41 protein-coding genes and 1 pseudogene (1 of these 42 only partly in view) are annotated in these 42,148 nt (G+C 64.9%); 15 read left to right on the forward strand and 27 right to left on the reverse strand.

The annotated features are described in order from the left end of the window. Positions 1-284 carry the end of an NAD(P)/FAD-dependent oxidoreductase gene (locus VK98_RS13340; RefSeq protein ID WP_048414502.1) on the forward strand. It extends 1,336 nt beyond the left edge of the window, so only the last 284 of its 1,620 coding nucleotides appear in the window; the start codon falls outside the window, past its left edge; it ends in the stop codon at positions 282-284. A 67-nt stretch (positions 285-351) separates the two neighbouring features. Here the strand turns inward: VK98_RS13340 and VK98_RS13345 are convergent, their stop codons facing one another. Together VK98_RS13345 and VK98_RS13350 are read right to left on the reverse strand one after the other, a co-directional pair. Beyond that, entirely contained in the window at positions 352-1,092 is a 741-nt protein-coding gene (locus tag VK98_RS13345) for a DUF2182 domain-containing protein (protein WP_048414503.1), read from the reverse strand. 57 nt (positions 1,093-1,149) lie between these two features. Then, positions 1,150-2,694, reverse strand: coding sequence for a tyrosinase family protein (locus VK98_RS13350; RefSeq protein WP_048414504.1), 1,545 nt, complete (start codon positions 2,692-2,694; stop codon positions 1,150-1,152). Between the two features lie 259 nt (positions 2,695-2,953). Here VK98_RS13350 and VK98_RS13355 point away from each other — a divergent pair, with 259 nt between their 5' ends. After that, entirely contained in the window at positions 2,954-3,841 is an 888-nt protein-coding gene (locus tag VK98_RS13355; protein WP_048414505.1) for a TraB/GumN family protein, read from the forward strand. 11 nt (positions 3,842-3,852) lie between these two features. Here the strand turns inward: VK98_RS13355 and VK98_RS13360 are convergent, their stop codons facing one another. Continuing rightward, entirely contained in the window at positions 3,853-4,281 is a 429-nt protein-coding gene (locus VK98_RS13360; protein ID WP_048414506.1) for a cytidine deaminase, read from the reverse strand. A 130-nt stretch (positions 4,282-4,411) separates the two neighbouring features. Continuing rightward, entirely contained in the window at positions 4,412-5,302 is an 891-nt protein-coding gene (locus VK98_RS13365) for a LysR family transcriptional regulator ArgP (RefSeq protein ID WP_048414507.1), read from the reverse strand. Between the two features lie 207 nt (positions 5,303-5,509). Here VK98_RS13365 and VK98_RS13370 point away from each other — a divergent pair, with 207 nt between their 5' ends. The 4 genes from VK98_RS13370 to VK98_RS13385 all read left to right on the forward strand — a co-directional run bounded on the left by VK98_RS13370 (position 5,510) and on the right by VK98_RS13385 (position 10,078). Beyond that, positions 5,510-7,882, forward strand: coding sequence for an EAL domain-containing protein (locus tag VK98_RS13370; RefSeq protein WP_048414537.1), 2,373 nt, complete (start codon positions 5,510-5,512; stop codon positions 7,880-7,882). Positions 7,883-7,951: 69 nt separating this feature from the next. Then, entirely contained in the window at positions 7,952-8,581 is a 630-nt protein-coding gene (locus VK98_RS13375) for a LysE/ArgO family amino acid transporter (RefSeq protein WP_048414508.1), read from the forward strand. A 207-nt stretch (positions 8,582-8,788) separates the two neighbouring features. Continuing rightward, entirely contained in the window at positions 8,789-9,340 is a 552-nt protein-coding gene (locus VK98_RS13380) for a hypothetical protein (protein ID WP_048414509.1), read from the forward strand. Positions 9,341-9,346: 6 nt separating this feature from the next. Further along, positions 9,347-10,078: a hypothetical protein gene (locus tag VK98_RS13385; RefSeq protein WP_048414510.1), complete on the forward strand. Its 732-nt coding sequence runs from the start codon at positions 9,347-9,349 to the stop codon at positions 10,076-10,078. A gap of 69 nt (positions 10,079-10,147) precedes the next feature. Here the strand turns inward: VK98_RS13385 and prmB are convergent, their stop codons facing one another. The 18 genes and pseudogenes from prmB to wecB form a co-directional block, all read right to left on the reverse strand. Next, positions 10,148-11,062 carry a 50S ribosomal protein L3 N(5)-glutamine methyltransferase gene (gene prmB, locus VK98_RS13390; RefSeq protein WP_048414511.1) on the reverse strand — a complete coding sequence of 305 codons (915 nt, stop codon included), beginning with the start codon at positions 11,060-11,062 and terminating at the stop codon, positions 10,148-10,150. Positions 11,063-11,162: 100 nt separating this feature from the next. Beyond that, entirely contained in the window at positions 11,163-12,539 is a 1,377-nt protein-coding gene (locus VK98_RS13395; RefSeq protein WP_048414512.1) for a phosphomannomutase/phosphoglucomutase, read from the reverse strand. A 69-nt stretch (positions 12,540-12,608) separates the two neighbouring features. Beyond that, positions 12,609-13,637: an anthranilate phosphoribosyltransferase gene (gene trpD, locus VK98_RS13400; RefSeq protein WP_048414513.1), complete on the reverse strand. Its 1,029-nt coding sequence runs from the start codon at positions 13,635-13,637 to the stop codon at positions 12,609-12,611. 58 nt (positions 13,638-13,695) lie between these two features. Next, positions 13,696-14,091, reverse strand: coding sequence for a lysozyme inhibitor LprI family protein (locus VK98_RS13405; protein ID WP_053077383.1), 396 nt, complete (start codon positions 14,089-14,091; stop codon positions 13,696-13,698). Continuing rightward, entirely contained in the window at positions 14,091-14,660 is a 570-nt protein-coding gene (locus VK98_RS13410; protein WP_048414514.1) for an aminodeoxychorismate/anthranilate synthase component II, read from the reverse strand. The genes VK98_RS13405 and VK98_RS13410 overlap by 1 nt, the downstream gene beginning before the upstream one ends. 65 nt (positions 14,661-14,725) lie before the next feature. After that, positions 14,726-14,935, reverse strand: coding sequence for an AlpA family transcriptional regulator (locus VK98_RS13415; RefSeq protein WP_048414515.1), 210 nt, complete (start codon positions 14,933-14,935; stop codon positions 14,726-14,728). A gap of 655 nt (positions 14,936-15,590) precedes the next feature. Beyond that, positions 15,591-15,866: a hypothetical protein gene (locus tag VK98_RS13420; RefSeq protein WP_048414516.1), complete on the reverse strand. Its 276-nt coding sequence runs from the start codon at positions 15,864-15,866 to the stop codon at positions 15,591-15,593. A gap of 224 nt (positions 15,867-16,090) precedes the next feature. After that, complete coding sequence (locus VK98_RS23385) at positions 16,091-17,554, reverse strand: alpha/beta hydrolase (RefSeq protein ID WP_197083041.1); 1,464 nt, start codon at positions 17,552-17,554, stop codon at positions 16,091-16,093. A gap of 783 nt (positions 17,555-18,337) precedes the next feature. Continuing rightward, the gene (locus tag VK98_RS23750; protein WP_156187865.1) at positions 18,338-18,688 is read right to left on the reverse strand and encodes a hypothetical protein; all 351 of its coding nucleotides are present in this window, start codon (positions 18,686-18,688) and stop codon (positions 18,338-18,340) included. After that, positions 18,688-19,528: pseudogene (locus VK98_RS13425) on the reverse strand (IS5 family transposase). Before VK98_RS13425 ends, VK98_RS23750 begins: the two are co-directional and overlap by 1 nt. Positions 19,529-19,784: 256 nt before the next feature. Beyond that, entirely contained in the window at positions 19,785-20,024 is a 240-nt protein-coding gene (locus tag VK98_RS13430; RefSeq protein WP_048414517.1) for a hypothetical protein, read from the reverse strand. Positions 20,025-20,318: 294 nt separating this feature from the next. After that, on the reverse strand, positions 20,319-21,155 hold the full coding sequence (locus tag VK98_RS13435; protein ID WP_048414518.1) for a hypothetical protein: 837 nt from the start codon (positions 21,153-21,155) through the stop codon (positions 20,319-20,321). Further along, complete coding sequence (locus tag VK98_RS22840; RefSeq protein ID WP_053077384.1) at positions 21,152-22,021, reverse strand: YaiO family outer membrane beta-barrel protein; 870 nt, start codon at positions 22,019-22,021, stop codon at positions 21,152-21,154. The genes VK98_RS13435 and VK98_RS22840 overlap by 4 nt, the downstream gene beginning before the upstream one ends. Then, positions 22,011-23,888 carry a hypothetical protein gene (locus tag VK98_RS13445; protein WP_156187866.1) on the reverse strand — a complete coding sequence of 626 codons (1,878 nt, stop codon included), beginning with the start codon at positions 23,886-23,888 and terminating at the stop codon, positions 22,011-22,013. The genes VK98_RS22840 and VK98_RS13445 overlap by 11 nt, the downstream gene beginning before the upstream one ends. Further along, on the reverse strand, positions 23,885-24,853 hold the full coding sequence (locus VK98_RS13450) for a hypothetical protein (RefSeq protein WP_156187867.1): 969 nt from the start codon (positions 24,851-24,853) through the stop codon (positions 23,885-23,887). Before VK98_RS13450 ends, VK98_RS13445 begins: the two co-directional genes overlap by 4 nt. Next, on the reverse strand, positions 24,850-25,863 hold the full coding sequence (locus VK98_RS13455; RefSeq protein WP_048414521.1) for a hypothetical protein: 1,014 nt from the start codon (positions 25,861-25,863) through the stop codon (positions 24,850-24,852). Before VK98_RS13455 ends, VK98_RS13450 begins: the two co-directional genes overlap by 4 nt. Continuing rightward, a complete protein-coding gene (locus VK98_RS13460; RefSeq protein ID WP_197083042.1) occupies positions 25,860-27,461 on the reverse strand; it encodes a glycosyltransferase family 2 protein in 1,602 nt (533 codons plus the stop codon). Before VK98_RS13460 ends, VK98_RS13455 begins: the two co-directional genes overlap by 4 nt. 2 nt (positions 27,462-27,463) lie before the next feature. Further along, positions 27,464-28,654 carry a non-hydrolyzing UDP-N-acetylglucosamine 2-epimerase gene (gene wecB / locus VK98_RS13465; RefSeq protein WP_048414522.1) on the reverse strand — a complete coding sequence of 397 codons (1,191 nt, stop codon included), beginning with the start codon at positions 28,652-28,654 and terminating at the stop codon, positions 27,464-27,466. Between the two features lie 399 nt (positions 28,655-29,053). Between wecB and VK98_RS13470 the strand changes: the two genes are divergently transcribed. After that, entirely contained in the window at positions 29,054-29,632 is a 579-nt protein-coding gene (locus VK98_RS13470; RefSeq protein ID WP_156187868.1) for a hypothetical protein, read from the forward strand. Positions 29,633-29,687: 55 nt separating this feature from the next. On the opposite strand, the gene VK98_RS13475 is transcribed toward VK98_RS13470, so the two are convergent. The 3 genes from VK98_RS13475 to VK98_RS13485 form a co-directional block, all read right to left on the reverse strand. Beyond that, positions 29,688-31,037 carry an MFS transporter gene (locus VK98_RS13475; RefSeq protein ID WP_048414541.1) on the reverse strand — a complete coding sequence of 450 codons (1,350 nt, stop codon included), beginning with the start codon at positions 31,035-31,037 and terminating at the stop codon, positions 29,688-29,690. 20 nt (positions 31,038-31,057) lie between these two features. Then, the gene (locus VK98_RS13480) at positions 31,058-32,521 is read right to left on the reverse strand and encodes a 2-hydroxymuconic semialdehyde dehydrogenase (protein ID WP_048414524.1); all 1,464 of its coding nucleotides are present in this window, start codon (positions 32,519-32,521) and stop codon (positions 31,058-31,060) included. A gap of 125 nt (positions 32,522-32,646) precedes the next feature. Further along, on the reverse strand, positions 32,647-33,624 hold the full coding sequence (locus VK98_RS13485) for a LysR substrate-binding domain-containing protein (protein WP_048414525.1): 978 nt from the start codon (positions 33,622-33,624) through the stop codon (positions 32,647-32,649). A 172-nt stretch (positions 33,625-33,796) separates the two neighbouring features. On the opposite strand from VK98_RS13485, the gene VK98_RS13490 reads away from it, so the two are divergent. Genes VK98_RS13490 through VK98_RS13520 form a run of 7 tightly spaced genes read left to right on the forward strand, consistent with a single transcriptional unit; the run spans position 33,797 to position 39,370 of the window. Then, a complete protein-coding gene (locus VK98_RS13490) occupies positions 33,797-34,609 on the forward strand; it encodes a 2-keto-4-pentenoate hydratase (protein ID WP_082159001.1) in 813 nt (270 codons plus the stop codon). Then, positions 34,606-35,544, forward strand: coding sequence for an acetaldehyde dehydrogenase (acetylating) (locus tag VK98_RS13495; protein WP_048414526.1), 939 nt, complete (start codon positions 34,606-34,608; stop codon positions 35,542-35,544). Before VK98_RS13490 ends, VK98_RS13495 begins: the two co-directional genes overlap by 4 nt. Before the next feature lie 10 nt (positions 35,545-35,554). Then, complete coding sequence (dmpG, locus tag VK98_RS13500; protein WP_048414527.1) at positions 35,555-36,574, forward strand: 4-hydroxy-2-oxovalerate aldolase; 1,020 nt, start codon at positions 35,555-35,557, stop codon at positions 36,572-36,574. Further along, on the forward strand, positions 36,571-37,347 hold the full coding sequence (locus VK98_RS13505; RefSeq protein ID WP_048414528.1) for a 2-keto-4-pentenoate hydratase: 777 nt from the start codon (positions 36,571-36,573) through the stop codon (positions 37,345-37,347). Before dmpG ends, VK98_RS13505 begins: the two co-directional genes overlap by 4 nt. Beyond that, on the forward strand, positions 37,347-37,763 hold the full coding sequence (locus tag VK98_RS13510) for a RidA family protein (protein ID WP_048414529.1): 417 nt from the start codon (positions 37,347-37,349) through the stop codon (positions 37,761-37,763). The genes VK98_RS13505 and VK98_RS13510 overlap by 1 nt, the downstream gene beginning before the upstream one ends. 31 nt (positions 37,764-37,794) lie before the next feature. After that, complete coding sequence (gene nbaC, locus VK98_RS13515; protein ID WP_082159003.1) at positions 37,795-38,358, forward strand: 3-hydroxyanthranilate 3,4-dioxygenase; 564 nt, start codon at positions 37,795-37,797, stop codon at positions 38,356-38,358. 28 nt (positions 38,359-38,386) lie between these two features. Continuing rightward, positions 38,387-39,370, forward strand: a complete 984-nt coding sequence (locus tag VK98_RS13520) for an amidohydrolase family protein (RefSeq protein WP_048414530.1) — start codon at positions 38,387-38,389, stop codon at positions 39,368-39,370. A 7-nt stretch (positions 39,371-39,377) separates the two neighbouring features. Here VK98_RS13520 and VK98_RS13525 read toward each other — a convergent pair whose 3' ends face one another. Then, complete coding sequence (locus tag VK98_RS13525) at positions 39,378-40,286, reverse strand: aspartyl/asparaginyl beta-hydroxylase domain-containing protein (protein WP_197083043.1); 909 nt, start codon at positions 40,284-40,286, stop codon at positions 39,378-39,380. A 291-nt stretch (positions 40,287-40,577) separates the two neighbouring features. On the opposite strand from VK98_RS13525, the gene VK98_RS13530 reads away from it, so the two are divergent. Continuing rightward, positions 40,578-41,588 (forward strand): arginine deiminase-related protein, encoded by a 1,011-nt coding sequence (locus VK98_RS13530; RefSeq protein WP_082159005.1) that lies wholly within the window; start codon positions 40,578-40,580, stop codon positions 41,586-41,588. On the opposite strand, the gene VK98_RS13535 is transcribed toward VK98_RS13530, so the two are convergent. Then, positions 41,585-42,031: a hypothetical protein gene (locus tag VK98_RS13535; protein ID WP_048414531.1), complete on the reverse strand. Its 447-nt coding sequence runs from the start codon at positions 42,029-42,031 to the stop codon at positions 41,585-41,587. The genes VK98_RS13530 and VK98_RS13535 overlap by 4 nt on opposite strands. Positions 42,032-42,148 lie beyond the last annotated feature (117 nt).

Raw genomic sequence — 42,148 nt, forward strand, 5'->3', positions numbered from 1 at the left:
CCTTGCCGGACTATTGCATCGCGGCGATGCGCGAAGCGCTGCCGGAGTTCGGCAAGAAGATTCGCGGCTACGATATGCACGACGCGGTGCTGACCGGGGTGGAAACCCGCACCAGCTCCCCGCTGCGCATTACCCGTGGCGAGGATTGCCAAAGCCTGAACGTGCGCGGCCTGTACCCGGCCGGCGAGGGTGCCGGCTACGCCGGGGGGATTCTGTCCGCCGGGGTGGACGGCATCAAGGTGGCGGAGGCGGTGGCCCAGGCCATTCTGGCCGAACGCCGCTAACAAAACTGCGCAGCGTCCCTAAGCTTCCGTTCCTCCGCAAGGGCCCGCGATAGCGGGCCCTTTTCATTTAATGGCGCCCGGCCGGGCGCAAGGGTGCGGCAAGCGCCTGCGCGGGCGGCGGGATGTCCGGGCGGCGCCGCTCCAGCAGCAGCCACAGGCCGATGGCCGCCATCAAGGGCAGATGCCCGGGGCCCGCGAGCAGCGGCGGCAGCATCCATATCCCGCAGGAGGCGACGCACCAGCCGCCGGCGGCGAAGCCGTAGCGCAAGGCCGCCGTCGCCGCCGGCCAGCCGAAGGCCGGCAGACGGGCTTGGCGGTGACAGGCTTGCAGGCAATGCCGGCGCAGCGAAGAGGTCTGCCAGAGCCAGGCCGCGGCGCAGGCGGCGGCGAAGGCCAGCCAGGGCGCGGGGCTGAAAGTCAGCAGCGCGAGGCCGAGCAGATGCAGCGGCAGGCCGGCGGCCAGCCAGACCAGCGCGTAGCCGCCGAGGAACAGCGCCAGGATCTGCGCCCGCTTGCGCGCCAGGCTGCGCAGCCACAGCAGCCGCAGCGGGTCGGCCAGCAGCGGCGACATCATCGCCAGCAGCATCAGCAGCCAGGACGGCAGCAGCAGCGTGGGCGGGTTCAGCCACAGCGCGCCGAGCAGCGCCTCCCAGCCGCCGCCGGGGCGGCTTGGGACCCAGACGCCGCAATAGCCGGGCGCGGCCAGCTGGCGCTCCAGGGCAATCAGGCCGAGCCAGCCCAAGAGGCTGGCGCACCGCAACGGCCAGGGCAAGTCCCTGAGCGCCGCGACAAGGGTTTTGACGGGCATGAGGCTCCCGGTGGCGGAGGGAGGGGCCCGGCCGCGGAGGCGGCCGGGGGCGGGCGCTTACTCGCCGTGGCGGTAGACGCTGATGCGGCCTATCGTCACCTCGTCGTCGTCCTCGATGTCGGACACCGGCACCAATTGCACCCCCATCGGCGCCGCGTCCAGCGTCTGGCTCTGACACATGCGGTCCACGATGTCGGTGATCTCCAGCGTCTGGCTGACGCCGTTGCCGCCGTGCTCGGCCAGCGAGGCCTTGCGCGCGCCGAACAGCGCGATGGTGCCGGCCAGGTTTTGCGGGTGCTGCGCCGGGTCCGCGCCCTGAGGCAGGCCGACATAGACGTTGAAGGTGCCGCCGTCCACCTTGCAGCGGATGTTCTCCAGGCTCAGGAAGACGCGGTCCGGCTCCTGCGGCGCGGCGTCTGGCTGGGCCTTGAACTGGCGTGCGGCGGCCTGGCTGGCCTGGAAGCTGCTCAGCACCTTGTTCTTGGCGTCGCTGTCCAGCTGCATCTGCGCGTGGACGGTGCTGTTGCCTAGTTTGATCGCCGTCGCGTTGGCGCCCAGCAGTTCGGTTTTCGGATTGTTCGCCATGGTGGTTGCCGCCGCGGTGTCGAGGTGGATGGCCGCCAGTGTTTGCATGCGCTGCGCCGCGCGGCTGGCGCCGCCGAGAGGGTCCGATACGTCCTGGTAGACATAGTTCAGGTTTGGCGCCTGGGTGTTGAGCATGTCCTTGGCGACGAAGGTGTAGCCGCTGCCGTTGGGGCGCGGCATCGCGAATTTGCGGTTGACCGGGCCTTCCAGCCAATTGTCGCTGCTGGGATTCTGGTGGCGGGGATTGCGATTGAGCCATACCTGCCACAGTCGGTCGATATTGGAGTGGTGGATCCAGAACACCGGGTCCAGGCCGGCGAGGTCCGGGTCCGACATCAGGCCGTTGCGGCCGCCGATATTGGTGTGCACCGGGTTGTGCGGCAGGTTTTCCAGTCCGCCGCTATTGCCGCCGCCGTGCCAGAACGGCGTTTGCGGCCCGCCGTAGCCCGGCGGAATGCCGTTGGCGGTGCCGATGAACTGCGCGTCCTTCAAGGCGGTGAGCTGCACGGTTTCCGGCCGCAGCGTGATGTGATTGGGCTGATTGTTCCAGCCGTAGCGTTGTGCCAGCCACAGCGGATTGGCGCCGCCGTCCGGCAAGGTCTTGGATTGGAAACAGGTGGGCAGGTCGCGCGCCTTGGCGTTGGCGCTGTCGCTGTAATTCCAATACGGCAAGGCCCAGTCGGCGGGGCCGCCTAGTTTGACGATTTCCGCCAGCACAATGGCTTCGAAGGCCGCCAGGTAGCCGCGGTGCCAGGGCATGAAATACCAGCTCTGGTGCTGGCATTGTCGCCAGTAGGTGTTCTGGTCGGCGGCGCTGGGCAGCGCTTCGCCGGCTTGCAGATAGCCGTGTTGTTGCCATAGCTGGGAGTCGAAGCCGTGGATGGCGGCCAGATAGCGCCAGCTGGTGGGCTCCTTGATCGGCCGTTTCTGCATTTCCCGCACCGCGCGCGCGTACCACAGCACGGTGGGGTCCCAGGGATTGCTCATTTTCAAGATGTCTTTGCGGACGCGAGCCATGTCGTTCTCCTCGATGCGAGCGCCGTTCCGGCGCGGCCGTGGCGGGAATGGCTAAGGCTGGCGGTGAGGCGGTGTATTCGGATTAGCAAACCGCTACGGTTCCGAACTGTCCTAAAGAACAGTTTTTGCCTCGGGGCAACTACTTATTTAAAGCGACGCTTGCAAGTGGCCGGCGCGGCGCTCGGCAAGAGCTTGAAAGCGAGCCGGCCCGGCAGCGCCAAGCTGGTATCCTTGAGCGGTTTTGATTCGGATCGCAGACATGAAACGATGGCATTTCCTCTGGGGCGGCTGGCTGGCGCTGTGCTTGCTGCTGCAGGCGGCGCAGGCGGAGCCCGCCTACGGCCCCTTGTTCACCTTCAGCAAGCAAGGGCGCACCCATTATCTGTACGGCACCATGCATGTGGGCCGGCCCGGCTCGGACACGCCGGACTGGGGGCTGAAACAGGCCTTGCGCGTCAGCGACGCGCTGGTGCTGGAACTGGACCCGACGACGGCGGAGGCGGCGGCCGAGGTGACGACGCTGGCCGGCGCGGCCGCGTCCCGGCAATGGCGGCAATTGGACGCCGCCAGCCAGCGCTCGCTGGAGGGGCAGTTGGCGCGGATCGGCGTGGCGCGGGAGCAGGCGCGCGGCCTGGCGCCCAGCCTGTGGCTGATGCAGCTGGCGCTGCGCGAATACCAGCGCATGGGACAGCAGGCGCAGCACAGCCGGGAGGAAATGCTGCTGGAGATGGCGCGCGCGGCGCGGCGGCCGGTGCTGGCGCTGGAAACCGCCGGCGAGCAAAGCCGCTTGCTGTTCGAGATGCCGGCGCCGGCCTTGCGCGAATGGGTGCGCCAGAGCGCGGAATGGCAGGGCGCGGAGGAGGCTGACCGCTATTATCGGGAGCTGACCGAAGCCTGGGAGCGCGGCGACCTCAATGCCTTGCAGGCGCTGGTGGCCTTGCCCGGCTATCCGCGGCTCAGCGCCTGGACCCAGCGCGAAATGCTGGACCGCCGCAATCTGGCGATGGCGCGCCGCATCGACGACTGGGCGGCGTCCAAGCGTCTGTTCGTCGCGGTGGGCGCGCTGCATCTGGCGGGGCGCCAGGGTCTGGTGCGTTTGCTGCGGCAGCGCGGCTACCTGGTGACGGAGGCGCCGCGCGCGCCGTGAGGCGCGGGTTCTTAGCCGGCGTCCTTGAGGTTCTTGGGGCCGAAGGCGCCCGGCAGCAGCGTTTCCAGCGTGCTGTCTATGAGCGCATCGCCGTCGCAGATGGCGCGCACGCGCATGGTGGGGCCGAACTCGTTCAGCACCTGGCGGCAGGCGCCGCAGGGCGGCGTCGGTGTGGCGGTGGGAGTGTAGATGCAGACCGCCAGCACGTCCTGAATGCCGTGGTTGGCGCGCGCGGCGTAGATCGCGGTGCGTTCGGCGCAATTGGTCAGGCCGTAGGAGGCGTTCTCCACATTGCAGCCGATGTGGATTTTGCCGGCGCCGTCCAGGATGGCGGCGCCGACGGCGAATTTGCTGTAAGGGACATAAGCCTGGCGAGCCGCCAGGCGGGCGGCCATTTCCAACTCGGCCCATTGCTCGTTGTTGGGTGTGTTGCCGGTCATATTGCCTCCGATGCGGTTGGCGTGGCATGTTGCGCCGCGCGCGGCCGGGCTGTCAATATCCGGCGGCGGCGCGAACGTCCAGCTTCAGTACAGCAGAGGCGTCCGGCCGGGCGCAAGCCGCGCCGACTGGTCATTGGCGCAGGTGTTGCCGGCAATGCCGCGCCATCGCGTCGGCCAGCGCCTGCGACAAGGCCGACTCCACTCGCCAGTGGTGCCAGTACAGCGGAATGTCCAGGTGTTGCTGCGGAAACAGGTCGATCAGCCGGCCGGCGGCGATGTCGTCGTCCAGCATCAGTTCGGGCAGCAGGCTGTAAGCCAGGCCCTGGCGGGTGATTTCGACGAAGCCTTGCGGCGTGGGCACGGTCAGATAGGGGAAGCCGCCGTGATAGGACGCGGTGTGCAGCAGGAATTCGCGGTGCACATCGTCCTTGCGGCTGTACAGAATGGTGGGCGCGGCGGCCAGCGCCGGCTCGGTGACGCCGTCCGGAAAATAGCGCTGGGCGAAACCGCGGGTGGCGACACACAGATAGCGCATATGGCCGAGAAACAGGCTGTCGCCGCCCTGTATCGGTTGCGGCCGGGTGCTGACGCAGCCGACCACGTGACCGGCGCGCATCAACTCGTGGGTGTAATCCTGATCGTCCACCATGATGTCCAGCAGCACCGGCTGGCTATCCAGCACCGGCTGCACCGCCTGCAAAAACCAGGTGGCCAGGCTGTCGGCGTTGACGGCGATGGCTAGGGTGGTGAACTCCGGCCGCGGCCCGCTGGGCAGCAGGGTGTTCATCAACTGGTTTTCCATCAGGCTGATCTGGCGGAAGTATTGCAGCAGCTGGCGGCCGGCTTCGGTGGGCTCGGCCGGAATGGTCCGGGTCAGCACCGGCTGGCCCAGCTGTTCTTCCAGCTGGCGGATGCGTTGGGAGATGGCGGATTGGGTCAGGAACAGCTTTTTGGCCGCCTTGTCGAAGCCTCCGGTCTCGGCGACGGCCGATAAGGTTTCCAGTTGTTTCGGATCAAGCATGTTTTTACGTCCTTGCCGGGATAATTCCACGGTGTTTCTTGCCTTAGCGCCGCCACCTATGGCATGTTGTGCTGCTTCGTCCGAACACGGACGGTGCAAAGGTTTGCCTGCACGCGGTGGCGGCATAAAAATAATTAGAGCGGCTGGCGGCGACGGTTCTGACCGGCCGGCGCCGGCGGCTCATGGCCAATGACAGGCATGTTGAAGATGCAAGCAGATAATAAGGCACTATTGGATGGCATGTGCCGTTTTATCGGGGTCCGGGCGGATCATATGGCGCAGCTCACCGCCCATGCTCCGCAGTTGTTGTCGCGCAAGGAGGCGCTGGGCAAGGAGTTCTACTGGTATGCGCTGAAATGCCCGGAAACGCTGGCGCTGCTGAGCGAGCGCCTGCCGGGCGGCATCGACTCCCTGGTGGACGCCTTGCTGCAATATTGCGAGCGGATGCTGACGCGTCCGGTGAATGGCCGCGCCGCCCGGCGCGTGGTGGAACAGGGGCGCTTGATGCGCCAGCTGGGCGTGGGCCTGATGTGGGTGGTGGGCGCGTACGAGCGCTGCCAGGCGCATTTCCTGGCGCGGCTGGCCGAAGCCGGGCTGGGCCTGGACGAACTCGCCGCGCTGTCGCGGCTGCTGCGCAAGCGCATTCTGCTGGACCAGATGCTGCAGCTGCACGGCCACCAGCAGTCCTTGCAGGAGGCGGTGGACAGCAAGCACCGGCATCTGCAGACCATGTCCGGGCTGTACGCCACCCTCAGCGGCGTCAGCATGGCCCTGGTGCGTTGCTCCGAACGCGGCGAACTGTTCCAGGCGATTTGCGACGTCTGCGTCCGCGAGGGCGATTTCTCCCATGCCTGGGTGGGCCTGCTGGACGCCGAGTCCCAGAGCATCCGTCCGGCGGCGATGGCCGGCGTTCACGCCGAAGCCTTCATTCCTCGGCTGCAAGTCTCGGCGCTGCCTGAAAGCCTGCACGGCCGCGGCCCCAGCGGCCGGGCCATCCGCGGTTTGGCGGTGCAGGTGGTCAACGATTGCGGCGAAGACCCGTCGATGCAGCCGTGGATGCGAGTGCTCAACGCCAGGAACGTGCGCAGCGCGCTGGTGGCGCCGCTGACGCTGCGCGAGCAGGTGATAGGCACCTTGTCGCTGTATTCCGGACTGCCGGGCTTTTTCGACGACACCAAGGTGGCGCTGGTGGACACCATGGCGCGCGAGATCAGCCGCGCGCTGGAACGGCAGGACGCGCTGGAGCGCAGCCATCGCGCCGAATCCGAACTCGCCTTCCTGTCCTTTCACGATCCGCTGACCGGCTTGCCCAACCGCCACCTGATGAAGGAACACATCAACAAGCAACTGCAGATCCGCCGCGCCAACGCGCAGCTGGCGGTGCTGGTGCTGTCCATCGAGGGTTTCCACGAAATCAACGCCCGCCTGGGCCACGAGGGCGGCGACGCGGTGCTGTGCGAGGTGGCCAACCGGCTGCGGCGCTGCATCTACCCCTATGGCTACGTGGGCCGGGTGGGCGCTTCGCGCTTCGTCGCCTGCAGCGACCGCCACGAGCAGCTGGACCAGCTGGTGGACAGCCTGATGGGCAGCTTGCAGCAGCCGGTGGACTGCATGGGCGTGGTGATCCACACCCGCTGCAGCATGGGCATCGTGGTGGAGCCGGCGAACGGCCGCAGCGACGCCGCAGCGCTGCTGCGCCGCGGCGAGTTGGCGCTGAGCCGGGCCAAGGAAGCCGGCGGCGGCCATTGCCGCTATTACCACGTGACCATGGACGAAGAGATCCAGCACATGCACGCGGTGCGCAACGCCTTCGCGCTGGCCATCGCCCGCGACGAACTGGCGTTGTTCTATCAGCCCAAGATCAATCTGCGCAACAACCGCATCGAAGGCGTGGAGGCGCTGGTGCGCTGGCGCCGCGACGGCCGGCTGGAGATGCCGGGCGCTTTCTTCCCGGCGATAGAGAACACCGACCTGATGCGGGAGCTGGACTGGTGGGTGCTGCGCGAGGCGCTGCGCCAATCCGGGGAGTGGCTGGCGGCCGGCCGCCATATTCCGGTCAGCGTCAATCTGTCCGCCATCACCCTGAAGCACGAGGGCTTCGTGCCGGGCATCCAGGCCTTGTTGCAGGCCTACCCGCTGCCGGCCGGCTATCTGGAGCTGGAAGTGCTGGAGAGCGTGACCCAGCAGGAGGCGGAGCAGATCACCGCCAAGCTGGAGCATTGCCGCGACCTGGGCCTGTCCATCGCCCTGGACGACTTCGGCACAGGCGCGTCCTCGCTGGTGCATCTGCAACAGCTACCCTTCGACACCATCAAGATAGACCAGCGCTTCGTCCGCCTGCTGCTGGACACGCCGGGCAACGAGGCCATCATCCGCAGCATGGTGTCCTTCGCCCACTACACCGGCCGCAAGCTGGTGGTGGAGGGCGTGGAAAGCCGGGCGATCTGGGACCGGCTGCTGGAGATAGGCTGCCTGGACGGGCAGGGCTACGAGATTTCGCCGCCGGTGGACCCTAGGCATTTGCCGGAATGGATCGCGGACTGGGAGCAACGAGCCAGTATTAATTCTGCTTATATATAATAATTTTTATTAGTTTTACTTTGATGCGTCGCTCCCTTAGTCTGTGTCGAAACTTTTCGGGAGCGGCACTTGTTCAATTTCAGCGTTTATCTGTCTGCCCTTGGGCTATCCATCGGGCAGATCGTCGGCATTGGGCCGCAGAATGCCTTCGTGCTGCGGCAGGGCATAGGCCGCAGCCACATCCTGCCCATCGTCGCGATCTGCATCGTCGCCGACGTGTTCCTGATCGCCTGCGGCGTAATGGGGGTGGGCAAGCTGCTCAACGCGATTCCCGGCTTCATTCTCACCGTCACCTGGCTGGGCGCGGGCTTCATTCTGTGGCTGGGTTACAAGGCCTTCCGCTCCGCGATGGCTCCGGGGGCGATGTCGCTGGCCGGCGGCGTGGAGCGCGACCGCAAGCGCGCCATCCGCACCGTGCTGGCGGTGACTCTGCTCAATCCCTACACCTGGCTGGACACCGTGGTGCTGATCGGCGGCGTGTCCGCCATTTACGGCGAGAGCGCCGCGCCGTCCTTCCTGTTGGGCAGCCTCAGCGCCTCGGTGCTGTGGTTCGGCGGCATCGGCTGCTTCGCCGGCAAGCTGGCGCCCTTGTTCCAGCGGCCGCAAAGCTGGCGGGTGCTGGATGGCGTCATCGGCTTGGTGATGCTGCTCACCGCCTTCATGCTGCTGCGCAATTACGGTTTCGAAGGGATGGCCTGAGCGTTTTTGGCGACGGCGGAGAGGCATGTTTTTTGAAAGTGACGGCTTGCTTTTGAGCAACCCGTCACTTTTTCATATGCGGTTTGTCGTGACAAGGTAATTTTTCACTGTCTAAATATGTATTTGGAATTGCAAAATAACTTTGTAAATACCAAATCATTTACCATAACTAAATCTCCGTTGTGAACAACATAAGGAGAGTTAGTCATGAAAGGTTTGATTCAAGCCAGTCTGATGGCGGTTTCCGTGCTGGGCGGCCTGTCTTCCCCGGTGGTGGCAGCCCCGGTGAACAACAGCTATATCCAGTCCAGCGCCAACGAGATCCGCGGCTTCCTTGGCGGCTACGCGCGGCCGACGGTCTACGTCAACCAGTACGCTTGCCGCGAGCCTCAGCTCAGCGCGATGGCGTGCGGGCCCTACACCATCAGCGTGGGCACCGGCTTCCTGCAGCAGCAGGAGAACAGCTACGGCAACTATGTGGCCAAGTTCATCCTGGCGCACGAATGGGGCCATTCCATCCAGTTCACCCACAACATCTATCGCCAGGCGCCGATGCAGGAGCTGCAGGCCGACTGCGTGGGCGGCACCTTCGCCAAGTACGCCGAAACCAATCTGCGTTATCCGAGCTTCATCGAGAACGCGGTGGCTTCGGCGCGCAACGCGGCCGATTACGGCGAGCACGGCACGCCGTCGCAGCGCGATTATTATTCGCGCTACGGCCACGCCAACGGCCTCAACGCTTGCCTGAACTCGATCTGATCGGCGATGGGCAAGCGGGTGTGGGGGCTGGCCGGCGGGCTGGCGCTGCTGGGCTTGGCCTGGGTCAGCCTGCCTGAGCTGGTCCGCGAGCGGCTGGGCTTGAGCGCGCCGGCTCCGGCGGCCTTGCTTGCCGGCGAGGCGGGCGCCGCGGCGGCGCCGGTCAAGGGGGCGCCGCCGCGGGCTTACCAGGGGCTGAGCTTCGCGGTGGGCGACGGCCCGCCGCCGGCCGCGGCGCCGGCGGAGCCTGCGCCGGAAAGCAAGGCCGAGCGTCAGCGCAAGCAGGCTTTGCGCCAGCTGGGCTACGTCATCGACGAGCGCTTCTACCGGATGCCGCTGGCCGAGTTGCGCAAGCTGGCGGCCGCCGGCAATGTCCAGGCCTTGACCCATCTGGCCGAACGTTATCTGTTCGAGCTGGATGGCAAGCCGCAGCGGCCGGGCTTCGAGCCGGAGATGCGTTACCGCGAGGAGGCGCGCGCCGCCTTGCAGCAGGCGTACCGGCTGGGCAACCGGCATGCGGCGGCGATGATCTCCGAGAGCTATCTGCTGGAGCGGCAGCCCTTGGAGGCCGCGGCCTGGAATCTGGTGGCGCGGCGAGCCGGCGACGCCTTGAGCGCGGACTGGTTTTTGGGCACCAAGGACTACCGGCAGCTGAACGCCGGGCAGAAAGCCGCGGCGGCGGAGCGCGCCGAGCAGATCTGGCGCGAACTGCATCCAGGCGCGGCGCAGTCCAAAGGCTAGCGTAGGCAAAAAAAACCGGCGGGCCCTCGCGGGGCCGCCGGTTTTTCTCGTTCGCGGTACGGGCGGCGCTTACTGCGCGTCGGCGGCCAGGCCGTCCACCAGGTCCTCGCGGGTGATCAGGAACACGAAACCGTCGCCGCTCTCGGTTTCCATCCACATGAAGGGCAGGGTGGGGAAGCACTCTTCCAGCATTTCGCGGTTGTGGCCGATCTCCACCAGCAGCACGCCCTTGTCGTTGAGGAAGTCCGGCGCGCGGCGCAGGATTTCGCGGGTGGCGTCCAGGCCGTCTTCGCCGGAGCCCAGCGCCAGTTCCGGCTCGTGCAGGTATTCCGGCGGCAGCGCGTCCACCGAGTCGGCGTCGACGTAGGGCGGGTTGGAGATGATCAGATCGTATTTGTCCTCGATGCCCTCGAACATATCGGTGTGGATCAGCTGCACGCGCTCGTCCAGGCCGTAGTTCTGCACATTGATGGAGGCCACTTCCAGCGCGTCCAGCGAGATGTCCACCGCGTCGATTTGCGCGTCCGGATAGTGGTGCGCCAATTGAATCGCCAGGCAGCCGGAGCCGGTGCACAGGTCCAGCGCGCGGTGCACCAGTTCCGGGTGCTCGATCCACGGCTGCAGCGGCTCGCCCAACAGCTCGTAGATGAAGGAGCGCGGCACCAGCACGCGTTCGTCCACGTAATAGCTGAAATCGCCCTGCCAGGCCTCATGGGTCAGATAGGCCACCGGCACGCGCTCCTCGGCGCGGCGTTCGATCAGGTCGATCACGTCCTTGACCTCGGTGGGCAGCAGCTTGGCGTCGAGGAAGGGCTCCAGCTGGTCCACCGGCAGCTTGAGCGCCGACAGAATCAGATAGGCGGCTTCGTCGTAGGCGTTCTGGGTGCCGTGGCCGTAGAACAGGCCGGCGTCGTTGAAACGCGACACGGCGAAGCGCAGCAGGTCGCGCAAGGTGTTGAAGCTGGATGCAGCCTGGGCGTACATGGTTTTCCTTTCAATACAACAGGGACATGGCGGCGGCCATGTCCCCGGCGGTGTTTATTCGTGCCCGCGTGGAGGCGGACGATGACCTTGAGGTCGGACGTCAGAACGGCAGCTTGGCGTCGGTGGCGGTGCCCAGCACGCGGCGGAAGTCGCCCTTGATGCGCTCCAGCGCCGCGTCGTTGTCGGCCTCGAAGCGCAGCACGATCACCGGCGTGGTGTTGGAGGCGCGCGCCAGGCCGAAACCGTCCTTGTATTCCACGCGCAGGCCGTCCAGGGTGTTGACTTCCTCGGCGCCGTCGAAGGTGGCGGAAGCCTGCAACTTGGCGATCAGGGCGTGGTTTTCGCCTTCCTTGGCCATCTTCAGATTCAGTTCCGGCGTGGACAGCGCATTGGGCAGCGCGTTGAGCAGTTCGCTGGGGTTGTCCACGCGGGACAGCACTTCCAGCAGGCGGGCGCCGGCGTACATGCCGTCGTCGAAGCCGTACCAGCGTTCCTTGAAGAACACGTGGCCGCTCATTTCGCCGGCCAGCAACGCGCCGGTTTCCTTGATCTTGGCCTTGATGAAGCTGTGGCCGGTGCGCGCCATCACCGGCACGCCGCCGTTTTGCTTGATCCAGGGCTTGAGCAGGCGGGTGGACTTCACGTCGTAGATGATCTTGGCCTTGGGATTGCGCTCGAGCACGTCGGCGGCGAACAGCATCAGCTGGCGGTCCGGCCAGATGATGGTGCCGTCCTTGGTCACCACGCCCAGGCGGTCGCCGTCGCCGTCGAAGGCCAGGCCGATTTCGGCGTCGGTCTTCTGCAGCGCGTCGATCACGTCCTGCAGGTTTTCCGGCTTGGCCGGGTCCGGGTGGTGGTTGGGGAAGGTGCCGTCCACATCGCAGAACAGCTCGCGCACGCGGCAGCCCAGGCGGCGGAACAGCACCGGGGCGAAAGCGCCGGGCACGCCGTTGCCGCAGTCCACCACGATGTTGAGCGGGCGTTCCAGCTTGATGTCCGAGGTGATGCGGTCCAGATAGGCTTCCACGATGTCGTGGGTGCCGTAGCCGCCTTCGCCGCTGGCGAGATCGCCGTCGACGATGCGCTGGTACAGCTTCTGGATGTCGTCGCCGGCCAGGGTGTTGCCGGCCAGCATCATCTTGAAGCCGTTGTAGTCAGGCGGGTTGTGGCTGCCGGTGACCATCACGCCGGACACCGAGCCCAGCTCGTGGGCGGCGAAGTACAGCATCGGCGTGGCGACGCGGCCAACGTCGATCACGTCGACGCCGGCGGCCTGGATGCCTTCGGCCAGCGCCTGGCACAGATCCGGGCCGGACAGGCGGCCGTCGCGGCCGACCACGATGGTTTTCACTTTGCGGGCCTTGGCTTCGGAGCCGACGGCCTGGCCGATCTGGCGAGCGACTTCATTAGTCAGGGTCTTGCCGACGATGCCGCGGATGTCATAGGCCTTGAAGATGTCTTTGGACAGTTTGCTCATGGCGTTCTTATGCGATCGAAATGAAGGATGAGCGCGGAGCGGCGGCGCTCCGCGTCGGAAATTCGGGGCTCAGGCGGCCAGCGCGGCGCTCAGGCTGATCAGTTGGTCCAGCTTGGCGCGCGCCTGTCCGGAGTCGAGCGCTTCGCGCGCCATGGTAACACCGTCGGCCAGGGTAGGGGAAACGCCGGCCGTATAGATGGCGGCGGCGGCGTTGAGGCAGACGATGTCGCGCGCCGGGCCGGCTTCGCCGTCAAGCACCGCCAGCAGGATGTCGCGCGAGGCGGCGGCGGTGTCGGCGCGCAGCTGTTTGAGTTCGGCGAAGTCCAGGCCCAGTTCGCGCGGATCCAGCTGGTACTCCTCGATCTGCCCATCCTTTAGTTCAGCCACCATGCTGGGGCCGGACAAGGTCAGCTCGTCCAGGCCGTCCAGGCCGTGCACGATCAGCGCGTGGCGGCTGCCCAGCTGTTTCAGCACCCGCGCCTGAATGCCCACCAGGTCCGGGTGGAACACGCCCATCAGCTGGTTTTCGGCGTCGGCCGGGTTGGTCAGCGGCCCCAGGATGTTGAAGATGGTGCGGGCGCCCAGCTCCTTGCGAATGGGGGCCACATGACGCATCGCGGTGTGATGGTTGGGGGCGAACATGAAGCCGATGCCGATCTCGTCGACGCAACGGCCCACTTGTTCGGCGTTCAGGTTGAGCTTGACGCCCAGCGACTCCAGCACGTCGGCGCTGCCGGAGCTGGACGACACCGAGCGGCCGCCGTGCTTGGCCACGCGGGCGCCGGCCGCCGCGGCGACGAAGGCGGAAGTGGTGGATATGTTGAAGGTGTGGGACTTGTCGCCGCCGGTGCCGCAGGTGTCCACCAGGTGGTCGCGCAGGCTGATCGGCACCGGGGTGGCGAACTCGCGCATCACCGTGGCGGCGGCGGCGATTTCCAGCACCGACTCCACCTTGACGCGCAGGCCGATCAGGATGGCGGCGGTTTGCGCCGGCGTCAGTTCGCCGCGCATGATCTGGCGCATCAAGTCCAGCATTTCGTCATAGAACAGCTCGTTGCCGTCGATCAGACGGTTCAGCGCGGCCTGCGGGGTAATCATCGGGGGAGATCCTTTTGCTTGCGTGGGCGGCGCCGCGCGGAGGCGCGCCGTCCGGGATTCAATTGCCGGCGTGCGCCGTCAGCTGGGAGAGGCGCTGCTCGATCAGGTCTACGCGGCAGCCGGCTTGGGCCTGATCCGCGCCGTTGCCGCTGGCGTAGCTGCTGGCCACCCAGCGGCACTGCTTGTCCAGATAGGTTTTGAAGGCGCGGCTGGACTGGCTGAACGCCAGCCGGGCGCGGTAGCGGTTGCCGGTGATCTGGTCCAGCTCGCGCATCGCGGCGGCGGCCTTGTTTTCGCCTAAGACCAGCTCGGCCTCGGCCTTGCTCAGCCGCTGTTGCAGGCAGGCGGACACCGCCGGGCTCTGCGCCTCGGCCCGCATGCAGTCGTCCAGCGCACCGGCCTGCGCCGCGCCGGACAGCGCCAGGGCGGCGGCCAGCATCAACATCCACTTCATCAGGCAAACTCTTTCAGGAAGTTGTCCAGCATCGCGTGGCCGTGGTCGGTGAGAATGGATTCCGGGTGGAACTGCACGCCCTCGATCGGCAGCGTCTTGTGGCGCACGCCCATGATTTCGCCGTCGTCGGTCCAGGCGGTGACGTCCAGGCAGTCCGGCAGCGTCTCGCGTTCGATCACCAGCGAGTGGTAGCGGGTACAGGTCACCGGATTGGGCAGGCCGCGGAACATGCCGACATCGCGGTGTTTGACCGGCGACACCTTGCCGTGCATCAGCTGTTTGGCGTGGACGACGCGGCCGCCGAAGGCCTGGCCTATGCCCTGATGGCCCAGGCACACGCCCATGATGGGCAGCTTGCCGGCGAAGTGCTGGATGGCGGGCACCGACACGCCGGCTTCGTTGGGCGTGCAGGGGCCGGGCGAGATCACCAGGTATTTAGGCTGCAGCGCTTCGATCTGCTGCAAGGTGATTTCGTCGTTGCGGAACACCTTGACCTCCTGACCCAGCTCGCCGAAGTACTGCACCAGGTTGTAGGTGAAGGAGTCGTAATTGTCGATCATCAATAGCATTTTTTGTCTAACTCATTGAATTTATTGGTTCCGTTTGCGTGCTGTGTGCTTTGTTACTCACAGTGTTACTCACAACGTTCGTTGGTGGGGTCAGCACGCTGCTTGGAGATGTACTCTGCCCGCCATTTCGCATAGTCCTCTTCTGGCCAGCGAGATGCGGTTCCGATCTTGATGGGGTCGGGAAATTCGTTCTTCTTGATCTTACGGTAGATCGTTGCAGGGTGAAACCCTGTCAGTCGACGAATTTCCTTCATCGTGTAAAGTATTCTGGACATGGTTGCTCTCCTAAGAACCTGTTTACGATCTGCTGCGCGTCGGCGATACGGCGTTGAAACCGGGCTCAAAATGCTCATGTACCACGTGTACATTCCGCTTTTTCGCTCGTTTTCGCCTTGTCTCGCCTTGTCTCGCCTTAGCTCGCGAGATCGTAAACACGTTCTAAGACCCGCTAACAAAAACCCTGATCCTGCGTTGCGCCTCCTTGTCGTACCACTTGTGCTGCCTGCGTCGGCGCGCCCTGGCACAGCTTCTCTGCGAGGTTTTGTTAGCGGCTCTAAATAACATTGGCCACTAGGTGTGCGCCGGAGCGGTCTACCGCGATAATGTCGCGCGCGGCGTCGATCAGGTTCTGTTGCATCATGCAATCTCCTTGAAAAGATCGTTCTGATGCAGCGCGGCGCTGCATGCGGGGGTGAGCCATGCGCATTCGGTCCGAACGGCGGTGCCGCGGCCGGTTTTCAATCATCGCAGCGGTGCGGCGGGAAGAAGCCCATGATCCACGGCGCAAGCCTGAACTTCGCGCCGTGGCAGCGCAGAGCCGGGCGGGTGACTGCATTCATGCCCACACCTAATAAGAAAGGGTCGCGTGAGCGACCCATCGAATTACCATCCGGCCATCTCGATAGCTGGTGTCTATCCAGCAGCCGGTCATCAAAAATTCGTCGATGCAAACAAGTTGGGAATGAAGGAGCCATCGGCGACGATCTGTTGCAGCCGCTGACGGAAGGAGATGGCCGGGCCGCCGCGGCGCTCAAGGAAATAATCAAACTCGTCGAGTTCTTCAGCGGTCAGCGCGCGCATGCCCGCATAGTCCAATGGCGCCGCGATATCCATGTACCAGTCGGCGGCCTCTTCGGCAGAGCGCGCCACTACCCAATCGCAGTCGTTCATTTCGAAGACGAACACGCCGTTGATGCTGTTGTTCATGGTCTGTTCCTTGGGTCGTTAAAAAGCCCACTTGCGTGGGCTTCGTTTAGGCCGGTCAGGGGGGCGGTGTCAGGGGCTTCTTGCAAGTGTTGCGGGGGCGTGTGTATTTCCAAAAAGAAAACCCTCTATCCTTTGCCAGGAGCAGGGGGGTAAATGGTGAATCACGGGAAAGAAATGATCAGAAATAGACTCATGAAAGCGTCACTACAAAACAACCTTTTCGATCAATGACGCGCTCTATGACATGATTTATCATCTTGTTTTTTATCAGGAGCATTGAGATAGTCGATAATCGCCTTGTCCACGCATTTTTCTTTCCCCGATAATGCTAGCGTGTGCCCATCTCCTTCCAGAGTAATCAATGTGCCTTTAAATTGAGTCGCCATAGTTCTTGCATTCTGCCATGGGGTCGTAGGGTCATGTCGCTGCGCGACAAAAAGCAACTGAGGCAAGGCGGGTATGCTAGCAGGACGTCTCGAATGAAAGTTACTCTTCCAAGGCCACATATCGCACAGTTCAACCGGGTCTGGCTCCTGGGGCTGGAAATTGATTGCAGGGAACGCTTCTTTTATTTTTCGTCTCCGATAAAGGATATCATCCTGGCTGAGTCCAGAGGGAGAGAAGTCGACACAAGATATGACATTAAGAGCATCCTCCGACAGGTATGAAATTGAATCAGACTCCTGCTGGCCCAAGATTTGTTCTACTTTTTTTCCGACAACACCTTTACTAAGCTGCCTTACTGCTGTTGCCAAATCCGGCCAAGATGAATGCCATATTAAGAGCGAGGTGGTTAGTGATTTCAGCTCATTGGCTGATACCTGCTGACCATCTGCCCTGGATAACGGTGTAGAGTGCAGCTTGTTTAACAGGTCAACGTACTGCTGAGTTGCAACGGATTTATCGGCAGAAAGCGGGCATTTTTTTGTTCTTGCGCACCACGCAGCAAATCGTTCGAAAGTCGCCTGGTATCCTCTTTCCTGATTCTCTCGCATGCTATAACTATCTTTTGCTTCATCAATGTCTACAACACCGTCAAGCACCATGGCCCGCACATTATTGGGAAAACGCTCCGCATAAATCAAGCCGACTTGAGTTCCGTATGAGTATGCTATTGCTGATAGTTTTTTATCTCCTACAGCTTGCCGAATACGATCCACGTCACTTGCAGCTTCGTCAGTACCCATGTGCTTCAGAATATCAATGCCTGTGTATTTAACACAGGCATTTATCAGGTCTTTGTTGTAATTTTCGGGAGTTGACGGCTCTTCTATTATTGTGCAGTCTATTATGGGCTTAGACTGCCCGACCCCTCTAGGGTCGTACCCCACGATGTCCCAAGATTCATGTATTTTCTTGGCGGATCCTTCTATATCTACCCATGGGTTAATTCCAAAATAACCAGGCCCTCCGCTGATAATCAAAAGTGAACCCTTACTCACCCCTTTGGCAGGCAGCCGAGTCAGAGCAAGCCTGACATGACTTCCGAAATCCTGCTCTTTAAGACTTGTTCCACTGATGTATTTCAATGGCACGTCAAGGTGCCCGCACTGAAGCTTGGGATTAGTAGAGTCTTTAAACCAGTGGCGGAACTTCAAGTCTGAGCAATTTTGCCATTGGATTGTTGACGCCTCGGTGCTAAATGATATGACGCTCATCAATATTAGTATGGACATGAAGTAATTCATTTGGCTATCCCCAGTGTAGTTGTCTGGCATGTATAAGGGCCAGAAGTCGCCATACGCTTATGGCGCGTTATATGAGCTTGCTTCTGGCTGCCGGGCAGTTGATAGTTGCCGTCACGACTATACCAGTGTGATTTATGCCATTTCCCCACTTTCTTGTGTATCTTCTGCTGTCTATTTGTACGTACAATCCGCAGCAGTCCGGCGTTGACGGCATCTATGTAGATTTACCGCGCCGACTCGATTCTCAGGTACAAGAGCTAGGCGACGTCCGCGCTCGTGAACTTGCCCCTGGGGATGTCGCCGACGCGACGCTCAACCTGGTCAAGCGAGCACCGCGTGTCGGCGGGTTTCCTTTTCTTCGGCTCAGGCCGGAAAAACAGGTGCACGATCCGCGGTTCGGTCGCACATTACGCCGCGAGCCTCGGAATGCCCTCAGTGGCACTTGCAGCGTTGCGGTCGAGGCGCCAGCGTGGCCAATTGCTCGTCCTTGGCTGCAATGTTCATCTCTTGGTGCGATTACGCCAAAAATAAAGCCCGCTGGGTGGCGGGCTTGTTTATTACAGATGTACATTCAAGGCATGCTGGCTATCGTCGTTGAATTTCAAATATCTGCCTCTTTAAGTGTGGATTGAGATTTAATTTTCTGGTTGTGACTGTTTTGTATTTAATGGGCTTTTCAAAGCGCCCATTCTGATCTGGACTGCGGGCCCACATTCCAAAGGCAATGATTTCATCTTCTTCAGAGAGCCCATCGGCCTAGCTGTAATCTTTTGGGAATATGGATCATTCAATATTGACGCAATTATCAGGCAGGTCAGGGCGTTTTATGGCTTTACTTTTTTTCAGGTTAATCGCCTTGTCCTTTGAGGTTGGTTTTATCGAAGCAATAGTTCCGCATATCGCAATAGGGTGTTGCTTAGTGTTGTTGCGAATGGTTTCATATGCTTCGAGTTGCCGTAGGGCATTGAAGGCCACTTCGAATAACCTGATATTTTCAGTGAACCCGGCCGCAACATGATAACCGCGACCACATTCGGCGCGACTTCCGAGATGAGCTGCCATTTTTTGGGATGCGTCACGTGATTTTTTGCTCGGCTCTCCGCTCAAACCGGCGATCCAGGCGAGTTCGAGCATCAGAAGGCTTGGATTCCCGCCTTGCAGAGAAATACCAATCGCTTCAGGTTGTAGCAGGTCGCCATCATCGTCAGCGCGAAGTTCGCACGCACCCTGGCAATGCGCTGCTTGCGTTGCTGCTGGCAGTCGGACAGCGGCTTGTTGGTGTACCCCTGCGCTGAATCTGGTTTCGGAATCTATCCTGCGCAAGCTGAGCTTCACGCACTTCGGACGGGTAGCCGCGGTCGGCGTAAACGTCCCGGCTTGTGTTGCCGGTATCGAAGACCTTGTCGAAATGCGGGCTGTCGTGCGTGCTGGCGGTGTCGGTCTCGAACTTACGGATCAGTTTGTATTTATTGTCGACGTTCACCGACAGCTTGTAGTGTTGTGCTGCTTCGACGCCGGCACCAGCGTCGCGTCAATAATCTGACCGCCTCGTGCGATATAGCCCTGCTTGAGCAACTGGGCCGACACGCCGTCGAACAGCGCATGAGCGCCGGTCTCGCCGATCCGGCTCTCGAAGGTCCAGATCGTGGTGTGGTCGGGAATATTAACGGCGTGGTTCAAACCGCAGAAACGCTGGTAACTCATGCGGTCGAGCAGTTGATACTCCATCTGCTCGTCGGACAGGCTGTAAAGTCGCTTGAGCACCAGAATCCGTACCATCGTTTCGGTCGGAAACGGCGGTCGACCGCCCTGCGGGCTGACCGGTCTCGGTGCCGCCCGTTCGATCTCAGCAGCTAAAGTAGCAAAGTCGATGTGCTGCTCGATCTCGGAGAGCGGATCGCCCAGCCGGTCAATCTTCCGGCGGTGATGATCGGCGGCGAACAGGTCGTTCTTGATGGCGTTGCGCTGTTTCATCGGGCTCAAACTCGGCAAGGTTTGGGACAACGTAATCTTAACAGCAGGTGTGTTTGTCTAGGTTTTTCGAGGTGCCCAAGGGCTTGCCAGCTATTTGATGCCTCCGTCGATGTCCGCGCATTTGAGCGCGGGCTGAACCGGGAGGCGGTTGGAGCGTGAGAATCAATATGCCGGATCAGGCTAAAGTGCGCAGCTAGCTTGCGGCCTCTTTTTATCTGACGTGGGCGGCCATAGCGTGTTCGCCGTTCGTGGCGGTTCAGCCGCGCTCGGTTCGCGCTAAATCGATGATGGCCTGGATTGCGGATCTGGCCTGCGGGCTGTTGTGCCAGCAGCTGGACCCCATCATGTCGGCGATCTGGCGCGTGAGCAGCGCCGGGTCCTGCTCCGCCAGTTGCACCAAGGAGGAAAAGCCGATTTGTTCCAGTCTGGACACGACGGTGGCGCCGACGCCCTTCAGGGCCACCATCTTGTCTTTTTCATTTGCGCTGAAGCCCATATGCCCCCTGGTTTGATTTTGGTTCGCATAACAGCATACACGTCTTGCGCGCGGATTCGACCGCGGGATGGTCTGCCGCCCTCGCGATAAGGTCGCGCGCTTTGAACCTGTTCAAAGCCTGCTGCGCTTCGGCGGGATGGATAGAAAAGGGCGTTGGAACCCACTTCGAAATGCTTATGTACCCTTCGTACATTCCGCTTTCTCGCTCGTTTTCGCCTTGTCTCACCCTGGCTCGCAAGACTTTGAACTGGCCCTTAGGTCGGGCGGAGACGAGGCGCAAGCCCCGTTCTCGATTCAGATTTCCGGTTTCGGTCGACGAGCGCTGCCGAACCCGATCGGGAGGCCTTCCTCCCAGCTCATCGCCCAGGCGTACAGCGCAATCATCATCATCACTTCCACCATCAAGCTGCCCAGTATGAACAGCAGGGGCATGAACAGCAGCGAGCCGTAGTGCAGCGCCAGGGCGGCGGCGAAATAATGCAGCGGCGCCTCCAGCAGCAGATAGGCCAGGGAAACGCCGCTGAGAGCGAGTTTGTGCCAGACCGGCTTCTCCAGCACGTGAAAGGTCAGCGCGTGCACCCAGGGCATCAAGAACAGCAGGATCAGCACAAAGGTCAGGCAGGAGCTGTGGTACTCGGGCAGGGAGTGGTTGAAGGCCGCCGGCAATAGCGCGAAGTAAACGCAGGAGCTGCTCTGGATGATGACGAACAAGCGCAGCAGATAACGCGCGGGCATGCTTTCCGGGCTGATCAAAAACGACAGCGACAGCAGCAGCAAGCCGATGAGGCCGTTGCCCCACCATTGCCAGAACGAGGGCACCGACGCCGGCAGGTCCAGCCACGGCAGCCACAGCCCCGGCGTCAGTCCGTTCAAGACCTGCAGACTGGAGAGTTGGGCGGGCACGCCGGTCGCCTCTATGCTCCATTGCGTGATCTGCCGCCAGAGCGCGAGCGTCTCCGGCAGGAATTTGAGCAGCAAAAGGTTGAACAGCAGCGGCAGGCCGATGATCTCCAGCCAGCGGAGGCGCCGGAAGGGTTCGGTGCGCATCGCCCGGTGCAGGGCGATGTGCTCGCCGCCATGGCCGGTGTGGCGCAGCGCCCTGAAGCGGTGCAGACGTTCCTGAAGGCTCATGGCAGGTTCCAGAACACGGCGGTGGTGACGCCGGTGCGCTCGTAATAAGGGCTGTGGTAGCGCTCGATCGCGGCATGGACGCCCCAGTGCCGGCCTATCCATTCTCTCCAGCTCAGTTGATACAGCTGGCTGTCGAAGCTCTGCTTGGGCTGGTCGACGCCGATGGGCATATAACCTTCGCCGCCGGCGTTGACGGCCAGGGTGAGCAGGCGCCAGCGGTCGCGGCCATAGGTCACCGCGCCGTAGCCCTGCATCGAGGTCACGCTGCCGGGATTGCTCAGCGTGCGGTGCACGCCGGCTTCCACCACCCAGGGCGCGTCGAAGTAGTAGGCCATGCCCAGGGTCAGAATGCGGTCGCTATAGCCTTGGCGGTTGTCGTTGTAGGCTAGGCCGAAGCTGGTGACCAGGTTGCGGGCGGGCAGCCATTTGCGGTTGAGGGCGGCGCCGTAATGGGTGCCGGGCCAGAAGGTGCCGCCGCTGCTGCGGCCCAGCTCCAGCCTGCCGTACCAGTCGGGGTTGATGTCGTGGTTCCAGCCGCCGTTCAAGGCCAGGCCCCGCTCGCCGAAACGGCTGTCTTGTTCGGCGACCCAATCGAAAACGTTGCCGGCGTCGGTCTGCCAGACGCCGGACAGGTAGACCCCGTCCCAGGCCGGATTGTCCCCGGTGAGGCGGGAGTGCTGCGCGCCGACCTCGATGCTGCGCGCCCAAGCATACGGCTCCGGCGCCGCCGGCGGTGAATAGGCTTCGACCTCGGCGGGAGCGGGCGCCGCCTCGGCCGTTTCCGGCGCGGCCGGCTGGTCGGCGCGGGCAGGGCCGGCAAGGCACAGGGCCAGCAGGCCGATTTGCGCTAGTCGTTTACTGAGCATGGCGGGTCTCCATCGTTGCGCTCGCGGTTTGCGCGTATTCAAATCTCAGGTCTTGTCCGGATTGGGCGGTGATCCGCCAGGCGTCCGGCAGCGCTTCGATATTTGCCTGGCCGGACCGCAGCACCGGCCGCGCAGGGGTTTTGGGCAGCAGCCAGCTTTGCCGCGCCAAGGTTTTCGGGTTGTGCGCGCTGACGCTGACCCAGGACGCGTCCGGCCCTTGCGCCGGCGCGACTTGCCATTGAGTCAGTTCGCGTTGGGACAGGAAGCGGGACAGCTGGGTCATCGTGTACCAGTGAAACACGCCCTGTTCGCGCAGCGTCCGGGTTTGGGCCAGCCATTGCCGGACCGTCTGCTGGTAGAAGTAGACGCCGGGAGGGTGGAAGTAGACCAGGCGCGCTACCCGCTGTTGCGCGGCGAAGCGCGTCATGTCCTGCAGCCACAGCGTCATCTGGGTGCTGGGCAGCTTGTTGCGCACCGCCTCCTCGAAGGAGGCGATGCCGCCGTTGGCCGATACCGGAAAAGCCCAGGGGCGGCCGTGCATGTCGGCCGGATCGATGTAGGCCCGGGTCGGCCCCATGGACAGATCGCCCACGTAGTAATAAGCCTGTACGCCGTGTTGGCGCAGCCAGGCGGTCACCCAGTCCGGATGGTGGCCGTTGGGCGCGGAATATTCGGCGAGCGGCTGCTGGATGAGGCGCTCAAGGTCTTGCTTGTTGTTGGCGAGATAGGGCGCCCATTGCTTGCCGTTGCGCTCGTTGATGTTGAAGGCGAAGTAGTTGTGCGCCCAGCCGCCGTGCGCGCCGATGTCGTAGCCCAGCCCGCGCAGGCGGCGCACCCAGTCCTGGGCTCGCGGGTTATGGGCGAGATCCATGCCTCTATGGTCGCCGGGCTGGTTGGTGTCCGGGCCGGTGGTGAAATGGACGGAATACGGACCCTGTTCGAGAAACCCCAGTTTCTCGAGCAGGTCCAGATAGGGGATGGCGTTGGCGTCGTCGACGTGCCAGTTCATCACCAGGCCGCCCACGCCGTCCGGCACGGCGGCCAGCTGGGGCAGGCGCAGCACCTGCGTGTTGAAAAAGCTCAGATAGGACTGCAGCCACAAGCCGTCGGTGCGTATTTTGAGGAAGGTGACCGGCAGGTTGACGAATAAAACCTTGCCGCGGCCGTAATCGCGCAGGCCGGCGATCAAGGTGCCGTCCGGCCCTTGGGCCAGCACGCGGCCAGGGAAGCGGCCGCGGGTGGCCAGGTAGCTGAAGGCGGCCTGGTCGTAGCCGTAGGTCGAGGCTTGCAGCAGGGCGGACTGGCCTTCCGAATAGGGCTGGAAGCGGCCGGGGGTGATGCCGAGCTCGGCGACGGCGGAAGGCGGCATCAGCATCAAATCCCTGCGCACCATCTGCTTGCCCAGTTCCCGGTACAGCAGATAATCCACGCCCACCAGGCGCGTGAGCGCCGGCTTGTCCAGAAAGCGGCCGCCGGCGTTTTCGCTGGCGGCGTCGTAGTTGATCCATAAGGCGCCGCCGGCCCGCACGTATTCTTCCAATACCCCGGTCAAGGCCGCGTCGACGTAACGGTGTATGGTGTCCGGCAAGATGATGCCGCGGAGGCGGGCGCGTTGTTCCGGCTCCATGCCCACCAGTTGGCTGGCGCTGATCTGCATCATCGCCACGCCGCCCTCGTTGGCGGCGTCTTGCCAGGCCAGCGCGTATTTGTTGCTGGCCGGCTTGTCCGGCAGCAGCAAGGCGATGAAGGCGGCGGGCGGCGGCGTTTGCTTGGCGCGCAGGCCATGCCATATCGCGCTTGCCGCCAGCAAGAGTCCCAGCAGCAGGATGATGACCACCCAGCGGGGACATGATCGAATCTTGTTCATTCTTCCAGCCTTTGTTCTGGCTCCGCCGTTGCGGCCAGGCGGAGCGCCAATCCTTGAAAAACCGCTTCTTCCAGCACATTCCAGCGCGGGGTTCCGCGCGCGGGCGCCGCTTGCCGCAGCCAGGCCCGCGCCGCGTCCTCGCGGCCGTCCCGCAGCGCGGCCAGCGCCAGCAGGCCCCAGGGGAAGTCCAGTTGCGGCGGGTCCTGGGCAAGCCAGGGCCGGCCTTCGCCGAGCAGCCAGGCGTCGAAGGAGGCTTGGCCCGGCATCGGCGGCAAGCCCGCCATCTTGGGGAACAGCTGGGCCGCGGCCTCCGGGTAGAAGGCGACGGGGGGAAGGTCGCGGCTGGCGGTGCGCCAGCGCCGGGTTTTGGCCTCCCAAAACGCCTTGGGCAGCGCCGCGGCCAGCTGGCGCACCCGCCGGCAGCCGGCGCCGGTTCTGGCGCAGTCGTCGCGCAGCGCGGCGTAAACTTCTACGTTGTCCATCAGATAGCCCAGCTTGGCGCCGGCGGCGTAGTCGTAAATGCCGCTGCGCGGCTGTCTCAACTTCCACAGCGCCCGTCTGGCGCGCGCCAGCGACGCCTGCAGCGCCGGCGGCATGTCTTGTTGCCGATAGCGCCGGCTCAGCAATGAAATCCACAGGGCCAGCGTGGAGTCGTCGGCGTCGGCGTCCGCCGCGCGGCGCCAGTCGCCGTTTGTTTGGCGTTCGAAGCGGGGGAAGCTGCCGTTGCTTTCCTGTCTCGGGGCCAGCCAGGCGGTCCAGGCGTCCGCGGCGGGCGCGATGGACAAGCCCAGTTCCTCGGCCGTCAGCAAGGCCTTCATCGCGAAATAAGGGTCGACATGACGGCCATGCGCTTGCAGCAGGATGGCGCCGTCCTCGTCTTGATAGCCGGGCAGCTTGAAAAGGTCGGCGGCGGCCTGGCTCGTTCCGCAACACAAGGTCAGCAGCAGACAGAGACGCTTCATCATCGTCCGCGCACCTTGCCGCGGACGCGGGCCCAGATGGTGCCGTGCGCGATCAGCGGCGGCGTCAGCAGCACCAGGCGCGAAGAGACGGTATTGGGCGAATCCGGCGCGCCCAGCGCCGAATGGGCGCCGATGGCGACGAACCGGTCCGCCACGACTGGGCCCAGCAGCCGGCAGTCTTCCCGGCAGACGATGGAGTGGTCGGAAATGACGGCGCCGTCCACGAGCACGCCGCGAGCCAGACGCACCGGTCCGCTGGCCTTGACGCTGCCCTCTATCCGGCAGCCGGGGCCGACGCTCAGGCCGCCTCGCACCACCAGGTGGCCGCGCAGCAGGCTGTTTTCCGGCAAGCGGAAATCGCCGTCCACCACCGCGCGGCGCATTTCGGCGTTAAACGGGTGGGGCGTGCGCAGGTTTTCGATGTCCACTTCCCGCAGCGGCCTTGCCGGAGGCAGCCGGCGCAGCTCACCGCCCATGCGGATGGCGGCGGCCTGGATGCGTTGGAAGCGGACCGGCCCCGCGATGTCCAGCCGGTGTTCCGCCACGGCCCGGCCGAACAGCTGGGCGCCGGGCGCGATGTCCATGTCGCCGGCGCCGGCCCAACGCAGAATCGAGCTGTCCGGCCCCAGCTTCAGCTTGCCGTCGGCCAAGACGCTGCGCAGGATCACGCCCTGAGCGGCGACGATGTTGTCGTCGCAATGGATTTCTTTCAGGAAACTGAAGTGGGCGGGAATGCGCAATTCGCCTGCGGCCAACACCTCCTCGTCCACGACGGGGCGGCCGGCTTGCCCGGCGGCGTCCAGGCGAGCGTTCCAGTCTTGCCGCCACTCGCCCGAGTCCAGCGCGTCCAGCCGTCGCCGGTAGCCGCGGGCGAAGACGTCGGCGGTGCCGGTGTGCAGCCGATTGATGCCCAGCGCGGTGGTGTCGGTCTTGCGCAGCAGCTCCAGCAGGCCGGGCAACAGCGGCAGGGCGATCAGCGCCGCCGCGCCCAGCAGGTAAAGAAAGGCCATCATCCCGGCTGCCTCCGGTAGCGCTTGGTCTTGTCCCAGTGCAGCGTTCGGTTTTTCCTGAACGGTTCGATCAGCGACTGCCGCAGCGTGGCGCGGGAAATGGTGACCAGGCTGACGAGAAAGCCAAGAATGGCGAAAGGCAAAATGCGCAGCCGCTTGCCGTTGCCGTCCAGATGGCAGGCGACGCCGATCTCGAAGAAGGCGGCGAAATTGCCCATCGCGCTGTAGCAGACCAGGGCCAGCACCAGCAAGACGCCGGGAGAGGGCAGCATGCTGTCGAAAAAGAACAGCAGCAGGGTGATGGCCCAGCCCAGCAGCAGCAGCGGGGACATGGCGTAAGTGCCCAGCAACAGCAGCCCATCCAGTTTTTCCCGCCTTTGCACCCCGCGAGTGCTCAGCAGCCGGCCGACGTGCCGCGCCAGCGCCTGATTATGGCCGCGGGTCCAGCGCATCAATTGCCGGATGCGCACCGGCCAGCTCTCCGGCACCTCCTCGTAGCACTCGGAGCGATTGGTGTAGACCGTGAGCCAGCCCCCGATCAACAGCCGGTAGGTCAGGTCGGTGTCTTCGGCCAGCACATCGTCGTGCCAGCCGCCGACGCTGTTGAGCGCGGCGACGCGGATGCCGCCGACGGTGCCGCCGTATTGCGGCACCAGCTTCATATTCATCCTGGCCTGCTGATCCACCTGGTAGCCTCCCGCGCGCTCCATGTCCAGCATGCGGGTCAACAGATTGGCGCCCGGGTTCAAGGGCACCACGCGCCCCATCACGGCGCCGACTTCGGGGTCGAAGAAGGGCGCGATCAATTGCTTGAGCAAGCCGCGGCTTGGCAGGTAGTCGGCGTCGAAGACGATGAACAGCTCGGTGTCGATCAAGGCCGTCGCGTCCTTCAGCGCCGCCGCCTTGCCGGGCTTGCCCTGGGTGCGGTGAAACGGCCGGATCGCGTCCGGCCGGCGCGCCGCGATGCGGTCTATGATGGCGCGCGTGCCGTCCGTGGAGCGGTCGTTGACGGGCATGATGATCATTCGTCCCGGCGGATAGTCGGATTCGAGCAAGGCTTCCATCGCGTCGGCGATCACGGCCTCCTCGTTGTGCGCCGCGATGAAGACGGTGACCTTGGGCCATTGCGCCGTCTCAATGTCCAGATAGGGGTGGCGCTGATGGCCGAACAGCCGATTCAAGGTGAAAGCCATGTGGCGCGCCGCGTACACCGCGATCAAGAGCGCCACGCCGTAGAGCGCCAGGCTCAGCGCGCGCAAGACCCAGATGAAGGGCGTGGCGGTTTCGCGTTGCAGCAAGGGGTCGTCCTCCTGGCTGACGGTGCGGCGGCGCGCCTCTTCGATCTGGTCCAGGATCAGTTGCTGGGTATGACGCAGATCGACGTTGTCCGACGCTCCCTTGATGCTGACGCTGGGGCTGACGGCGGCGGGGGAAGCGTCCGGGTCAATGGGCAGGGCCGCCATGGCGGCCTGGCTTTCCGGGGACAGGGCCGCATCGTGGTGGCGGGCGTGACGGCCGGCGGGCTTGGCCGCATCCCTGGCGGACCAGGCCGGCGCGCAGCAGACCAGCAGGGTCAGCCAAAGCAGGACTCGCGGCGCCATCCTTATCTTCCTTGCGCGGGAGCGATGGCGGCGGCGGTCCGGCTGCGCTTGTCCGCTTCCCGCTGTTGGCGCGGCAGCGAGGAGAGAATGGCGGCGATGCGCTTGCCGGCGCAGCCGTCGCCATAGGGGTTGTGGGCTTGGGACATGCGTTGATAGGCCGCCTCGTCTTCCAGCAAGGCGCTGGCGTGCCGGACGATGAGCTCGGTTTCGGTGCCCACCAGCATGGCGGTGCCGGCCGCAAGCGCTTCCGGTCTCTCCGTGGTGTCCCGGGTGACCAGCACAGGCTTGCCCAGCGCCGGCGCTTCTTCCTGTATGCCGCCGGAGTCGGTGATGATGAGGTGGCAGCGGGCCATCAGATAGACGAAGGGCAGGTATTGCAGCGGTTCTATCAAATGGATGTTGCGCACCCGGGACAGCAGGGCGTACACCGGTTTGCGCACATTGGGATTCAGATGCACCGGATAGACGATGTCCACGTCCGGGTAGCGTTCCGCCAGGCTGACCAAGGCGCGGCAGAAGCTTTCGAATTTTTCGCCGAACTTCTCCCGGCGGTGGCCGGTGACCAGAATCATCCTCGCTTCCGGCCGCAGATAGGCGAAGGCGGCGGCGATGTCGGCCTTAAGATCAGGCTGTTGCTCCAGCTTCTTCACCGCCAGCTGCAGCGTGTCGACGACGCTGTTGCCGGTGACGAAGATACGGTCGGGGTCGACCTTTTCATTGCGCAGGTTGAGGCGGGACTCATCCGTCGGAGCGAAGTGCCAGGACGCCAGAATGTCGGTGACGCGGCGGTTCATTTCCTCGGGCCAGGGCGAATACAAGTCGCCGGTCCGCAAGCCCGCTTCCACGTGGCCGATGGGAATCCGGCGGTAAAACGCGGCCAGGCTGGCGCCCAGCGTGGTGGCGGTGTCGCCGTGCACCAGCACGACGTCGGGCTGGACTTCCTCCAGGATCTTGTCGACCGTTTCCACCAGCCTGGCGGTCAACGACGCCAAGCCCTGCGCCTGTTGCATCAGCTTCAGGTCGAAGTCCGGCTTGATCCCGAAAAAATCCAATACCTGGTCCAGCATCTCGCGGTGTTGCCCGGTCACGCAGACTTTGGACGCCACGTCCGGGCAGTCTTGCAGCGCGTGAATGACGGGCACCATCTTGATGGCCTCCGGGCGGGTGCCGAAGATTGTCAGTACGGTAAACATATTGTCTCCATTGCAGCGATTTGTGAGCCATTCATCAGAGCGTGGCTTTGTTTGTTTTGTTAAAACTACTGTTTTTATTTGTTTAAATTAAGCTAGCACATCCACCACAGGAAACAAAGTTAAATATTTGTTTAAATCAATAGGTTTAATATGAGCGCGTTGGGGAGCGGCGATTCGCAAGCCGCCGCGGCTGTTGAGGCCCGTCTGGGCCGGCCGCGCGATTCCGCCGGATTGCACCTGGCCGAAGCGCTAGTGCCAGGGCCGAGACTACGGTGTGAAACTGCAATGGCATTTTCTTGCTAGCATGCAAGGACATACGCATGGGGTGCGCTGATTGTTTGAGAAGCAGACCAAAAGCGCCGGCGAGCGCGGCTGACTTCAATCTGGGGAGGAGTGCCCATGGAAAAGAGACAGTGTCTTCGCTGCGGCTACCTGCGCGGCAATACGCCGCGCGACCAACGGGCGCCGCATTACGCATGCCCGCTGTGCCAGGCGCCTTATAGGGAAATGTACCCGCAGCCGCTTCCGCGGCGCGAGTGGGGACGGGTTTCGCGCCTGAAATGGATGCATGTGGGCGCCGTGGTGGTCGCTTTGCTGGCCGGCGCCGGCTGGCTGGGCTATAAGGTCTGGCCCAGCCAGCAGCACGCCGAGGCCAGGAACGAGGCGGAGCTCAAGGACATTGCCGGCGTGGTGTTGCCGGACGCGGTGCAAGCCGCCGGGGAGCTGTGCGGAGCCGGCTCCTACGCCGCCGGCGCGTTCTGCCGCTGGGCGCCGGCGTTGGCGGAGGTGGGGCGCCGGGCGGCGCTGACCCGGGACTGCATGGAAGTGATTTCCGTCAGGCTGCACCCCGGCAGCAAGAATCCGGAGCAGCCCGATTTCGCGGTGAACTGCCGGAACGCCGCCGGGGAGTTGATGGAAATGAGTTTCAACGAGGGAGACTTGGCGCCTGGCGCGGAAGGCACCGCGCCGGCGCGATGAGAGCGGCGGTTCGCCGCCCGCGCGCGGCGGGGCGTAAACAGGTCTTAACGCGGGCTCAAGCTTCGAGAACCGGCTTGTCGCGCGCGTAGCGCTGCCGCTTCAGCAACAGGGCGATGGCGATGACCGCGGCGGGAAACAACAGGAAGCTGAAAATCCAGTCCGGCCGCGCTTGCTGGCGCATCAGCTCCGCGCCTGCCAACACCCCGAAGATGGCGCCGCCGCGGCCAACGCCGTACATGCCGCCCACGCCGCTGGCCCGGCAGTGGGTTGGGTAGAAGGCGGCGGACAGCGCGGCCAGCGCCGACTGTCCGCCGCCGGAAGCGAAGCCCATGCAGAACACCAGCAAGCCCAGCCAGCCGCCTTGCTCGCCCTGGGAGACGGCGGCGCCTATCGCCCAGGCCAGCAGGCCGGCGGCGGCGAAGTTGGCCGCCAGCAGGCGGTGCGGTTCGGCGCGTCCCATCCACCAGCCCAGCAGAATGGAACCGACGCCGCCGCCCAGCGGAAACAGCGCGCTGATCCAGGCGAAGCGGCTCAGCGAGAGGCCGGCCTCCTTCAACAGCAGCGGCATCCAGTTCACCACCAGGTAATAGATCAACATGCTCATGAAGCAGCTAAGCCAGAGCAGCAGCGTGCCTGAGGCCAAAGGCTGGGTCAGCACCGCGCGCAGGCCGGCGCGCGGCGCGTCGCCGTCGGGCTCGCCAAGGCGGAAGGCGTCGGCTCGCTCCAGCTCCGGCGTGGCGGCGAGGCGGCGCAGCCGCTCGCGAATGTCGGCGGCGGAACGCCGGCGCGCCGCCAGATAGCGCACCGATTCCGGCAGCCAGCGATACAGCGCCAGCGCCAGCAGCAGAGGGAAGGCGCCGCCCAGCCACAGCGGCGCGCGCCAGCCGTAGGGCGGGATCAGCCAGCCGGCGCACAAACCGCCGGCCCCCGCGCCCAGCGGAAAGCCGCACAGCATGGCGCTGACCAGCAGCGCGCGTCGCCGCGTCGGGCTGTATTCGGAGAGCAGGGTGATGGTGTTGGGCAGCGCCGCGCCCAGGCCGATGCCGGTGAGCAGGCGATAAGCGGTCAGGGCGCTCAGCGAATCCGCCGCCGCGGTCAGCAGGCTGCCGACGCCGAACAGCAGCGTCGACGCGATGACCGCGGGTTTGCGGCCCAGGCGGTCGGCCAGCGGGCCGCCCAGCATGGCGCCGCCGGCCAGGCCGAACAAGGCGGCGCTGAGCGCCTGGCCCAGTTGCGGCTTGCTCAGCCCCCATTGCTCCATCAGCGTGGGCGCGATGTAGGACAAGGCCGCCAGGTCGTAGCCGTCGGCGAACATGACCAGGAAGCACAGCGTCAGCAAGACGGCGTGGAAGGAGCCGAGACGGCTGTCGTCGATGAAGCGGTCAACATCCAGGGTGGCGGACATGGCGGCGTTCTCCCGGCGCGTCACAGCTTGACGCAGACATTGCTGATTTCGGAGTAGAAGTCCAGCGAATGGCGGCCGCCTTCGCGGCCGAGGCCGGACAGCTTGCTGCCGCCGAAGGGCGTGCGCAGATCGCGCGCGTACCAGGCGTTGACCCAGACGATGCCGACCTGGACGCGCCTTGCCAGCCGGTGGGCGCGGTCCAGCCGCTGGGTCCACAGCGCGCAGGCCAGGCCGTAGGGGCTGTCGTTGACGCGGCTCAGGATTTCCTCCTCGTCGTCGAACGGCGCGATATGGCAGACTGGGCCGAAGATTTCCTCGCGCACGCAGCGGGCGTGGTCGGGCAGGCCGGTCCAGATCGTTGGGCGCACGTAAGCGCCTTGATCGCGCGCGTCGCCGAAGCGCGGCGTCTCGCCGCCGGTGACCACCTGCGCGCCTTCCTCGCGCGCCAGGGTGAAGTAAGACAGCACTTTTTCGCGGTGCTGGCGCGACACCAGCGGGCCCAGGTCCACGCCGTCCTCGTCGGGATAGCCCAGCTTCAGGTTCTCGGCGCGTTCCTTCAGCGCGGCGACGAAGCGCTCGAAGATCGGGCGCTCCACATAGACCCGCTCGGTGCACAGGCAGACCTGCCCGGTGTTGAAGAAGGACGAGCGGGCCACACCGGCCACCGCCGCGTCGAAGTCGGCGTCGGCGAACACCACGGCGGCGTTCTTGCCGCCCAGCTCGAAGGAGATGTCCTTCACGCCGTCGGCCACCGCCTTCATGATGGCGCTGCCGGTGCGCGATTCGCCGGTGAAGGAGACGGCGCTGATCAGCGGGTCGTGGGTCAGGAATTCGCCGGCGGAGCCGGGGCCGAAGCCGTGCACCAGATTGAACACGCCGGCGGGAACCCCGGCCTCGTTCATCACCTCGGCCAGCAGCGCGGCCGACGACGGGGTCTCCTCGGACGGCTTGCACACCACGGTGTTGCCCATCGCCAGCGCCGGCCCCAGCTTCCAGGTCAGCAGCAAGAGCGGCAGGTTCCACGGCGCGATCACCGCCACCACCCCCAGCGGCTTGCGCACGGTGTAGTTGAACAGCAGGCCGCCGTCGGCCTGCGGGGTTTCGCAACAATCGTCGACCTGGGCGACGGCGAGGTCGGCGAAGGTGCGGAAATTGGCGATGGCGCGGGGCAGGTCCAGCGTGCGCGCCAGGTGCAGCGGCCGGCCGGTGTCGGCCACTTCGGCGGCGACGAAGTCGTCGAAGCGCGCCTGGATGCCGTCGGCCACCTTGTGCAGCATGGCGGCGCGCTCAGGCGCGCTGTAGCGGCCCCAAGGGCCTTGCAGCGCGTCGCTGGCGGCTTTGACCGCGCGGCTCACCTGGGCGGCGTCGGCTTCAACCACCTGGCTCAGCAGGCGGCCGTCCACCGGGCTGATATTGTCGAAACGGGCGCTTCCTTCTTCGAAGCCGCCATTGATGTACAGCGGCAGCAGGGCGGGGCGGGTCATGGTGCTCTTCCTCGTCAACGGGTCGGACGTCGCCGCGGTTTTTCGGACGACGCAATGTTGGCGAGTGTAGGAAAGGCGGCCCGCGCCGCGAAAATGAATAAATCGAGTCTTGCTATTCCCCGCGCTTATACCTGATCCGCAGCGTCCAGCGCGGCGGCGGCCAATTTCAGGCTGTCTATCAATTGCCTGGCGGCCGGCGTCAGCGGCTTGTCGTCGCGCACCGAGTAGCCGACGGCGGTGGGCGGTCCCACCTCGTCCAGCGGCAGCACCGCCAGCAGCTTGGCGGCGGCGAAGCGGCGTGCCGCCAGCCGCGGCATCAGGCCCAGGCAGTCCGAGTCCACCAGCAGATTGACATTGGTCAGCAAGGACAGCGACTCCAGCAGATTGTCCGGCAGCGCGAGGCCGGCGTCGTGGAAGAACTGCTCGGCCACCAGGCGGGCGGGGGAGTCCGGCGGCGGCAGAATCCACGGCCAGTCGCGCAGCTTGGTCAGGCCGGCCGGCGGCGCGGCCAGCAGCGGATGGTGGCTGCCGGCCACGATGCACAGCCGGTTCTGGTACAAGGGCTGGTGGCGCAGCGGCAGCTTGCGGGTGAGCGGCGCTTCCGGGTCCGGCAAGCGGCCCACCACCAGGTCCAGTTCGCCGGCGGCCAGCGCCGGGAACAGATAATCCTGCGGCCCCTCGCGCACGGTGACCAGCAGCTTGGGCGCGTTCGCCTTCAGGCGCAGGATGGCTTGCGGCAGCAGGCTGGCGCTGGCGGAGATCTGGGTGCCCACGATCACGTGCCCGCAGATGCCGCCCTTGAAGGCGTTGATCTCGTCGGTCAGATAGCGCAATTCGGCGATCACCGCCCGGACGCGCTCGCCCAGCAACAGGCCGTATTCGGTGGGGGCCACGCCGCGGTTGCCGCGCAGGAACAGCACGGTGTCCAGTTGCTGCTCCAGCTCGCGTATGGCCTTGGTCACCGCCGGTTGGGTCAGATGCAGTTCGCGCGCGGCGCGGGCGATGGACTGACAGCGCAGCACCCGGTCGAACACCAGCAAGGGCCGCAGCTTGAGCCGGTTCAACACCATGTCTTGCACGGAAAAAGGCGTGAGAGGGTCCATGGGCGCTCCTGTGCGGTTGAAACGGCGTGGCAGAAGACTATGGCATAACTTTAGGGAATAGCAGAAGCCCGTATATTCATTTTCTCCTTATCGAGCCGGCCCATAGACTGGAACGCGTCCCACTGATACGGCCGGTTTGGCCGCGCCGGACCGTTTGATTAAGGAGAGAGCCGTGAGTCCAGCTTCACCATCCACACTGCAAGCCGCCGCCGAGCAGCTGCGTCGCGCCGCCGACACCGGCCAGCCTTGCGCTCCGGTGCGCGGCCTGCTCGGCGAGGGGGACGTCGACGCCGCCTACCAGGTGCAAACCTTGAACGTTCTGCATGCCCAGGCCCAGGGCCGGAGGCTGGTGGGCAGCAAGATCGGCCTGACCTCGCTGGCGGTGCAGAGGCAGCTGGGCGTGGCGCAGCCGGATTTCGGCCGGCTGTTCGCCGACATGGCGCTGTGCGACGGCGAGGAGATCGACAGCCGGCGCCTGCTGCAGCCCAAGATCGAGGCGGAGGTGGCGCTGTTGCTGGGCCGCGATCTGGACCATGACAAGCATACGCTGGCCGATCTGTTCCGGGCGGTGGACGCGGTGTTGCCGGCGCTGGAGATCGTGGACAGCCGCATCGCCGGCTGGGACATCCGCATCAGCGACACCATCGCCGACAACGCGTCCAGCGGCCTGTTCGTGCTGGGCAACCGGCCGCGGCGCCTGGCCGACGTCGATCTGCTCGGCTGCGGCATGACGCTGGAGTTGCGCGGCGAGCCGGTTTCGGTGGGCGCCGGCGCGGCTTGTCTCGGCAACCCGCTGCTGGCCGCGCTGTGGCTGGCCGACACGATGGCGCGGCGCGGCGAGCCGCTGAAGGCCGGCGACATCGTGCTGACCGGCGCGCTGGGACCGATGGCGCCGGCGCGCGCCGGCGATGTGTTCACCGCCCGCATCCAGGGCCTGGGCGAAGTGTCGGCCTGCTTCGCCTCACTTCAGGGAGCATCCTCATGAGCCATCCCGCTCGCGTCAAAGCGGCCATCATCGGTTCCGGCAACATCGGCTGCGATCTGATGATCAAACTATTGCGTCATGGCAAGCAGCTGGAATTGACCGCCATGATAGGCATAGACCCGGATTCCGACGGCCTGGCCCGCGCGCGGCGCCTGGGCCTGGCCACCAGTCATCAGGGCGTGGAAGGCTTGCTGGCCCTGCCTGGGGCCGCCGACATCCGCCTGGTGTTCGACGCCACCTCGGCCGGCGCCCACGCCCACCACGAGCAGCTGCTGCGGCCGCGCGGGGTCAGGGTGATAGACCTGACGCCGGCCGCCATCGGCCCCTATGTGGTGCCTGCGGTCAACCTGGACGCGCATCTGGACGCGCCCAACATCAATATGGTCACTTGCGGCGGCCAGGCCACCATCCCGATCGTGGCCGCGGTGGCCGCGGTGACGCCGGTGTTCTACGGCGAGATCGTCGCCTCCATCTCCAGCCAATCGGCCGGTCCCGGCACCCGCGCCAATATCGATGAATTCACCGAAACCACCGCCCAGGCCATTGTCGGCGTCGGCGGCGCGCGCCAGGGCAAGGCCATCATCATCCTCAACCCGGCGGAGCCGCCGCTGATGATGCGGGACACGGTGTTCTGCCTGACCGCGCCGGCGGACCGGGACGCCATCGCGCGCTCGGTGGCCGCGATGGCGGACAAAGTGAGCGCCTACGTGCCCGGCTACCGGCTGAAACAGGAGGTGCAGTTCGAGGCGCTGCCGGCGGAAGCGCTGGCGGCCTACCCGGAGCTGGCGCAGAGCGGCGGGCTCAAGGTGTCGGTCTTCATCGAGGTGGAAGGCGCGGCCCACTATCTGCCGGCCTACGCCGGCAATCTGGACATCATGACATCGGCGGCGATGGCCTGCGGCGAACGCGTCGCGGCCCGCCTGTTGCAAGCTTGAGGAGCCCGGCATGGACAAACTGTATATTTCCGACGTGACCCTGCGCGACGGCTCGCACGCGGTCCGGCACCGCTACTCGCTGGCCCAGGTGCGCGCCATCGCCGCGGCGTTGGACGCCGCCGGCGTCGACTCCATCGAAGTGGCGCACGGCGACGGGCTGGAGGGTTCCAGCTTCAACTACGGCTTCGGCGCCCATAGCGACGTCGAGTGGATCGCCGCCGCGGCCGAATCGGTGAGCAAGAGCAAGATCGCCACCTTGCTGCTGCCCGGCATCGCCACCGTCGGCGCCTTGCGCAACGCTTACGACGCCGGCGCGCGCATCGTGCGCGTCGCCACCCACTGCACCGAGGCCGACATCGCCAGACAGCACATCGGCTATGCGCGCGAACTGGGCATGGACGCCGTCGGCTTTCTGATGATGTCGCACATGACCACGCCGCAGCGGCTGGCGGAGCAGGCCAAGCTGATGGAAAGCTACGGCGCCCACTGCGTCTACGTGGTGGATTCCGGCGGCGCCTTGCTGATGCAAGAGGTGCGCGACCGCTTCCGCGCCTTGCGCGACGCCTTGCGGCCGGAGACGGAAACCGGCATGCACGCCCATCACAATCTGGCGCTGGGCGTGGCCAACAGCATCGTGGCGGTGGAAGAGGGCTGCCGCCGCGTCGACGCCTCGCTGGCCGGCCAGGGCGCCGGCGCCGGCAACGCGCCGCTGGAAGTGTTCATCGCCGCCGCCGAGCGGCTGGGCTGGAACCACGGCTGCGACCTGATCCGGCTGATGGACGCCGCCGACGACCTGGTGCGGCCCACCCAGGACCGCCCGGTGCGGGTGGACCGCGAAACGCTGGCGCTGGGCTACGCCGGCGTCTACTCCAGCTTCCTGCGCCACGCGGAAACGGCGGCGCGGCAATACGGTTTGAAAACCCTGGACATCCTGCTGGAAGTGGGCCGTCGCCGCATGGTGGGCGGGCAGGAGGACATGATAGTCGACGTGGCGCTGGACTTGCTCAAGGCCAAGGGGGGCGCGGCATGACCGACTTCATTCAAGCCTGCGCTCGCGAACTGGACATAGCGACCCAAACCGGCGAAGCCGTCGATCAACTAAGCGCGCGGCAAGGCTTCGATCTGGCGCAGGCCTACCGCATCCAGCAGGCCGGCATCGCGCTGCGCCAGCAGCGCGGCGAGCGCGCGCTGGGGCTGAAACTGGGCTTCACCAGCCGCGCCAAACGCGTGCAGATGGGCGTGGACGCGCTGATCTGGGGCGAGTTGACCGACGCGATGCAACTGGCGGACGGCGGCGAGCTGGCGCTGACGCGTTTGATCCATCCGCGGGTGGAACCGGAAATCGCCTTCGTCACCGCGCAGGAGATCTCGCGGCCGCTGTCCCTGGCCGAGGCCGGACTGGCTTTGGCCGGCGTGGCGCCGGCGCTGGAAATCATCGATTCGCGTTATCGCGACTTCCGTTTCAGCCTGGAGGACGTGGTGGCGGACAACTGCTCCTCCTCCCATTTCGTCGTCGGCCCGCTAAGCCCGCCGGACACGCCCTTGGACAATCTGGGGGTGACGCTGCGCTTTGACGGCCGCCCGGTGCAGTTGGGCAGCAGCGCCGCCATCCTGGGCCAGCCGCTGCGCGCCTTGATGGAGGTGTCCGCGCTGCTCCACGCGGCGGGACGCTCGCTGCCGGCCGGCTCCTTGCTGCTGGCCGGCGCCGCCACCGCGGCGGAGCCGCTGCGCGCCGGCCTGCACGTCGGCGTGGAGATCGCCGGCCTGGGCCGTTGCGAATTTGAAACCAGCGGGAGCGCCTGATGAGCACCCAAGCCACCACCGTCAGCGGCAAGGCCGTGCCGCGCGGCCGCTTTCCGCACCTGAAGCGGGCCGGCGATTTCCTCTTTGTCTCCGGCACCAGCTCGCGGCGGCCGGACAACAGCATAGTCGGCGCCGAAGCCGACGCCATGGGCGCGACGCGGCTGGACATCGCTCTGCAAACCCGGGCGGTGATCGAAAATATCCGCGACATCCTGGCCACGGCCGGCGCCGGCTTGGCCGATGTGGTGGAGATCTGCGCCTACCTGGTGGATATGAACGATTTCGCCGCATACAACCAGGTTTACGCCGAGTACTTCAACGAGGAGGGGCCGACGCGGACCACGGTGGCGGTGCATCAGCTGCCGCATCCGCACCTGCGTATTGAAATCAAGGCGATCGCCTACAAACCGCTTTAGACGGAGTGACCACTAGGGAAGGAGAAGTGAGATGGAACTGCAATACGGCATGCCGCTCAATCTGCTGGACTGGGCAAAGCGCAATCACAGCGAACTCAAGCCGCCTGTGTGCAACGCCGCCATCTGGCCGGACGGCGACTACATCATCAATATGGTGGGCGGTCCGAACACCCGCACCGATTTTCACGACAACCCCACCGAGGAAATCTTCTACCAGATCCAGGGCAACGCCTACCTGGAGATTTGGGACCGCGGGCGTTTCGACCGCATCGAGCTGCGCGAGGGCGACGCCTTCCTGCTGCCGGCCCATGTCATCCACTCGCCGCAACGGCCGGAACCCGGCCTGTGCCTGCTGGTGGAGAAGCCGCGGCCGGTTGGCGAGCACGACAGCCTGCAATGGTACTGTCCTGTCTGCGCCACCGAGGTCTGGCGCTTCTCCAAGCAGCTGGACAGTCTGGTGGACGACCTGCCCAAGGCCTATCAGCTGTTTTACGCGCTGAGCGAGGACGAACGCCGCTGCCGCCATTGCGGCACCGTCCATCCGGGCAAGGATTACGCCGCCTGGCATGAGCTGCGGCAGCGGTCCAGCCATTGAGAAATACCACTAACTGAGAAACCCCGCCATGATAGACATCCACTCCCATTTCTTCCCGCGGATCAGCCAGGCCGAAGCGGCCCGGCTGGACCCGCGGCGCGGGCCCTGGCTGGAAACCTCCGGCCGCAACGGGCAGATCATGGTGGGCGACCAGCCGTTCCGGCCGGTGCACGACGCGCTGTGGGACGGCGCGCGCCGGCTGGCCTGGCTGGACGAGCAAGGCATAGACATCCAGATCATGTGCGCGACGCCGGTGATGTTCGCCTACGCCGCGCCGATAGAGCGCGCCTTGCCGTGGACGCAACTGATGAACGACCGCGCGCTGGAGATGGCCGCCGTCGCGCCGCAACGCTTGAAAGCGCTGGCGCAAGTGCCGCTGCAGGACATCGACGCCGCCTGCCGCGAAGCCAGCCGCGCCCGCGACGCCGGCCATGTCGGCGTGCAGATCGGCAACCACGTCGGCGAGCGGGACCTGGACGATGAAGGCTTGCTGACGTTTCTGGGCCACTGCGCCGCCGAGAACATCCCTCTATTGGTGCACCCCTGGGACATGATGGGCGCCGGCGCGAGGATGAAGCGCTGGATGCTGCCCTGGCTGGTGTCGATGCCGGCGGAAACCCAGCTCGCCATTCTGTCGCTGATCCTGTCCGGCGCTTTCGAACGGCTGCCGGCCAGCCTGAAAATCTGCTTCGCCCACGGCGGCGGCAGCTTCGCCTATCTGCTGGGGCGGGTAGACAACGCCTGGGAGCAGCGGGACATTGTGCGCGAAGACTGTCCGCGGCGGCCGTCCAGCTATCTGGACCGCTTTTACGTGGATTCCGCCATCTTCGATCCGGGCGCTTTGCAGCTGCTGATCGCCACCATGGGCGCGGAGCGGGTGATGCTGGGTTCGGACGCGCCGTTTCCCTTGGGCGAGCAGACGGTGGGCGGCCTGATCCGCGACACGGTGGCGGACACGGAGATCCGCCGGCGGCTGCTGACGGACAATGCGCGGGCTTTCTTCAATCTATAAGGGCGCTTCAGCTCAGCAGCCAGCCCAGCAACAGCCCGCCGAACAACAGCCATTTCAGTGCGTAGTAGCCAACGCGGCTCTGCGCCTTGATGCGCTTGCCGAACAGCCGCACCGCCTGCACATAGCGGAACAGGCGGTTGAGCGCGCCGGTGCGGTCCCCGTCCTGATTGGGCGAGCTGGCGGCGCCCAGCAGCAGGCGACTGATCAGACGATTGCACCAGGCGGCGAAGCGGAAGCGCATCGGGCGCTCGATATCGCAGAACAGGATGATGCGCTGGTGTTTGGTGGCGTTCTCGGCGTGGTGCAGATAGGTTTCGTCGAACAGCACCGCCTCGCCGTCGCGCCAGCTGTAGCGCTGGCCGTCCACTTCTATGTAGCAGGCCTCGCTCTGCGGCGTGGACAGGCCCAGGTGGAAGCGCACCGAGCCGGCGAAAGGGTCGCGGTGGCGCACCAGCCGGCTGCCCGGCGGCAGGCTGGCGAACATCGCCGCCTTCACCGAGGGAATGCCTTGCAGCAATTCCGTGGTGTACGGACATAGCCTGGCCGCCGACGGGTGCGGCTGGTCGTACCACTTCAGATAGAAGCGTTTCCAGCCGGTCTTGAAAAAGGAGTTGAAGCCCAGGTCGTCGTAACGTTCCGACGCCTTGATCTCGCCGTCGTTGGACAGAGCCAGCGCCTCAGTGCGGATGCGCTGCCAGTTGTCGTTCAGCGTCCGTAGCTCCGGGAACTGCTGCAAGGGCAGGTAGGGGCGGGCCGGCAAGGTGGAGAACAGGTAGCAGAAGCAGTTGATCGGCGCCATGAAGGTGGAGTGATCGGTCAACTGGCGCCAGAAGCCCAGCCTTTGGCGGCCGCGGTAATGAATGTAAACGGTACAGAGCGCGAAAACGAGGAGGATGGATAGTTTGATATACGGCATATGGGGCTCGCTGTGCATGAATATGCTCAATTTCAAGCAAATACCGATTTTGAACGACTGGTAGTTGGGATAGCTTAGCGGAATTCTGCCGCGAATGACGCCGAGCGTCGCCCGGCCAGCCATTCAAGGATGGAGCTCAAGAGCGGGGGCTGCGGGCGCAATGCCGGCGGGCATGTCGCTTGTTTGATGTTTCGCGTCATGTTTACGGCATGGCCGGAACGCGTACTGTCAGTAGAATGATTTGCCGCCCGCGGGCGGCCGTCAAACCACCCACCCGACAGAGTCCCCGCCATGCAAGCCCAAGCCATCGCCGCCGCCGACGCGCCGGCGCAAGAAAATCTGGAGCCGCTCTGGCTCCGCGCCAGACAGGGCCAATTGGCCCGCGCCGTCGTGATGGTGCGCCCCCACGACTTCGCCTTCAACGAGCAGACCGGCGCCGACAATGTGTTTCAGCACCGCTTGCAACTGCCGCCGGCCCAGGTCACCGCGCGGGCGCTGGCCGAATTCGACGCCATGGCGCAGCGGCTGCGCGACCACGGCGTCGAAGTGCTGGTGCTGGAAAAAAGCCCGGACGGCTATCCGACGCCGGACGCGGTGTTTCCCAACAACTGGTTCAGCACCAGCGCCGACGGCAGCCTGCACGTCTATCCCATGCACACGCTGAACCGCCGCCGCGAACGGCGGGTGGAGGAGTTGTGCCACTTGCTGCTGAGCCACGGTTACGAGGTGGAGCAGGTGGTGTGGGCCGGCCATCCGCTGGAGGAGGAGTTGATCCTGGAAGGCACCGGGGTGATGGTGTTCGATCATCCGCGCAAGCGCGTGTACGCGGCGCGCTCGCAACGCTGCCATCCGGGCGCGCTCTACCGTTACGCGCGCAGGCGCGGCCTGGAGGCGGTGCATCTCTTCGACACTGTGGACAGCCGCGGCGTGCCCATCTACCACACCAATGTGATGATGAGCGTGGGCGAGGGCTTCGCGGTGATCTGTTCCGAAAGCCTGCATCGGCCGGAGCAGCGGCGGCAAGTGCTGAGCGCGCTGGGTGAGCACCACGAGGTGGTGGACATCAGCCTGGCCCAGGTGGAGAGCAGCTTCTGCGGCAATATCCTGCAGCTGCGCGGCGCCGGCGGCCAACCGCTGATCGCGATGTCGGAACAAGCCTGGAACGGCTTCACGCCGGCGCAGCAAAGAACGCTGGAGCGCCATGGCCAGCCGGTGGTCAATCCCATTCCCACCATTGAGGCGGTGGGCGGCGGCAGTTGCCGCTGCATGCTGGCCGAGTTGTTCCTGCCGCGCGTCCGCTAGCGGTTTTCCAAGAAGGTCTGGGCCGGCCAAGAGAGCTTGTTGGGCGGCGCGGGCTGCCTGACCAGCGCCTGGCGGGCTTCGGTAAGATTGGTGAAGCCCGCCTGTTTGTAGCAGGCTCGAACACAGTTGTCCCGGTTGCTCCACCTGCCGGAGGCCCAGAGCTTGCGGATGGTCGCCCAGGCGGCCTCGTCGCGGGGCCTGACTGGCGAGAGCGGTTGGAGGTTTGCCAGCCCGCCCAGCCGCAGCATCGGGCCATGCCGCCGCATCCAGCGGTAGTACAGCTCCATGGTCTGCTTCAGCTCCTGCTTGAGTTCGGCGTTGCTGGCAAGGTGGGCGAGGCGCAGGTCCGCCAAGGAGATGGGGCCATGCGCTGTTTCGTAGACCAGGATTAGCTGCGCTGCTTTTTTGAGCGTCAGGTGTTGTCGAATCAATATATTAATCATGATGTCCTCCCGTTTCCCTTTCAACGTCCAGGGCTAGTCGAAACGACGGCCGGCCGGGATGGTTTAGGCTTGCTCCCTGGGCGAGCCGGTGGCTGGCTCGGCTCCGTGATAAAAATC

The organism is Chromobacterium sp. LK11 (assembly GCF_001043705.1).
GTDB lineage: Bacteria > Pseudomonadota > Gammaproteobacteria > Burkholderiales > Chromobacteriaceae > Chromobacterium > Chromobacterium alkanivorans.

Excerpts from the sequence above, each read along its gene's own strand:
- VK98_RS13345 (WP_048414503.1), bottom strand. The coding sequence starts at position 1,092 with ATGCCCGTCAAAACCCTTGTCGCGGCGCTCAGGGACTTGCCCTGGCCG.
- VK98_RS13350 (WP_048414504.1), bottom strand. The coding sequence starts at position 2,694 with ATGGCTCGCGTCCGCAAAGACATCTTGAAAATGAGCAATCCCTGGGAC.
- VK98_RS13355 (WP_048414505.1), top strand. The coding sequence starts at position 2,954 with ATGAAACGATGGCATTTCCTCTGGGGCGGCTGGCTGGCGCTGTGCTTG.
- VK98_RS13360 (WP_048414506.1), bottom strand. The coding sequence starts at position 4,281 with ATGACCGGCAACACACCCAACAACGAGCAATGGGCCGAGTTGGAAATG.
- VK98_RS13365 (WP_048414507.1), bottom strand. The coding sequence starts at position 5,302 with ATGCTTGATCCGAAACAACTGGAAACCTTATCGGCCGTCGCCGAGACC.
- VK98_RS13370 (WP_048414537.1), top strand. The coding sequence starts at position 5,510 with ATGCAAGCAGATAATAAGGCACTATTGGATGGCATGTGCCGTTTTATC.
- VK98_RS13380 (WP_048414509.1), top strand. The coding sequence starts at position 8,789 with ATGAAAGGTTTGATTCAAGCCAGTCTGATGGCGGTTTCCGTGCTGGGC.
- VK98_RS13385 (WP_048414510.1), top strand. The coding sequence starts at position 9,347 with ATGGGCAAGCGGGTGTGGGGGCTGGCCGGCGGGCTGGCGCTGCTGGGC.
- prmB (WP_048414511.1), bottom strand. The coding sequence starts at position 11,062 with ATGTACGCCCAGGCTGCATCCAGCTTCAACACCTTGCGCGACCTGCTG.
- VK98_RS13395 (WP_048414512.1), bottom strand. The coding sequence starts at position 12,539 with ATGAGCAAACTGTCCAAAGACATCTTCAAGGCCTATGACATCCGCGGC.
- trpD (WP_048414513.1), bottom strand. The coding sequence starts at position 13,637 with ATGATTACCCCGCAGGCCGCGCTGAACCGTCTGATCGACGGCAACGAG.
- VK98_RS13405 (WP_053077383.1), bottom strand. The coding sequence starts at position 14,091 with ATGAAGTGGATGTTGATGCTGGCCGCCGCCCTGGCGCTGTCCGGCGCG.
- VK98_RS13410 (WP_048414514.1), bottom strand. The coding sequence starts at position 14,660 with ATGCTATTGATGATCGACAATTACGACTCCTTCACCTACAACCTGGTG.
- VK98_RS13415 (WP_048414515.1), bottom strand. The coding sequence starts at position 14,935 with ATGTCCAGAATACTTTACACGATGAAGGAAATTCGTCGACTGACAGGG.
- VK98_RS13420 (WP_048414516.1), bottom strand. The coding sequence starts at position 15,866 with ATGAACAACAGCATCAACGGCGTGTTCGTCTTCGAAATGAACGACTGC.
- VK98_RS23385 (WP_197083041.1), bottom strand. The coding sequence starts at position 17,554 with ATGAATTACTTCATGTCCATACTAATATTGATGAGCGTCATATCATTT.
- VK98_RS23750 (WP_156187865.1), bottom strand. The coding sequence starts at position 18,688 with ATGCTCGAACTCGCCTGGATCGCCGGTTTGAGCGGAGAGCCGAGCAAA.
- VK98_RS13430 (WP_048414517.1), bottom strand. The coding sequence starts at position 20,024 with ATGGGCTTCAGCGCAAATGAAAAAGACAAGATGGTGGCCCTGAAGGGC.
- VK98_RS13435 (WP_048414518.1), bottom strand. The coding sequence starts at position 21,155 with ATGAGCCTTCAGGAACGTCTGCACCGCTTCAGGGCGCTGCGCCACACC.
- VK98_RS22840 (WP_053077384.1), bottom strand. The coding sequence starts at position 22,021 with ATGCTCAGTAAACGACTAGCGCAAATCGGCCTGCTGGCCCTGTGCCTT.
- VK98_RS13445 (WP_156187866.1), bottom strand. The coding sequence starts at position 23,888 with ATGAACAAGATTCGATCATGTCCCCGCTGGGTGGTCATCATCCTGCTG.
- VK98_RS13450 (WP_156187867.1), bottom strand. The coding sequence starts at position 24,853 with ATGATGAAGCGTCTCTGTCTGCTGCTGACCTTGTGTTGCGGAACGAGC.
- VK98_RS13455 (WP_048414521.1), bottom strand. The coding sequence starts at position 25,863 with ATGATGGCCTTTCTTTACCTGCTGGGCGCGGCGGCGCTGATCGCCCTG.
- VK98_RS13460 (WP_197083042.1), bottom strand. The coding sequence starts at position 27,461 with ATGGCGCCGCGAGTCCTGCTTTGGCTGACCCTGCTGGTCTGCTGCGCG.
- wecB (WP_048414522.1), bottom strand. The coding sequence starts at position 28,654 with ATGTTTACCGTACTGACAATCTTCGGCACCCGCCCGGAGGCCATCAAG.
- VK98_RS13470 (WP_156187868.1), top strand. The coding sequence starts at position 29,054 with ATGGAAAAGAGACAGTGTCTTCGCTGCGGCTACCTGCGCGGCAATACG.
- VK98_RS13475 (WP_048414541.1), bottom strand. The coding sequence starts at position 31,037 with ATGTCCGCCACCCTGGATGTTGACCGCTTCATCGACGACAGCCGTCTC.
- VK98_RS13480 (WP_048414524.1), bottom strand. The coding sequence starts at position 32,521 with ATGACCCGCCCCGCCCTGCTGCCGCTGTACATCAATGGCGGCTTCGAA.
- VK98_RS13485 (WP_048414525.1), bottom strand. The coding sequence starts at position 33,624 with ATGGACCCTCTCACGCCTTTTTCCGTGCAAGACATGGTGTTGAACCGG.
- VK98_RS13495 (WP_048414526.1), top strand. The coding sequence starts at position 34,606 with ATGAGCCATCCCGCTCGCGTCAAAGCGGCCATCATCGGTTCCGGCAAC.
- dmpG (WP_048414527.1), top strand. The coding sequence starts at position 35,555 with ATGGACAAACTGTATATTTCCGACGTGACCCTGCGCGACGGCTCGCAC.
- VK98_RS13505 (WP_048414528.1), top strand. The coding sequence starts at position 36,571 with ATGACCGACTTCATTCAAGCCTGCGCTCGCGAACTGGACATAGCGACC.
- VK98_RS13510 (WP_048414529.1), top strand. The coding sequence starts at position 37,347 with ATGAGCACCCAAGCCACCACCGTCAGCGGCAAGGCCGTGCCGCGCGGC.
- nbaC (WP_082159003.1), top strand. The coding sequence starts at position 37,795 with ATGGAACTGCAATACGGCATGCCGCTCAATCTGCTGGACTGGGCAAAG.
- VK98_RS13520 (WP_048414530.1), top strand. The coding sequence starts at position 38,387 with ATGATAGACATCCACTCCCATTTCTTCCCGCGGATCAGCCAGGCCGAA.
- VK98_RS13525 (WP_197083043.1), bottom strand. The coding sequence starts at position 40,286 with ATGCCGTATATCAAACTATCCATCCTCCTCGTTTTCGCGCTCTGTACC.
- VK98_RS13530 (WP_082159005.1), top strand. The coding sequence starts at position 40,578 with ATGCAAGCCCAAGCCATCGCCGCCGCCGACGCGCCGGCGCAAGAAAAT.
- VK98_RS13535 (WP_048414531.1), bottom strand. The coding sequence starts at position 42,031 with ATGATTAATATATTGATTCGACAACACCTGACGCTCAAAAAAGCAGCG.